This window comes from Microcoleus sp. Pol1C5 (assembly GCF_036701115.1).
Taxonomy (GTDB): Bacteria; Cyanobacteriota; Cyanobacteriia; order Cyanobacteriales; family Microcoleaceae; genus Microcoleus.
Genome location: NZ_JAUBQE010000010.1, coordinates 57,672 through 115,342, shown reverse-complemented (window position 1 = coordinate 115,342; position 57,671 = coordinate 57,672). Strand labels below are relative to the sequence as shown.

Genomic DNA, 57,671 nt, shown 5'->3' with positions numbered 1-57,671 from the left:
TACCCTGTATTCCCAATAATTTTTCGCACTGCGTTTGATATCCACAATGCAAATCTCGCTTCCTTGATAATTGCGGCATACAGATGCCTCAGCAGGAAGCGCAACCCACAAAAAAGATATGAATAACAACAAGCAGCAAACACATTTCCTCATCAGCCAAATTACTAACTTTTATCTTACGTTTTTTGATAATCAAGTGACAGTATTTTGCAAGCGACTTAGCAATTGCGATCGCCCTCAAGTGGCGACATCATAAGATAGCTGAACCATACCCGAACTATATGTCTGACATCCAGTTAACTGCAAAGCTGTAGTATTTATGGGATTAACAAATAAAGGGATTCCCTCGCCTAAAATAAGCGGATGAACCGAGAGAATCACTTCGTTGACAAAGTTTTGATTCAGGAAATCGCGAATCAGCAGAGAACCTCCCACCAACCAAATATTTTTGCCGTCAAGCAATCGCAAATCATTGACAAAATTTCCTAAATCTGTTACCACTTCGACATCCGAAGTGGCTTGAAAATCTAGATTTTTCGTAAAAACATAACTCTTTTTTTCCTGGTACGGATACTCGCCAAAAGTTAGAACTTGTTCGTAAGTTTTCCGACCCATGAGAACCGTATCGATGCTATCTAAGAATTTACTATAACCGTAATTTTGGTCGGTAAACAGCCAGTCAATATCGCCGTTCGATCGCGCGATATAACCGTCCAAACTAGATGCAATGTATAGTACAATTTTTCGCATGGCAACACCGAGGTTTTTGGGGCTATTGGGGCGACGAGCGCCCCAGTCACCTTAATTTTAAATGATTTAGTGTCCTGACGGTAGGTGGAGTTCGATACCCACTTTTTGACCTAGGTCGATCGCCGTATTAGCAAAATCAGTCACGCCTGCGATGCCAACTCCGATCGCAGTACCCGCCGCTACAAGAGCTGTTAAGCTTTTCTTTAATCGAGTTTTATTCCATTGGTTTTCCGGTTTCTTGATTTCGGTTTCGACATCTTCAATATCGATAATTATCCCCTCGCGGATGTCTTCGGGAAACTGATCGGCGGTTTCACGCATCGAGGAAATCAGTTTTAAAAGTTCGGCGGTATTGGTGTTATTGTTTTGCACGGATTGATTGCCAGCAACTTCGGCACTGTTCGACGAACCGCCGATATTGCCGGAGAAGTTAGCACCTTGAAAAGCACCTTGAAAGTTGTTGGTTTCAGAAGAATTTTGAGTCATTTTTGCTTCGGCTTTATTAATAATTGGTCTAGTAACAGCTAGTTTAGCGATATCTACAAGGTCGTCATATTCTCTTCCGTATTTTCCCATTTCTCGATCGCCCATTTGGTTTCTGCGCCGAAGTTCGATCGACTCATAGCCATCCAGCAACTGCCGCAAATCGAGTTTGAGTTTGAGTTTGCCGACGCGCACTGTATTCTCGCCCATATCCTCCAGCCCTAGTAATTCATCATAATCCAGCGGATCGGCATCGGGATAATCGGGAACCGGCACCCATTGACTGATTTCCAGATTGGCAAAAGAATTGTGGATTTTGGTAAACGTATCGCGAATCATGCTGAGGAAAGAACGCCGCGTCGATTCCCGCCCGGTAACGGCAATAAAGATTTTCTTATCTTCCGGGTCAGATTTGATCCGGGCGATGTTGTACACCTCAGCGCCTTCGGTGTACTCAAGCATAACCCCCGTGCGCCAGTGGGTGCGGTTGTGGATTTTCTCGTGCATGAGGACGATGAAGCGCGAGAGGATGCTGTCGGGGAGGATGCGGTAGTGATATTGAAATTCCAGCGTTTCGCCTTGGAGTTCGGTGTTTTGCGGTTGTTCTTTGGGCAAGATGCCGGGGATGAGGAAAGTCGGCGCGGGACAATCGCTGACGGGGAAGCAGAGTTCAAATTCGCCCATCAACCCGGTGAGGCAGTGGTAGCGGTGGCTGGGATATTTATTTGAGTCGAGGATGCGGCTGAGGTCGGCGTAGGTGAGAATGCCTTTGGTTTTGACTTTGAGTGCGTCGTCGCTGAGGAGGGCATAGATGCCTTCTGTCACCCAGTGGGGATTGAGGATGTTGGTGGATTGCAGGATCGGGTGTTCGCGGAAGTTGAGGACAATGCCCAGGTTGTGCAGCAGTCCGATCAGTTGGGTTTGGTCGGTTTCTTCAAAGATGTTTTCTTTGGCGCAAATGGTGGCGTATTCGCTGATGCTGATGATGTCTTTGTCGAGGTTTTCCAGGCGCTGCTTGACTTGGAACCAGCTTAGCGGCAAAAGATCGTAGACTTCTTTGAGTTCGGAGATTTCCGTGTGGATGGCGCTGCGGAGTTCCTCGATGCCGGTTCCGCTTTGGCAGGAAGTTTCGATAATCGCTTTGATGTTGGGATATTTGTCGCGCAAGGCTTTGCGGTTGAGATCCAGGGGTTGTTCGTCGCACTTGTTGCCGACGAGGATGACGGGGGATGCGTCGCCGAAGCTTTCGATCAGTTTCAGCCAGTATTCGAGGCGGTTTTCGTCTTCGCTGGTGCGGCAGTTGCACACGAGGAGGTAGAGGCTGCGTTTGGTAAGGAAAAATTGGTGGGTGGCGTGGTAGATTTCTTGTCCGCCGAAGTCCCAGACGTTGAGTTTGACTGGTTTGGTATTGACTGTAATTTTCCAGTCTGTGATGTTGAGTCCGTCGGTTTGGGGCTCGTTGGGGTTGTATTTGTTGTGGATGAGGCGGTTGATCAGGCAGGTTTTGCCGACGCTGCCTTGCCCGACGAGGAGGACTTTGGCTTCGTTGAGGGGCAGAACTTCGCCACTGCGGAGTTGGCGGAGGTAGTTGAAGATGTCAGCGGGAGTACCGGGGGCTTCTTTGTCGCCGAGAACTTCTGGAGAAATGGGCAGGGGATTGTGGCGGAGGTTGAGTTTTTCAAGTTTTGGCAGTGTTTCCAAACTTTCAGGAATCTTTTCAATCTGATTGTTAAAGAGGCCAAGTTCTGTCAGATTCGACAGTTTGCCGATCTCCTCTGGGATTTGGGTAATCTGATTGTTACTGAGAAGAAGCCGTGTCAGATTCGACAGTTTGCCGATGACTTCTGGGATGGATGTAATCTGATTGTCACTGAGAAGAAGCCATGTCAGATTCGATAGTTTGCCGATGACTTCTGGGATGGATGTAATCTGATTGTCACTGAGAAGAAGCCATGTCAGATTCGACAGTTTGCCGATGACTTCTGGGATGAATCTAATCTGATTATTATAGAGGTCAATGTGTGTCAGATTCGACAGTTTCCCGATGACTTCTGGGATGGATGTAATCTGATTGTCACTGAGAAGAAGCCATGTCAGATTCGACAGTTGGTCGATGACTTCTGGGATGAATGTAATCTGATTGTTAGTCAGGTGAAGATATGTCAGATTCGACAGTTGGCCGATGACTTCTGGGATGGATGTAATCTGATTATTACTGAGGTAAAGGTGTGTCAAATTCGACAGTTGGCCGATGACTTCTGGGATGAATGTAATCTGATTGTAACTGAGGTCAAGCTGTGTCAAATTCGACAGTTGAGCGATGGCTTCTGGGATGGATGTAATCTGATTTTCACTGAGAAAAAGCTGTGTCAGATTCGACAGTTGGTCGATGATTTCTGGGATGGATGTAATCTGATTTTCACTGAGGTCAAGCTGTGTCAAATTCGACAGTTGAGCGATGACTTCTGGGATGGATGTAATCTGATTGGCACCGAGATCAAGCTGTGTCAGATTCGACAGTTGAGCGATGACTTCTGGGATGGATGTAATCTGATTGGCACCAAGATCAAACTGTGTCAGATTCGACAGTTGAGCGATGACTTCTGGGATGGATGTAATCTGATTTCTACTGAGGAAAAGCCCTCTCAGATTCAACAGTTTTCCGATGACTTCTGGGATGTATGTAATCTGATTGTTAAAGAGGTAAAGCTCTGTCAGGTTCGACAGTTTTCCGATGACTTCTGGGATGTATGTAATCTGATTGTTACTGAGGTCAAGCTGTGTCAGATTCGACAGTTTTCCGATCGCATCTGGGATGGAGGTAATCTCATTGTTACTGAGGTTAAGTATTTTTAAGTTGGTTAATTGAAGAACAGCATCAGGAAACTCAGTTAGCTTATTCCCAAGCAATTCCTCTTTCTCCTCATCCCACTTCCCCAACACCAACGTCTCAAGCTGCGTGCACTTGTCAATCTCCGGCGGCAACTCCTCCAACCCCAGCCCCGACAAATTCAGTTGGGTCAATTTTTCCTCGGCTGCTCGGTCAATTCGCCGCACTGCTTCCTCTCGCGTCATGCCCTTTGTCTCTCGGTAGGATTCATTTTATTGTGACAGGAATTTTCGCTTGGTGGGGAGTTTCCCGCGCGTCACAATCAAAGAAACCGGTTTTTTTTTTGTTTCTACACTGTCATGCGTCTTCTGGGCAAAAACCCGGTTTCTGAGCGAGGCATCACAACTATAATAAAATAACCGTTAAAAGAGGAAAGCCAATGGTGACGAGCCTGAATGTGGATACGGCACTGCTGCAAGAGGCGATCGAACTTGAGGGAGAAATTGAGTTCGAGACTCTAGTTGAAATCGCCTTGCGCGAATACATTCAACGCCGCAAACAGCCACAGAATCTCGAACTTAGCTTTGGAGAATCTCTCGGTGCATTTCGTGAAAAATATCAACTGCAAGAACTCGGTTTAAATCCTGATGAAATTTGGGGAGAAGTTCGCGATCGAACTTTTGCAGGACGCGAGGTCATCTTTGAATGACGCTGCGTTATTTACTCGATACCAACATTATCTCCGAACCTCTTCGTCCTGTTCCGAATGCGAATGTGATGACTAAACTAATTGAGGCAAAATCCACAGTGGCGATCGCCTCTATCGTTTGGCATGAAGTTCTGCTGGGCTGTTATCGAATGCCAGATTCTAAGCGTCGCAGTGCGATCGAAGCTTATCTTCAGGAAGAAGTGAAAGTAAAATTACCGATTTTGCCCTACACCCAAGAAGCCGCTGAGTGGTTCGCTAAAGAACGAGCAAGACTCATCCCCCTCGGGCTTACACCGTCTTATGCTGATGGGCAAATTGCAGCGATCGCTAAAGTCAATAATCTGATTCTGGTGACACGAAATGTTGCTGATTATGCAAACTTTCAAGACTTGGCCATCGAAAACTGGTTTTCTTAAACTTAATCCATTTAATCATCTGTCTGATGAGAAACAATAATGCGATCGATTTCTTCGCGGTGGCGATCGTAATAACGCCAAGCATTCTCTAAATCGCGATCCGACAAACCTGGATAATTCCGAAGTAACTCAGCCTCATGGGCCCCCTGTTGGTGAAGCGAAACCAGTGTCCAAACAGGAATGCGCGTGTTGCGAATTCGGGCATTTCCTCCACAGACTCCAGGCGTACTCTGAATCGCCCTAGCCGAGAGTTTTTCTTGAAACAGCAAACTCTCTTCAGGTGTCAGCGACTCAATGACTTGAATTAAGGAGTCAACCAACTGAATGTTCATAGCTGGTAATTTACGGAATATATAATAGTACGATCGCTCAAACTATCATAGCAAAATTCCCCAACACCAACCTCTCAAGCGGAGCGCACTTGCCAATCTGTGGTGGCAATTCCTCGAACCCTGCCAAATCCAATTCTGTCTGGCCCTCATCCGCAGCTTTGTCGATAAACTGCAACAACTCCTCTGGCGTCATATTTTTTATCTCTCGGTAGTCTTCATTTTATTGTGACAGGATGAGATAAACTGGGTTTCCAAGCTCTGCGTGTGATACCTACTTACTTAAACTTTAGCTAATCTAAATATAAACACTTAATAAACCTCAATCTGATGTTTTTTACCAACAGATGACAAAGAATGATAAGCTGGGGATAGGAAGTTATTTGTCTATGAACCAAATTAAACGTGTTGCCATAGTGGGAGGAACCCACGGAAACGAACTCACAGGAATTTACCTTGTGAAGAAATTTGCTCGCGCGCCAGAGTTAATTCGGCGATCGACTTTTGAAACTATGACTTTGCTAGCCAATCCCAAAGCTTGCGAAATCGGGACACGCTACATCGATATCGACCTCAACCGCTGCTTTAGAAAGCAAGATTTAGAAAATCCCCATCTCTCCAGCCATGAAGCGCAGCGGGCGAAAGAAATCTACCGCATTTTTAGTTCAAAAAACACTCATCTGCCAAACTTAATTATCGATTTGCACAGCACCACGTCCAACATGGGGCTAACTTTTATTCTTGCCAGCCATCATCCATTTAACCTGCAAATAGCAGCTTATTTAACCTCTGTCTATCCCCACCTCAAGGTACTCGCTTCTACAACCAAGAATCATGATAGTCCTTTGCTGCGATCGCTTTCCGAATTAGGCGGTACCCTGGAAGTTGGTGCAGTTCCGCAAGGCGTCTTGGATGCGTCTTTATTTCAGCAAACTGAGCAAGTTGTGTGCCGAATTTTAGACTGCGTAGAAGCCTACAATCAAGGCACAATGCCTGCTGCAAAAAATCCCCTGACTATTTATCACACCATTGGGGCGATCGACTATCCCAGAAACGAGAACAGAGAAATTCAGGCAATGATTCATCCTCATCTGCAATTCAGAGATTATGAAGCCCTAAATCCCGGCGATCCGATGTTTTTGACCTTTGATGGTGAGTCGGTATTGTATGAGGGTAAATCCACGGTTTATCCCATTTTCATTAACGAGGCTGCTTACTACGAAAAAGGAATTGCCATGTGTTTTACTCAAAAACAAATAGTCAGTCTTGACTAGAAATTTAAAAATTATTCTTGAGAATTCTCAGGTGACAAAAACTCCTCTTTAGAAGCCGTAGTCAAAGAACGCAATTCTTTCCATATTTCCAAAGTGATGATACAGGTAATCAGCCACACCAAACCAGCCGTATAACCAGCAATAACATCGGTAGGCCAGTGAACTCCTAGGTAAAGCCGACTCAAACCAATAGCAGCAATTAATACCACTGTCAAGCTGTAAATCGACCAGCGCTGCTTGGGAAAGCGTTCACCCAAGAAATATCCTAGCAAACCGTAAATAACCATTGAAATCATCGCGTGTCCGCTAGGAAAACTGTAAAAGCGAACGTCAACAACGCGCTCCCAAAGTTGAGGTCGAGCGCGGGCAAAAAGTTTTTTTAACAGTAAATTTAAACCGATCGCTCCCCCAGCCGCGAGCGCAATAGTTGCACCTTCCGAGCGGTGATTGCGCGCTAGCAAAACAATACCCAAAATCAGACAAATCACTAGCAGCAACTTCGGTTCGCCCAAAAAGGTAAAGCCCAGCATTATTTGATCGCGTAGCGGAGTGTGCAATTGCCTCAGAGCTAGTAAAATAGAGGTATCGAAAGCGTAACTTTCTTTTTCCAACACCTCTTCGGCAATGGTGGCAAATCCCCACATCGCCAAAGCAGCAACAGCAAGCCCGGCCAGCCGAATTATCGAAATTAGCGATCCAATTTTAGAACCCATTCTTGAATTAATTAAAATTTTAAAATTTCCAACTCAAAATAATACCACAACTATCGGAAACGAAAACGCCTTACCAATCGTCTAGATTCTTGAGCAACTATATTCTGAATGATTAATTGATTTTTCACTACCCACCTCAGCTTTTACATCCAATCGGCGAATGACTATACTCTCCACAAAATACATTTCTGCAATTTTGTTGACCTTGGGGTTGACAAGTCTTTCTAGCTGTGATAACCAAACAGGAGTCAATGCGCCGATCGCCGAAGCCCACACGATCGCCCAGCGTCTCGTTTCGACCGCAGTCGCCCAAAAGCCGAACAACCCGCAATTCGGTCAGCCCATCGACTGTACCCTAGGAAAAGACTGTTTTGTATTGCTGTATTTCGATCGAGAACCCGGCCCCACCGCCGTCGATTTTGGCTGCGGGCGCCAAACCTACGACGGCCACGACGGCACAGACTTTGCCATTCCCGACGCCAAAGCAATGGCAAAAGGAGTGCCAGTTATTGCCTCAGCAGCAGGCAAAGTTTTGCGAGCACGAGATGGTGTGGTCGATCGGCGTTTACAAAATGATACAGACAAAGCCAGCATCGCAGGCACAGAATGCGGCAACGGCATGGTAATCGACCACGGCGGTGGTTGGGAAGCCCAATACTGCCACCTCCGCAAAGGCAGCGTTGCCGTCAAACCGGGTACGCAGGTACAAAAAGGCACAGTTTTGGGCATGGTGGGAAACTCTGGGATGGCATCTTTCCCCCACGTACACGTAACTTTTCGCTATCAAGGCAAACCCGTAGATCCGTTTGTCGGGCCCGACGCGAAGGTAGGCTGCAACATCGCCCGCAATCCTATTTGGGACAAGCCTCTAGACTATATTTCCACAGGTTTAATTCGGGCCGGTTTTGCCAATAAGCCACCCGATATTAACGCTCTCTGGGAAGGACAATTTTCCGAGACTCAACTCCCTGCAAACAGTCCAGCTTTGTTGTTTTGGGTGCAAAGTTACGGAGTTCTCAAGGGCGATCGGGAACAATACAAATTATTTGCACCCAACGGCACAACCATCGCTGACCAGACGAATGAAATTAAAGCCCCTAGCCGCACTTGGTTGGGTTATGTCGGCAAAAGAAACAGTACGAATTCTCCTCTGACTCCGGGAGTTTGGCGGGCCGAATACCGGTTGAGGCGGGGCGATCGAGTTTTGGCAGAAGTCAAGCGAGAAGTTGAATTGCGTTAGTCGCCAAGTTACTCATACCAGATTCCTTTGAAAACGAGCATCAAATATGTTAAAATAACAACAATATTTTTTCATTTTTGAGTGTCAAGTTTTCCTTGCCTCGTAATAAAAGTGTCATACAGCCAATTCACAAACCTAGAAATGATTGAAACCAACTTTGGCATAACCATTGCTGACAAAGTTGGTATTTTTGCCGATTTACCTGACGCCGAGTATAGCGATCTTCTCAGCCAAACTCTGCAAGAAAACATTTCTTTGGCTTTAGCAATTAATACCGAAAAAGCTCGCTCAGAATTAATTGTCACACCTATTTTAGTAGAACTTAGGAAGCAGTTTAAGTATCAAATTAGCTTTTTTTCAGGAAAAGAGTTTAATGTAGATTTAGAAAAAGGATTAACGGGTTTCTGTGATTTTATGATTAGTCGTTCTCCCGAACAACTGCTAATCAAAGCCCCCGTGGTCGCCTTAGTAGAAGCTAAAAATGATAATATCCAAGCTGGGCTTCCACAATGTATGGCAGAAATGATTGCCGCTCAAATATTTAATGAAAGAAAAAACAATAATATTTCCGAAATATATGGAGCGGTCACAACAGGGACAAATTGGAAATTTTTACGGCTTAATAATCAAATTATGGAAGTTGATTTAAATGATTATTTTATTGATAATATTAGTAAAATTATTGGCATCTTAAAATATTTAATCGAGGCAGCTAACCTATGAAACTGGGAGCCAATTTATGAAATTTGCTCAATATTGATAAATTTAACAATGACTTAACCATAATTTTTACAAGATCACAAATTCTCCGGGACAATCTAGCTTTCATCAGCTTGTTGTCGTCGGCTCGATCACGTTGGGAAGAATGCTTTGGATGTGGAAAATTTAGGGCAAATTGTTCCAAGCTTGAGCCACAATGTCGCTCAGCCATAGCCTCTGAGCAAAATCGAGCAGATTGTCGTCGGCGAGTACCTCAGCCTTTAATTCATCCAAAGACTGAGATCGCGATCGAGCTATTTGAATCACACCCGCGATCGCCGACGCCACCAATTCTTCATTCAGCGGCTGCTGTCGCAAAGCAATCATTTCTTGAGGATTCGTAGGAATGGGATAATTCATAGAAGTGCATACCGAAAGGAGTAGATATTCAGCCACTGCGGGCCAACCGAGAGCAAGAGCGATCGAAAACCTAAAAATCTGAGAACATTGTAAACTTATTTAAAACTAAATAAGTATTCGGGAGTATAGCCTACTTTGCTCCCTTGTCAACTCCCCCATCTTTATTAATTTATTCAGAATTGAGAGCCTAATCATGCAAGAAATTCTTTATCTAGAAGTCCCGACACCGGATACAGCAGCCGTCTGCACTTGGTTGCAGCACGAATTCGATCCCGGAATCGGAGAAAAAATTATTACTGCTGACGGCTTTCGACTGCTTTCACCAGCCACAACAGCCGAGGTTCTCAAGTCTGGAACTCAACATGCCAATCCCAAACCCCCCTTCGCTAACACCACTTCAGGAAACCAAAATTGGCGCTCGACAGAACTTTCCACCTTTGTCTGGTCACTGCAGCGCACCACTTATTTAAAAGTCTTTCGTCTAGAAGAGGCGCCTGCGGGAGAAAAAAAGTTCCTGGAAGCTCTGAATCTTGCTGTGAGAAACAAGTTTCCCGATCGCTACCGGGAACCCCCTGTCATAGACCTCTCCAAACAGTCAATTTTTGAGGCTCTTGCCCCCTATTACCCCCTCACTGTTAAATACTTCCAAAAAATGCCTCAAGGCGAATACGACCTCAAGCGGGTCTACTGGTGGGAACAGCGTTGGCGCGAAGGCACTCGCAATCCTCAAAAGCCAAAACAAGTAGTATTTTTGAAGGAAGAGGGAACAGGGAAAAAGCAAGAAGGAAGAGGGAAGAAGCAAGAAGGTACAATTTCGGTGTCTGATTCTGGCGATACTTTTTATGACTTAATTTATATTGGCGGGGCCTTGGGAGTGATTCACGCCGCAGTCATGGCGAGATTGGGCTACCGGGTGCTGCTAGTTGAACGAATGCCTTTCGGGCGAATGAATCGCGAGTGGAATATTTCGCGGGACGAAATTCAAAGCTTAATTGATTTGGGTTTATTTACTGCTCCAGAAATAGAAACTTTGATTGCCAGAGAATACAAAGATGGCTACAACAAGTTTTTTGATGCTAACAATCCGCCCGTGGCTCAAGCGCCAGTTCTGCACACACCAAAGGTACTCAATGTAGCTTTGGACGGGGAGAAATTGCTGAATTTAGCGGGAGTTAAGCTAACAGAAGCTGGTGGAGAAATCTGGGACGAAACTGACTTTCTTAGAGCCGATGTTGAAGCAGAAAAAGTAGTAGTTCAAGGCCGCCACTTGCCGACCAAAGCCGATCGCACTGCATTAGGACGGCTGTTGGTGGATGCAATGGGTTCGGCTTCTCCGATCGCTTGGCAATTGAACGAAGGGCGGACTTTTGACAGCGTTTGTCCGACAGTGGGAGCAGTCATCGACGCAGGATTTGAGCCGGGAGTGTGGGATTCCGAGTACGGGGATGTGCTCTACACTCACGGGGACATTTCCCGCGGGCGCCAGCTCATCTGGGAGTTGTTTCCCGGCGCCGGCACAGAACTGACAGTTTATCTATTTCACTACCACCAAGTACATCCAGACAATCCCGGTTCTTTGCTGGAAATGTACGAGGATTTTTTCGCAATTTTGCCGGAATACCGCCGCTGCGATGTCGATAAATTGGTGTGGAAAAAACCGACCTTTGGTTATATTCCGGGGCATTTTAGCAGCAACAGCAGCGATCGCTCCGTGGCGATCGATCGCCTAATCTCGATCGGCGACGCAGCATCTCTGCAATCTCCCCTCGTTTTCACCGGCTTCGGCTCCCTCGTCCGCAATCTTTTCCGCTTAACAGACCTTTTGGATACAGCTTTAAAACACAATTTGTTGACGGCAAATCACTTAAACCAAATTCGCGCCTACCAGAGCAATGTTTCAGTAACTTGGCTATTTTCTAAAGGCATGATGGTTCCTACCGGGAGCAGTTTGCCACCTCAAAGAATTAATTCAATTCTTAATACCTTTTTCGGTATTTTGGCAGCACAAAAACTCGCCGTAGCCGAAACTTTTATTAAAGACAGAACCGACTGGCTAACTTTCAATCGACTGGCGATCGAAGCAGCCGGAAAAAACCCTTCTCTCCTAATGTGGATTTTAGATTTTGTCACCTTGAGGGATATTTGGCGCTGGCTGGGAAGTTACGTGAATTTTACTCTGCTGGCTTTGGCCAGTTGGCTGTTCGGATGGCTTCCCAGCTTCGCCCGCAGGGTACAGCCTTGGTTGGAACCCCGATATCCGGCTGTTTGGCTGTGGCTGTTGGCTACTAGCTATGCTCTCACCTACGGCATGGGGAAGGGGAGAAAAGAGTGTTGAGTGTTGAGTTTTGAGTTTTAACTCAAAACTAGCAACTTCATTTGGCTATCGAAAACTCGGCAATTCAATTTCAGCTAGCGATCGGCGTTTTTTAGAAGCCCGCAGCGGACTGGCAATCAAGCTCAGCCAGTCTGGTTGGGCGACTGCTGTAGGTTTTGCCACACTCGATCGCACTTCTTGAATGCCAAAGGTTTCAACCGAGTTCAAAATTTGAAAAGCCCTGGCCAATTCTTGGGCGTCCACTTTGGTAGCAGTTTCGGGTTCAGACTCAGCCATCGGCAGTTCAGGTTCCGCAACCGGTTCGGCTAAGTCAGGTGCCGGCTCATCAGGCTGGTAGGTTTCGTTCTCCTGCAATTGAATGGCGGATACTTCGGCTAATTTGTTGAGTTCTAGAGGGGCTGGGGATTCAGGCTCGATCGCCTCGGCAGCAGCGGCTACCTCTGGAACCTCTTCTGGTTCCGACCAAGGTTGGACAGGGGAAGCGTTGAAGGCTGGCGGCACAGGCATCTGAGAGCTTTTGACCGCCGCGAGCAAAGATTCTAATTGTGCGCTGGCGGTGTCCAGACCATTGTCAGGCGGCTCGATCTTCGGCGACTTTACCTGCGGCCTGTCCAAACTTCTTTCCAAGGCAGCTTTGAATTGCAGAGTGTGGCGCTGCTGGCGGTGCAAGCGGGCTCGCAATTCCCTGCAAATATTTTCTGTGGCTACTAACTGCTGTAACTGTTCGTTGTAGCGCTGCACAGTAGACGCACATTCTCGCTCAACAGTTGCTAGCCTGACTTGGCTGGTTGCCAACTGACTTCTTAAATTTTCGACTAAAATTTCTTGACTTTGAAGGGTTTGATGGGAAACTTCCACTTTGCCAAACAGCCGCGTCAATTGTTCTTGAGTATTTTCGAGTTCTGCAGTCCGCTGTTCTAGCAAAGCTTCGCGATTCTGCAAGGTTTTTTGGGACTCTTCAAGAGCTGTTTCTAGCTGGGCGATGCGCTGTAAAAGGTCGCGGTTGCATTCGTGCAGCGCTTGCATGAGGGTGACTGGGGTTGATCCTTTGCCCTTGGCCTGTTCGGCATTCCCAAGCATATTTTTTAGATTGTCTGAAATCGGGGGCGAGCCCGCCTCCGCCGGCTGTGTCGGAGATTGCGAATTTTTTGTTTCCAGTTTTGTGGGAATTGCATCTACGCTGATGGCGTTGGGAAAATCTACTGTTTGCCAGTCTTCTTCTGGCTGTTGGGGAACCGTTGCGGGAGGGTCTGTTGCATCGGGGGCGATCGGCTCAAAACCCCCAGCAGCAGCAAAATCTGACTGCAATGGTTCGGTATCGGATGGAACAGCAGGGTACGGTTGGTGCTGATGGGCTCGAAGATCAGCTTCTGACATGGCTTTTTATCCCAATACTCACAGGGTCTCAGATACAGTCTATCCTTAGATATTCTCCCGAAGGAAGCCCCTAAGTGATAGTTTTTGGCATTTTTCCGGTTTTTTGGGACAATAACCTCTGAATCGATTCGCGCCATCGAACTACAACCCGAACTCAAATTCAGGCGTAAGATGCGCCTATGAGCACCCTACAGACGTGAGTTTTTGGTACCGAGTCCTATCAAAATAATTTTTCCTGATGTCTCACGCACTGTTTCGGTATGCGTGCGATCGCCTAAGCTTTAACAACTGCACAATGTTTGTCAATAATTGCTGGAACTTCTGCCGGTGCAATGCGGCTGTAGCGAGTTTTGTCCGGCATCACAACTATATTTGGGCCCGCTTTACACTGTTTGAGACATCCGGTTCCCTGTACTGTCACTTTGTCTTCTAAACCGCGCGCATTCAAAGCATTTTCTAAAGCTTTACAGACTCCTCCAGCGCCCCGCTTCAGGCAGTCTGATTTTTGACATACTAATATTTTGGTTTGGGTTTTTGCCGGAGCTTTTACAGTTTGAGCCGCAGTGGGAGAGGTGAAGTCGCTTTTGCCGATCGCGCGATCGTCGGATGTCAATACCGCAACAGGCCCATTGGTGGAGTCAAGGTGTTCGTGCGATCGATCGTTGTTACCCTGAGCCAGCTTGAGGCTGCGAGCTTTAAGTTTTATTTTACCGTTTTTCAAATTGAGTTCTTTCTCACCTACAACTTGAACTTTCAACCCGGGCGTCAAAACAGGTGACAGAAATGACCGCAATTCCTTGCAAAGTTTAACAAGATATTCTACTCCGCGATCGCTACTAATTCGCAAATATTTAAGTTTACACCCATCTTCAATAATCAGGCCGAGGATTTCTCCCTCTAAACTGAATTCGGAAACTTGCTTGCCAGATTTATACATTGTTATAACTCCTTTAAATCCGTTACATCCGTTACATTTTGTACGCTGCTCTTTGCCTAACTTCCTGCTTCCTTTAGCCCCTTTGCCAGCAGGATTCCAGCCACTGCACGAGTTCGCCCTTCGGGGCACTGACTTGCCTCAACACGCTCTTTAACTGAGCAGCTTGTTTGACAGTGTTGACTTTTGCCCGCAAAGGTTGGTCAACCGCACACCAGCAGGGAATTTCTAGTTCTTGCAAGCGTTTGTAAACTTGCCACCTATCTAGCCAACTAACTTGCACAATGTCACAAACTTCTAATTCTGGATCTGCTGGATTCATTTTTTAACAACAGTAATAATTTGCATTAATTTTTACCCTGAATGGTAGCGGGTAGAAGTTAAAAGCCAGATTTCAGCAGAACATCAAAGATGATCAAAAGCCCTTCCTGAAAAATTCTGCCTTTTGCCCTCTGCCTTCTGACTTCAGAAGGTTCGCCCCACTTTCAGGAAGCGTTTAGAACGAGGATCTTGTTCAAGCATAACCCAACTGCTAATAATTCTCAATAGGTTTACAAAAAAGTTTTCCTACTCTATAAAATCTTCTACTATCGAGGCAGACGCTGCTTGACTGGTAAATTTACAGTGCTAGACTGACTCTATTGGCAACAAAACTGCCTATTGAGAGGAGAACACACATGGCTGAGACTCAGAGTGCATTGAGACCATTTGGCCACATAGCCGAAAACCCAGTTCTACTGGAACATTCAGTCACAGCACCGATTTGTGAAGGGATGAACGCGCTGCTGGCCAGTTTTCAGGCTCTATACCTGCAATATCAAAAACATCATTTTGTCGTGGAAGGGGCAGAATTTTACTCCTTGCACAAATTCTTTGAAGAAAGCTACGGAGAAGCTCAAGATAGCGTCCACGAGTTGGGCGAACGGTTAAACGGGTTGGGCGGCATACCGGCAGCTAGCTTTAGCAAGTTAGCCGAGCTGTGCTGTTTTGATCCGGAAGCCGACGGCGTATATTCCTGCCGCCAAATGCTAGAACACGATTTGACGGCGGAACAAGCTATTATAGGTTTGCTGCGCCGTCAAGCAGGACAAGCAGAAAGTTTGGGCGATCGAGCTACCCGCTACCTCTACGAAAAAATCCTGCTAAAAACAGAAGAGCGAGCTTATCACATTTCCCACTTCCTCGCCCCCGATACCTTAGTGCAGTTGAACTTGAACTAACAATTCTTCTTCTTCCTCTTCCTTCGCGCCTTCGGGGTTCGTTATCTTAGATCAAACAAAAAAAAGCGAGCAGTTTTGTGACTGCCCGCTTTTTTTATACAAAGTGCGTTTGATCCGCAGGGAATTAAGGCGCTAAAGCATTGCCGCGCAACAAGCTACCAATGGTTTTGGCGGTAATCTTCATCTGGATGAAAGGATTGGCCGGTACTACCGTCTTATACAAGTAGCTATCGAATGTGAGTTTCTGCACATCGCGATCGGCACACATTTCCACAAAAGCTTCGCGAGTAGCGTCGGAACGGTAAAACACGCGCTGCAAAATGTCGAGAACTTTGTAAGTAATGCCGTAGGCTTTATCCCACCGCTTCAAGTAAATCTTAATTTCCTCTTCAGTCGGAATGCGCGCGCCTTTATTGGAAATCTCCACAATAGTTTCGGCGCACATCCGGCCAGACTTGGCGGCAAAATAGATACCTTCGCCAGAAGACTTGGTAACGTAACCTGCGGCGTCACCTACGAGAGCAACTCGGCCGACAACCCGGCGGGGACGCGGATGTTCGGGGATGGGGTGAGCTTCCACTTTAATAATCTCACCGCCCATCAGTTTTTTGGCAGCGCGGGCGCGGACTCCTGCTTGCAGCTTTTTGATGCTGGCTTGATTGACTTTCATCGTGCCGGTACCGACGGCTACGTGGTCGTATTTGGGGAACACCCAAGCGTAGAAGTCGGTAGATACGTCGTCGCCGACGTACATTTCGGCTAAGTCTTCGTAGTAAGCCATTTTATCTTCTGGCAGGCGGATGCGCTCTTGGAAGGCGATCGCATAATTGTAGTCGCCAGCGTCGATCGCCTTTGCTACGCGGGAGTTAGCGCCGTCAGCCCCGATTACCAAATCCACCTTCAGAGTTTTCTGAATTCCCATTGCGCTGCCGTCGGAGTGGTCGGCATAGTGGAGAGTGTAGGGGTCTGTATTGTTGCCGGGAATTTCTAATTTATGAACGGTGCCGTTAATCAGTTTTGCACCCAAGGAAGCGGCCCGATCGCGCATGAAGCCATCAAGCACTTCGCGGCGGCACATACCGATGTATTCATGTGCGTTTTCAATATTGATGTCCACCTCGACGTTGGAGGGGGAGATCATTTTCATTTTTCTGACTTGGCGGTCAATAATACTTTGCGGCAAGTCAAATTCGCTGACCATGCACAGGGGAATCGCCCCACCGCAGGGTTTGGCGTTGTCTAATTTACGCTCGAATAGGTATGTTTCGATGCCTGCTTTTACCAATGTTTCGGCGGCGGAAGAACCCGCAGGGCCTGAACCTACTACTGCAACCCTTAGTGTCAAAGCTTTTCTCTCCAGTTTTTTTCTATAGGCATTACTCAGGTGTGATGGTATCACGGAGTTTGGATGCGGTGGCGTGAAGCAGGGGAGATTTCAATGAAATGAAACAGAGCTTAACAGTTCGATACGAAAATCGGGTTTCGGGCAGTAGGTGCGATCGAAGATCTTAAATCTTTAACGGCAGATGAAGGCGGATGTGCCCTGATGTGCGATCGTCGAACATTTTGCACTATTTTCTAAGAACAGGCTTTCCGGCCTGTTCCACAAAGAATGAATTTTCTGCTTGTGGGCCGTTGCTCCTAGCCCGCCCGGACATGAACAGGCTTTCCGGCCTGCCTGTTCCACAAAGAGTGCATTTGGTTTTTGTGGGCCGTTGCTCCTAGCCCGCCCGGAATAGGTTAGAACCAGTCCAATAAGTTACATTAAAGTTACTTGCACTTATATCTAAAATTCTTATGCTCGGTAATTTTCAACAAAGCAACCTGCGGATTGAGCTTGAAGCTTCCGAAACAGCGATTAGAGACAGCTTGTTGCGTCCAAGTCAATTGCAGCAGTGGCTGTGGCCGCAGCAGTTGTCTAGCGGTTTGCCGGAAGAATTTGCTCAAGGTTTGACCTTTACCAGTTGGCTGGGCCCCGTGGCAGTTCAGCATCACGTTGATATTGCTGAGCACAATTGTCTGCGGCTGTTATTGAGTCAGGGAATTGACGGATTTCACGAGTGGTATTGGGGCGACGGTTGGGTGCAGTCTCGCTTGGAGGGAGTGTCGCTGCTGCCACTGAATTTGGGGCAAACCGCTAGTTTACTGCGACTGCGGGAGTTTGTAGCGGGGAAGGGTAAGCGGAAGTAGATAAATGACTCTCCAAAATCCTGAGAACAAAGTCTGGTAGTCATGCATAGCAAGGAAAAATTCTCAATCTTTTTAGGGTTAAAGAAGCGTTGTATTGATGAATAAAATACCACAAAGCTTCCACATGATTTGAGAGCTTTTTAGATTAGGAAAGGCTCTTTCTTACAACAATAGCGAGATATCCTGTACATCAGGGAGTTCTTGCATCTTTAGAGATCAGAAGTTTTGCCCGTATCTTTCCCGACAGATTTGTGTCGCTGGCGAGGCAAAACTTTTTTATATGCGACCAAAAAATCTGTATAATAGACAGCAAATCGTCTCTCAACTACTGGGACTGAATCTGACAAACCTTTAGCGCGCATTTCAACTAGACTTCCTATATATAGCCATCCTAAATCATTTGTGAATTTCTTACTCCCTCGCCTTAGTAAGGGGAGGGTTGGGTGGGCTGGGGTAAAAAATTTACGACTCATGTAGGATTGCTATAAACCGCTAGAATTACTTTGGCTAAGGCATCTATTGGCAGCTCTTTCCACTGCTTGTTCCTCTTATTGCCTACAAACGACTACATTTGATCGTGTTGGATCGTTAGCTTGCCTTGATTTTTTGACTTTACTCGAACTTTCCGGGGGACTGATGCTAATTGTTGAAAAACACATAGTATTAGAACCAGCGGGGGGACACCCTCGTGACTTTGACAATCGCGACTCAAGATATTTTTTCTAATAAAAGCCGATCTCTCAATTTTTTTGTTTCTTCTGAAATCCTTTGATGTGTGGGGTTTTAAACAAACTGCCTGTGACAATATATAGATTTAAAGTTTTGCTTAGCGCTGGGGGTGGGACAATTTTTAACGATGTTTGGAGAACCGAAACGGGGACAATTCATGGAGTTGAGAATTAACAAGGCTTAGATACGTCGCATTATAACTCCTTACCCTTACTCTGCCAGACCACCTGAAAGCCACTTCGCTGCCGAAAAACTAAGAGTGTGTTATAAAAACATAATTTGTTCCTTTCTAAAGCGCTATTCTCGACACAACGAATCCGGTGTGTTTTGAGTAAACGTTAATTTTTACCAGAAAAATAAATATGCTCTCCATTCCAGGCATTGCCGTCCAGAAACTGCTTTACGAAAGTACCAACTCTCTGGTTTACCGGGGGATTCGGGAAGCGGATCGCCAACCGCTCATCCTGAAACTGCTCAAAGAAAGCTACCCCACACCTCAAGAATTGCTACGCTACCGCACCGAATACCGTATCACCCGAGAGCTGAAAGAGGCGGGAGTCGTGCAAGTTTATGACTTGCAAAAATACCAAAATAGCCTCGTAATTTTTGTGGAGGACTTTGGCGGGGAATCCTTGAAAATATGGATGCAGCAGCGAAAGTTTAGCCTCAAGGAGTTTCTGATCCTGGCGATCGCAGCCACTGAAACTTTAGGGCAAATTCACAGCGCCAATATTATCCACAAAGATATTAACACCTCAAATATTGTTTATAACCCGGAAACGGGACAGCTCAAAATTATCGACTTTGGCATTTCCACTCAGCTAACGCGAGAAATGCCAACCCTGAAAAATCCTAACGTTTTAGAAGGAACCCTCGCTTACATATCGCCGGAACAAACTGGTAGGATGAATCGCTCTATCGATTACCGCACTGACTTTTACTCGCTCGGCGTCACCTTCTACGAATTGCTGACAGGAAAACTACCTTTTGAGACAGAAGACGCTTTAGAGCTAGTTCACTGCCACATTGCCAGACAACCAGTTCCCCCACACGAAATCAAGCCAGAAATCCCCCTAATTGTCTCCCAAATTGTCAGCAAGCTGATGGCAAAAAATGCGGAAAATCGCTATCAAACTGCATTGGGTCTCAAGCAGGATTTAGAAATGTGTCTGGTTCAATTACAAGAAACCGATAGCATAGAAGAATTTGAGTTGGGAACCCTGGATCTTACAGACCATTTCCTGATTCCCGAAAAGTTATACGGCAGAGAAACAGAAGTTTTTCATCTATTAGCTGCCTTTGAAAGAGTTCGTAATGCTAGTGCCGAAATGATGCTAGTAGCTGGCTTTTCAGGGATTGGTAAAACCGCAGTAGTGAACGAAGTCCACAAGCCGATCGCCCGACAGCGCGGCTATTTTATCAAAGGCAAATACGACCAATTCCAGCGCAATATCCCCTTCAGTGCATTTGTGCAAGCATTTCGGGAATTGATGGGACAATTATTATCAGAAAGTGACGCTCAGTTACACAGATGGAAAACCCTGATACTCACAGCAGTAGGCGAGAGTGGGCAAGTCTTGATTGACGTAATTCCTGAATTAGAACACATCATTGGCGCTCAACGTCCTGCATTAGAATTGTCGGGGAGTGCAGCACAAAATCGCTTCAATCTGCTGATGCAGAAATTTGTGCAAGTATTTACCCAAGCAGAACATCCCTTAGTGATGTTTCTGGACGACTTGCAGTGGGCAGATTCGGCATCGCTGAAATTGCTACAACTGTTGATGGAGGATACGGGGCATCTCTTGATATTGGGTGCTTATCGGGATAATGAGGTATCACCGGCTCATCCGTTTATGTTGACTGTGGATGAGATTGTGAAGTCTGGGGCCACGGTGAATACGATTACTCTGCAACCGTTGAGTTTAGCAGATCTCAATCAGTTGGTAGCAGATACGCTGATTTGCGATTTATCTTTTGCTCAACCTTTGACAGAATTGGTTTATCAAAAAACCCAAGGTAATCCGTTTTTCTCGACTCAATTCCTCAAGGCGTTGCATGAAGATGGTCAAATTATTTTTAACCCCCCTCAATCCCCTCTTAGTAAGGGGGGCAGTAAAGGGGGGTGGCAGTGCGATATTAATCAAGTTACATTTGCCGACGCCTCGGATGTGGTGGAGTTTATGGCGGCACAATTGCAGAAGTTGCCTGCCGAAACTCAGGATGTTCTCAAACTTGCCGCGTGCATTGGGGCGCAGTTTGATTTAGAGACATTGGCAATAGTCAGCGAAGAATTACCAGAACAAACGGCATCAGCGCTGTGGATAGCATTGCAAGAAGGACTGATTTTACCTATTACTGAAGGCTATAAATGCTTCCTTCAAACAGATGCTCCTTTCCCTCCTGGGTCTGTTGCTAATCCAACTTATAGCTTCCTGCACGATCGCGTCCAGCAAGCAGCTTATTCCCTAATACCCGAAGACCAAAAACAAGCCACTCATCTCAAAATTGGACAGTTACTCCTACAAAAATATTCGGACATAGAAAGAGAAGAAAAGCTGTTTGATATAGTGGGGCATTTAAATCAAGGAATTGAGTTAATTAATCAATTAAGCGAACGAGAAGCCTTAGCCCAACTCAACTTAGAAGCGGGACGTAAGGCTAGAAGTTCTACCGCCTACGCTGCAGCAAATATCTATTTGCAAACAGGGATTGAGCTACTGACAGCCAACTGCTGGCAAAGTCAGTATGAGTTGACCCTGAATCTTTATGTTGCTGCTACCGAAGCCGCCTATTTGAATGCTGACCTTGAAGTTATGGAACAGATGGCAGCACAGGTATTGCAGAATGCTCAGACAATTTTAGACAAAATCAAAATTTACGAAATTTCAATCGCCGCCCAGACAGCCCAGGGCAAGCTGTTGGAGGCGATCGCAGTGGGCAGAAATGCACTCTTACAACTGGGGGTTGAATTCCCAACTGAACCTGACGAAGCTTTGATTAGTAAAGCGCTACAAACTCTGAAGAGTCAACTTCAGGGCAGACAAATAGAGGAACTGGTTGACCTACCTGTGATGACAAATTCCCAGACTCAGGCAGCTATGCAAATGTTAGGAATGTTACCGGGAACGATTTTCATGGGAATGCCCGGTTTACTACCACTCCTTAGCTCGACGATGGTGAGTTTATCGCTCTCCTTTGGAAATGCACCCCCATCAAGCGTGGGGTATGCACTTCATGGTATGGTGTTGTGTGGTTTTTTGGGAGAGGTAGAAACAGGCTATCGCTTTGGTCGATTGGCACTCAGCTTGCTCGATGGGTTCACTTCACGGAAATTCAAGTCCATCATTCTGGTGATGTTTGGGGCTTTTATGCAGCATCATAAGGAAGCTATGAGAGCAGTGATATCTACGGAGAAAGATGGCTATATGGCTGGCATGGAATCTGGCGATTTCCTTAACGCTGGCTACAACATACTCACTTACTTTCACGCCAACTTTTTCGGTGGGGTAGAACTAGAGACTTGGGAACCCGAAATAGCAGATTACAGCACTGCCTTATATCTGGTGAAGCACTATTCTGCTCATGATTCTTTGGATATGATGCGGCAGACGGTGCAGAACTTGACGGAATGTGTGAGTCAACCGGATTGCTTAATAGGAACTGCATACGATGAAAGTGTAATTATTCCTAAGCAATATCAGAACAATGAATTCGCAGCGATCGCTTATATCTACATCAACAAACTACTTCTTGCTTACTGGTTTGGCAATTATTCGGCTGCCCTATGCCACATTACCCAAGTTAAGTCGTATTTGATGGCAATATCGGGAAGTGTTTATTTTCCCATTTTCCATTTCTATGCTGCCCTAACACACTTGGCGCTATTTCCCACACAGCTAGAAATTGAGCAACTAGAAATTCTCGCTCAGGTGCAAACACATCAAACGACTCTGCAACAGTGGGCCCAAAATGCTCCGATGAATCATCTGCATAAATGGTATTTGGTTGAGGCCGAAAAACATCGAGTTTTGGGTAATAAAGCTGAGGCGATAGAAATGTACGATCGCGCAATTTCTGGAGCCAAAGAAAATAAATTCCTCAACGAAGAAGCACTAGCTAATGAACTAGCCGCCAAATTTTACCTAGAATGGGGTAAAGAAAAACTTGCTCAAACCTACATGATTGAGGCCTATTATTGTTATGTTCAATGGGGAGCAACTGCTAAGGTAAAAGATTTAGAAACGCGATATCCGCAGTTATTGGCGCCAATCCAACCGGGAAGAAAAAAAACTACGGCATCAGGGACGACCACGGGTTCGGGTAATAACCTAGATATCACCACAGTAATGAAGGCTTCTCAGGCGATATCCGGCGAAATAATGCTGGATAAGTTACTGTCTAGCTTGATGAAAATTTTGATGGAAAGTGCAGGGGCGCAAAGAGGATATCTAATTTTACCAACCCAGGGAAAGCTGTTAATTGAAGCTGCAGGCACAATAAATTCCCAACAAGTTACCGTGTTGCAGTCAATCCCCGTTGAACATTGTCAGGAACTTTCGGAAGCAATTGTCAATTATGTGTCCCGCACTCAAGAAAGCGTGGTACTGGATGAGGCTTTCCGAAAAGGACAATTTACCAACGACCCCTACATCCGAAAGCATCAGCCAAAATCAATTTTATGCGTGCCGCTGATTAACCAATCTCAAATCATCAGTATTGTTTACCTAGAAAATAATCTGACAGCCGGAGCTTTTACCCCAGAAAGAGTGGAACTATTAAAAGTGTTATCGGGACAGGCAGCTATCTCGATCCAAAATTCTAAGCTTTATACAGAAGTCCGCGAAAATGAGAACAGGCTCACTCAATTTTTAGAAGCAATTCCGGTAGGGGTATCAGTGCTGGATGCTTTGGGCAAACCTTACTATAGTAATCGCGTTGCTATTCAATTATTAGGTAAAGAAGTTATTCCCGAAGTCACCAGCGAGCAAATACCAGAGGTTTATCAAATCTATCAAGCTGGAACAGAGCAGGAATATCCCTCTGCACAATTACCCTCGGAGCTGGCGTTGAGGGGCGAAAGTGCCACCGCCGATGATATGGAAATCCACCAAGGTAACAAGATTATTCCTATTGAGGTTTGGGGTACGCCAATCTATGATGAAAAGGATAATATTTCTTATGCCATTGTAGCTTTTCAAGATATTACGGAGCGCAAAAAAGCCGAAGCAGAGCGAATCAGGTTTACCAATGAATTGTTCCAACTCAACAAAGCTTACGAGCGCTTCGTTCCCAATCAATTCCTACAGTTTCTAAATAAATCAAGCATTATTGAGGTGGAATTAGGCGACCAAGTGCAGTTAGAAATGTCGGTGTTGTTTTCCGACATTCGCGACTTCACCACGCTCTCGGAAAGCATGACGCCGGAAGACAATTTCAGATTTATCAATTCCTATCTTTCTCGCATGGAACCCGTTCTTAATGAAAATAACGGCTTTATTGATAAATATATTGGCGATGCGATTATGGCGCTGTTTAGCGGCGAGGCGGATAATGCGGTGAAAGCCGGAATTGCTATGCTGCAGGGCCTCGTTGGATATAATCAACACCGCGCTAATTCTGGCTATGGGCCGATTCAGATTGGGATTGGAATTAATACGGGTTCTTTGATGCTGGGGACGGTGGGCGGTCAAAATCGCATGGAGGGCACAGTAATTTCCGATGCGGTGAATTTAGCTTCTCGCGTGGAGGGATTGACAAAAAATTATGGGGTGTCGCTGTTAATCACCCAGGAAACTTACTCCCGTTTAGAAAATTTATCCAAGTACGCAATCCGCACTCTCGATACGGTAAAAGTCAAGGGCAAATCTGAATTAGTAACAGTTTATGAGGTGTTTGATGCTGATCCACCTGAAATCAAAGCGGGCAAGTTAGCTACGCTGGAATTGTTTGCAGAAGCTAGGGCAAATTACTTGCAAGGGAAGTTTGCTGAAGCGGCTGGGCTGTTTTCCGAGTGTTGGCGTCAGAATCAGGGCGATCGCGTCTCTAAAATTTATTGGGAACGCTGTGAGTCTGCATTGGCAACTCACACAAAAATTAAAGACCGGCCACACAATTTAGATTAATTGGAACAGTCCCAAACTCGATCGCTACATTGTTGGAAGGGGAGATCATTTTCATTTTTCACGAGTGGTATTGGGGCGACGGTTGAGTGCAGTCTCGGTTGGAGGGAGTGTCGCTGCTGCCACTGAATTTGGGGCAAACAGCTAGTTTGTTGCGGCTGCGGGAGTTTTTGGCGGGTAAGCAGAAAGCCTCAGAGTGATGTGAAGCGCGATCGCTTCATTGAGGACTAGGATTAGGTCAAGATCCATCACAGCAGCGATCGCGGGCAAGGAAGGCAAAAGCAAGAGTAACCGAATTTTTCTGGCATTATCTAAACTTATGTCCCTGTGTAAAAATTTACCAAAACATATCCTATACTTTTCGCCCAATTCGGTATGCAACATTAGCTATAAGTTTAAGAAAAGTAATTATCCTTGTCTTGTTAAAATGCTAAAATTAGCTTTACATGATTAATGGTAAAGCTGGGCAGTGCTTGTGTCAGCAACTGTATATTTATAAATTTCAGTAAAACGTAATCAGCGAGCAGATTTATGTATACTCAACTTTCATTGTGGGAAGAGCCAAAAGCAGAAAGCCAGAAACATGGTCAGCAATTATCTCTGCCTGATGCCGAAATAATCATGTACCGCGACTTTTTGAATAACAATGAGAGCAACGAGATATTTGCGGAATTGTACGGCGCTATTAATTGGAAGCAAGAGGTGGCTCTGCTTTTTGGCAAGCAAGTCGCTATACCGCGACTTAGCGCATGGTACGGAGATGTAGGTAAATCTTACACTTACTCCAAAATAAAAATGGAGCCTAATCTATGGACACCTACACTCATAACAATCAAATCTAAAATAGAAGCAATAGCAGGTACAGTGTTTAACAGCGTGTTGCTTAATCTATATCGCGACGGCAAAGATAGTGTAGCTTGGCACAGTGATGATGAATCAGAACTTGGTGAAAACCCAGCGATCGGTTCTGTAAGTTTTGGGGCTACTCGTCGTTTTATGCTCAGGCACAAATACCAAAAAGAAACGAAATTAGAAATTCAATTAACTCCTGGAAGCTTCCTGCTGATGAAAGGAGCAACCCAGCATTTTTGGCAACACCAAATCCCGAAAGCCGCCAAAGTTACTGAACCAAGAATCAACCTTACTTTCAGGAAAGTAATCTAAATTAATTAAGGGTAATTTGTAATTTGCATATGCGTTTATATGGCTTTACTTGCTGTTTTTAGCAAAAAAAATTGCAACTTTTGTTAACAGTAAAAGTAGCGATTTTAGCACAGCAATAAAAGTACCGCCGAATTAGCGATCGCACGGGAGTGCCGCTGCTAAGGCTGAATTTGGGTCAAACGGCTAGTTTGTTGCGGCTGCGCGGCTTTTTGGCGGGTCAGCAGAAAGGCTCAGAGTGATGTGAAGACCGATCGCACTTCTTTTCTCTCAAAGTCTCATTCTTCACGTTTAGCAATTTTGCCTGTTAAGGTGTAGTGCATCCCCTTAAGTTTTACCTCATCTTTATTCCCTAACTCTTTCAAGTTCCTTAACTAACTCTAAGCTAAATGTGATCAAACTATTGACATAACTTTAGCAACATATATATTAATAATTCGTAAATAGCTAGGTCGGTAGGAATACAAATCTCGACACAAATAATTATATCTGAAGATAGACGAATCCTAAATTAAACACAGCTAGCCTATATAACTAGCATCAAATAAAATACTTAAAAATTGCTTATAATAAATTGATTGATATAAGAAATTTTTAAGTAGATATTCAGATAAAAAAAAGGAAATTTATGGTACTAAGCATTATTGTTCACGGTGGAGCAAAAACCATCACAGAAGACAAGGTAGCAGCCAACAATGCAGGCTGTACCGCAGCCGCAGAAGCTGGTTGGGCAGTGCTCGCAAGGGGGGGTACAGCAGCAGAAGCTGTTGAGGCAGCTATCCGGGTTCTGGAAGCTGACCAGACATTTAACGCAGGCTTTGGATCGGTTCTCAACAGTAAGGGAGAGGTAGAGCTAGACGCAGCGATGATGGAAGGCGGTTCATTAGCTTGGGGAGCCCTCGCAAATGTTAAAGGCGTGCGGCATCCCATCTCCGTGGCGCGAAAGATTATGGATAAAAAACCCATGTTCTTAGTAGCGGATCACGCAGAACATTTTGCGGCCGAAAATGGAGCCGAGATGTGTAAAAAAGAAGACTTAATCGCTGATGAGCAACAGGAAGAGTGGGAGGAGGAAAAAGAAGTTATTGACCGCCCCAATACCGTTGGTTGTGTAGCTTTGGACAGCAGCGGCATCTTAGTTGCCGGTACCTCAACAGGCGGCACTATGAATAAGCCCGCCGGTCGCGTCGGCGACAGCGCCATTATCGGCTCAGGCTTGTTTGCTGAAAATGAACAGGGCGCTTGCTCGACCACAGGCGATGGCGAGTCGATTATACCAGTAGTTCTGGCTAAGACGGCGATCGACATTCTAGCGTCCGGCAAGCACCCAGACGATGCAGCGCAGATGGCAATTGAGACTCTGGCATCTAAGGTAGCAGGAGAAGCTGGGTGCATCCTCATAGACCCTCAAGGGCGGGTTGGCTGGGCGCATAATTCAACGGACATGGCTTGTGCTTATAGAACCTCAGGAATGGACAAGGTGGCTGTGTTCACTAAGAAAAAACAACTCGTCCATCATTGAAATTATTGAGGTTGCATTCTCCCTAGTTGGAGAGAGTTAAAATTCCGCAACTAATATCTTGTTTCCTAGGTATTAAGTAGCTGGACATCAATAAACACTTTTTCAATTTGTAGGGCGGGCATTGCCCACCCTACTTTTAATTATGTCGAGCTACTTAGTGGCCGGCAAAACAGTTCAATTCAAACTCGACTTGAAGGTTTCTTATGAACTCAACATACGACTTTCCTTACTTTCAGGGTAATTCTCTTTCCGATTTGTTTGCTGCAGACATTACAGATGCAGGTTATGCGTTCATCCTAAATTACCCTGCAACTGCCAGTTGGGCTGCTTACCCCAACAGAAAAAAATACTTTATTCAAGACGGCAGCAGTGAAGCCACCAAAACTTCTTTCGACAAGATTGGTCAGAAGGAACCTTGGAAAAATCTGGCTGTGTTAGGCGATGCCATCCCAGGGATTGTGATTAATCAGCCGCCGAACTCGCTGATGGACTATTGGCGGGAGCATTTTGGCTTCAGCTACAGCAGTATGGAGATGATAGACTGCTCAACTTATCTCGAAGATCTCAGCGTAAGCGATCGCTTTGACAAACTCCTGAGTCTATTTCCCTTCGACAATCTCAAACCTGAAAAACACGCCGTCCATCCCGACATCCACTACCACTTACTCAGCAAAGCCACGCTAGCAGAATTAGGCGTGCAATGTCCGAAATACCAAACCTACAATCTGCACGAAGTCAATCTCGAAAGCATTCAGTTACCAGAGCAATTCCCCTACTTGATTAAAACGTCCCACGGGCTTTCTGGAGAAGGCACTTATATTATCAAAAGCGCCAGCGATCTGAACTACTGCTTGCAGGAAGTGAGGAAATATCTCGATATTAAGTTGCTGGATACGATTATTGTCTCGGAATTCGTCAAGAATGAAGTGCAGAACTATTGCGTGCAGTTCTATGTAAGCAAAACGGGAAATATCACGCTTATCGGCACTACCAGCCAACTTGTCACCCCAGAGGGCAGCTATTTAGGGGGACTGATTCACTACCGCGAAACCGACATGAGTAGGTTTTTTGAGATGATTGCCGCTATTGGTAAATATGCTCACCAACAGGGTTATTTCGGCGTTATTGGCTTCGACGTGCTGGAAGACTCTGAGGGAGAGTTGTATGCCATTGATGCCAATTTCCGAGTTAATGGTTCGACTCCGCTTTGTGTGCAGCGCCATACCTTACTGGGGCTGGGAAAGGAGGTGGCTCAATATTCCAGTAGCTGGCGAATGGATGGGACTTTGGAATCGATTCTTGTCACGCTGAAATCAGAACTCGCTCGCAAGGACTTGATAATCTTGTCAGCTTTAGAAAAGGTTAAATACGGAAAAATCTACACGGAAATTTACGGGATAGTTGCGGGTGAGGATATGAAGGAAATGCAGCACAGCGAGGAGAATTTGCACAGTAAGGGATTGCAGCAATTTGGTTGATATCCGCTCTACTGATTGCAGCGGTTGTGCGGTTCAATTAAATGTGCTGGATAAATATTATTCCAAGGCAAAATCTACTCGGTCGGTTTCTCAAAACAATCTCTAACTCGCTACTGTGGTGAGAATTTTTTAATTTGGTTAACAGCATCTTGGTAATCACTTGTTTTTCCTTCTTGCTTGTACAAGTCAGCGGCTTTTTGATAATCTGCGATCGCCTCTGCTTTTTTCCCAAGGGCAGACTTGGCATTACCTCGATTGTAGTAGGCGACGGCATCACCCACCCTTAAACCCTGGTCTATAGCCTTACTATAATCCGAGATCGCGTCTTCTTTTTTCCCTAGGTCTGACTTGGCATTAGCCCGAACAAAGTAGAAGAAACCATCGTTGGGGTTCAGGTCGATCGCCTTATTATAATCGGCGAGCGCCTCTGCTTTTTTCCCTAGGTCTGACTTGGCATAACCGCGATCGTTGTAGGCATCAGCATCTTTTGGATTTAGCTCAATCGCCTTATTATAATCTGCGAGCGCCTCTTCTGTTTTTCCTAGGGCAAACTTGGCATCACCTCGACTATTGTAAGCGGAAGCATCTTTGGGATGCAAGTCTATAACCTGATTAAAATCTGCGAGTGCCTCTGCTTTTTTCCCTACCATAGAATTCAATAAACCCCGCATAAAGTAGCCGTTAGCATCTTTCGGATTCAGCTCTAACGCCTTATTGAAATCTGCATTCATTTCTTCTTGTTTACCTAGCACAGACTTGGCTAAACCCCGATTTTTGTAGGCGGAAGCATATTTGGGATTCAGCTCGATCGCCTTATTGAAATCGGCGATCGCCTCTTCATATTTCCCTAGTTCCAACTTGGCATAACCGCGATGGTTATGGGCATCAGCATTTTTGGGATTCAGCTCAAGCGCCTTAGTATAATCGGAGAGCGCCTGTTCATATTTCCCTAGCCGCAACTTGGCTAAACCCCGATTTTTGTAGGCATCAGCATCTTTGGGATTCAGCTCGATCGCCTTAGAATAATCTACGATCGCCTCTTCATATTTCCCTAGGACTGACTTGACATTACCCAGATTGTTGTAGGTAGAAGATGGCGTCCAACAAAGTGCCACCCCAAACACAGTCAAAGCAGCAGCCAGAATTGGCGGAATCAAGCGATGCGGTTTTTTAGTCATAGCCTTGGCAGCTAATAAGTTTTAATAAAACTGCTTTTTAAACGGTTTCATAAACACGCCGAATTGTATCGGAGTGTGTGATAATTAGAAAAATATTGTGACTTTAAACTCACTGTAAAACCCACTATTGCTGGAGATTACACATCCTCATCCTTTTATGGGGAAAAGGCGGATTGGGCAAGACATATCTAACCGACGAGAGACTCAGGCCACAGTCCAATCAAAATTTATCCTGCTGACAGTCTAACTACTGTTTGAAACTGACTCTCAAATTTTTACAACAATTAACATGATAAATAAACAAAAAGTTGTATCCGTGCGTCAGAGCGCATTATAATTATCTGCGGCTTCAATAACTCTTGGCTGACACACCCTACAAGTTTTAACTACTGTAAATCTCCGTGGAACAGGCGTCTCGCCTGTCCATCCCTGCGGTTCAATTGCCCTTACTTAGCCCGCACCACCAACACCGAACAAGGAGCCTCAGCCACAACATCAGCACTCACCGAACCCTCCAAAATCCGCTTTAAACCAGTCAAACCCCGACAGCCGAGCGCAATTAAATCCGCCTTATAAATATTAGCCAAACGGACAATTTCTTCTGCAGGTTGTCCCGAAACAATCTCCAATTCGCTCTGGCAAGGCAACTTTTCCTGATAAGATTGCAGTAACTTCTCCACCTCTCGGTAAGCAATCTCATCTCCCTGAGCGTGAGGTCGATCGACAACCGCGTCAAAATCCGACATACCAGAACTGACAACATGAACTAGAATCACCTTTGCCGTCGGTTCTAGCTGAAATTGTCCTACAACTTGCAAAACCCGTTCTGCAAGCTCTGAATTGTCGATCGCTACCAAAACAGTATTCAATACCATGCACCTTTAAATCTCAGATATTTAGACTTTAAATATTTCGTTGATTGTCGCCTACTGTCGACAATTTCGCGCTTCCCACCAACATCATTATTACCTACCCAGAAACCCGGTTTCTTAACATAATTGCGTCATTTAAGCAAGATACTTGAAGAAACCGGGTTTTGTAAGCCCGCAGTGCGTAAGTAGGTAGGTACAAATAAACTGGACCCCTTGTCACAGAATGTAAAGCTACCATAATCGCAAGAGAATTGCTTCCTTTCATTGCATTTCACTCGCTTTTGACTACCTATGTATTTTGCCGATCATCTACTTAAATCTACCATCTAAAACTCACCCTTTCCCTCATTTTCAGTCCGCAGCCGCACCGAATCAGCGTGAGAAGGAAGCCCCTCTGCTTCCGCCAAAACATTAATCGCCCTACTCACCTTCTTAAGTGCAGCCGGCGAATATTGAATCAAACTCGAATGCTTCATAAAAGTTTCGACACCCAGCGGCGACGCATAGCGCGGAGCCCCAGAAGTCGGCAAAGTATGATTTGGGCCAGCCAAATAATCACCTACAGCTTCCGGCGTCGAGCAGCCCAAGAAAATCGCCCCAGCGTGGCGAATTTGGTCTAGCAAAGCCCAAGGATCTGCAACTTGCAATTCCAAGTGTTCGGGCGCAAACTCGTTAGAGAGTTCCGCCGCAGCTTTGAGCGAGTCAACTACTACGACTAAACCGTAGTTGGCGATCGCCTTTTCTGTTAAAGTTCGGCGCGGGTGATTTGCCAACTGTCTGTCTACCTCAGCCACCACTTTCCTAGCCAGCACCGAATCCGCCGTCAGCAAAATTGCCGACGCCATCGAATCGTGCTCAGCTTGAGCCAACATATCCGCAGCCACGTGCACGGGATTCGCCGAACCATCCGCAATAATCAGCACCTCCGACGGGCCAGCCAGAGAATCGATCCCCACAGTCCCGTAAACCAGCTTTTTAGCCAGAGTGACGTAAATATTCCCCGGCCCAGTAATTAAATCCACCTTCGGAATAGTTTCCGTACCGTAGGCCAAAGCCGCGATCGCCTGCGCCCCGCCTACCCGATAAATCTCATCAACTCCCGCTTCCTGAGCCGCTACCAGCACCGCAGGATTCATTTTCTTCTCCTGTCCGGGGGGAGTACACATCACCAGTCTCGGCACCTTGGCGACCTTCGCAGGAACCGCATTCATGATCACCGAGCTCGGATAGGACGCCTGACCGCCAGGAATGTAGATTCCCGCTCGATCGACCGGCGTGTAGCGCTTGCCCAAAACAATCTCGTCATCACCAAACTGCACCCAAGACTTGGGTACGCGCTGTCGGTGAAACGCCTCTACCTGTTTGCAAGCCAGCCGGATGGCATTTAATAATTCTTTCGACACCTGCTGGTAAGCAGCATCCAATTCGGCGCCACTGACCCGTAAATCTTCCACATTTAGGGTCATGCGGTCAAATTCAGCAGTGTAGTGCAGCACAGCCTGATCGCCTCTGCGCCTTACAGCTTGCAGCACCTCCCGCACGGTGGCTTCTTTGTGAACGACAAGTTCGTCATGGGTGCGATCGCAGATCCGTCGCAGTTCAGCTTGTGCCTCAACCCACTGAGTAATGATTCGCAGCATGGAGATTAGGAATGCCGTCTATAACTTCACTAACATTTGCTTGACAATTGGGGATTTTTGTGGGGTTCTCCTAGAGAATTAAGCCACCACCAGTCCACAAGCTTAAACCGCGAGAGTCGCGGCATTTTCCAAGGCTTCAGTGCAGCGTTTAAATCTCTGTCAAGGATTTTGCAACACTGAGGACAAGTCACAACCTTCTCTAGGAATTGCCCGCCAGAGAACCAGGTGCGGAGGAAGAGGGTGGGAACGCACAGGAGAGAGTGTTCGACCCCGATAATATCCGAGAGGGAGAGTGTTCGAGCGGGAGAATTTTGATTCTGCCTTCTACCTTCTACCTTCTGATCCGGCTGTCTTCTACCTTCTACCTTCTACCTTCAGCTTTTTACCTTCTACCTTCGGTAAGTGCTTCTTGCCGAAGCCCAAATCACCCGTATTCTTTGTTATAGCTTAACTTGGATTTTTCAGAGAATTGGATTTTAAGCAGAATAGGTGCTATATTAGTTTTTCCAACACCTGATAATTTTTTTATAAAAAAACGCCAAATTATTGTATACTTAAAAATTGCGCGCAAGAAACCGTGACTTTAACTGGTGACGGTGGAAACACCGCAAAACGCCTCTGTAACACCCGTGTCATACCTTTGGGTATTCTCAGGGGTAAAAAACAGGCAGTTAAATGAGTCAATAAAAAATTATTGCGCGGGCGTCGCCAAAAAGTAGCCACAGACTCAGCTCAATCTGAGCGAATGGAAAGTGGCTATTTCACTCCGCCATTAAAAATCAAGCTTTTTGCGGATCGATCCCGAAAAGGTTGTCCTTCAAAATCCCCGTGTCTTGGGACTGTCTTGAGACTAGGGTGTATCAATGAATACCTACTTCCAGCAACTGAACTATGGCAAATATTAAGTCCGCCGTCAAACGAGTCAAAATCGCCGAACGTAACCGCTTGTACAACAAATCTTACAAGTCAGCGGTCAAAACTTTGATGAAGAAGTATTTCGCGGCCGTAGACAAGTACGCTGCAGCTCCGAGTCCTGAATTAATGCAAGAAGTCCAGCAGCGAATGTCTGAGGCCTACAGCAAAATTGACAAAGCTGTCAAAAAAGGTGTACTCCACCGCAACAACGGCGCTCGCAAAAAGTCCCGCTTGGCAAGAACTCTCAAGCCACACGAAACATCCTCGGTAGCATCTTAAGGAAGCAGAAAGTTCGGCAACGAAGCAGTGTACAAGATTGAAGGGATGGATGTTGAGGGAAGAAGTCAAGCGTGAAGCAGTCAAGCGTGAAGCAGGAAGAAGGAAGAAGGAAGAAAGAAGACGGAAGATTTTTCCCACACACTCTCTGCCACTCCCATTCCCAGACTCTCTCACTCCCCCCTCGCCCTATCCCACAAGGACTCTCCCGTATCACCTCTAATCTGCTTCCCCCATGCAGCTCATCGACACTCACGTTCATATCAACTTTGAGACCTACAAATCTGAGTTAGAAGCCATTCGAGAACGCTGGCGCGAAGCTGGTGTAGTTCGGCTGGTTCATTCTTGTGTAGAGCCAGAAGAATTTGCCGGCATTCAAGCAATCGCCAATCAGTTTGCCGAAGTCTCGTTTGCGGTTGGACTCCACCCCCTAGATGCCGAGAAGTGGACAGACGAGACGGCGAGCCAGATTAGGGAATTAGCGAATTCGGACTCTAGGGTAGTGGCGATCGGCGAAACCGGACTGGACTTTTATAAAGCTGACGATCGAGAACACCAGTTTAAAGTGTTTGAGGCACAGCTTGAAATCGCCCAGGAACTTGACAAACCAGTCATTATCCACTGTCGCGACGCCGCCGCCCCAATGGCCGAAATGCTGAGGAACTTTTGGCAAACACGCGGGCCAGTGCGCGGGGTCATGCACTGTTGGGGAGGCACGCCCGAAGAAACCCAGTGGTTTTTAGACCTAGGTTTCTACATCAGTTTTAGCGGAACAGTCACCTTTAAAAAAGCCTTGCAAATACAAGAATCAGCTTGTATGGTAAATAGCGATCGCATCCTAGTCGAGACAGATTGCCCTTTTCTCGCCCCCGTACCCCAGCGGGGAAAACGCAACGAACCAGCCTACGTCTACTACGTAGCCGAGCAAGTTGCTAAATTGAGAGGAGTTTCTCTCTTAACTTTGTCCCAGCAGACAACCGAAAATGCCTGTCAGCTATTCGGCTTTTCAGTTTAGTTATAGCAGAACAGAAAAACGAGGAAAACAGGTCGATTTAGGAGCCAGCGATCGGGACAATCTCATTTATATCCTGCCAGAAAAACCGGATTCATCCTTTATTGGAGATTCTTTTGGCGTTGCCTGTTGCGATCGGATTTGCGTCCTATAATAAAAAGAACCGACCGATCGGGCGTTGGCTGAGTATCCGATCCTGCGATGTCGCCCGGAAACTGCCAACACAACGCGAGTACGCTAACCTTCAGGATCGGTCACAACTTCACGCAATACCTCAAACTTACACACTCAAACTTACACATCAGAAGAAACTTGGAACCTCAGCAATTTGGCAATAGCTGTCAAGTCAATTTTAGGAGTCAAAAGTGTAGGGGATTTACCCAGGAAAACCACGAGATCGGAGCTAAAAGCATCGGGATCGAAGCCAAAATCCGCACAAAAATACTGCGAGCAACCCGGAAAAATAACCGTTGCAACAGTTGGTAGGCGATCGAAAACATCATATAAATTCTCTCACACAATCAATCAAAAAAACGCAACAAGGTAAAAAAGCCCAGCCTTGGCGCCATGTAAAAAGCTAGAGCCACTGCGGAAAAAGGACCCCCATGACCACTAAAGATTACACAGAATTCGCCTTCACCTTGCCCGATCTGATCGAAATCCAGCGGGCAAGTTTCCGCTGGTTCCTAGAAGCCGGACTGATCGAAGAACTCGACAGCTTCTCCCCGATTACAGACTACACGGGCAAGCTGGAACTCCACTTCATGGGCAAAGACTTCAAACTCAAGCGCCCCAAATATGATGTGGACGAAGCCAAGCGCAGGGACAGCACCTACTCGGTACAAATGTACGTCCCCACCCGCCTGATTAACAAAGAAACAGGGGAAATCAAAGAACAAGAAGTCTTCATCGGCGACTTGCCCTTGATGACCGAGCGCGGCACTTTCATCATCAACGGCGCGGAACGGGTGATTGTCAACCAAATCGTGCGATCGCCCGGCGTCTACTACAAATCGGAAACCGACAAAAACGGTCGCCGTTCCTACAACGCCTCGCTCATCCCCAACCGCGGCGCTTGGCTGAAATTTGAAACAGACAAAAACGATTTAGTCTGGGTCAGAATCGACAAAACCCGCAAACTCTCAGCCCAGGTGCTGCTTAAAGCCCTCGGACTCACAGACGGCGAAATCTACGACTCACTCCGCCACCCGGAATACTTCCAAAAAACGATCGAGAAAGAAGGACAATTCGGCGAAGAAGAAGCTTTGATGGAGCTCTACCGCAAACTCCGTCCAGGGGAACCCCCCACCGTGGCCGGCGGCGAACAGCTCCTCAACTCGCGCTTTTTCGACCCCAAACGCTACGATTTGGGCCGAGTCGGCCGCTACAAACTCAACAAGAAATTGCGCTTGACAGTCCCCGATACGATGCGGGTGCTGACATCGCAAGATATCTTGACGGCGATCGACTACTTAATTAACCTGGAATTCGACATCGGCTCCACCGACGACATCGACCACTTAGGCAACCGTCGCGTCCGCAGTGTCGGAGAACTGCTGCAAAACCAAGTCCGAGTCGGCCTCAACCGCTTAGAACGGATCATCCGCGAAAGAATGACCGTCTCGGATGCCGACTCCCTCAGCCCCGCTTCTCTGGTCAACCCCAAACCGCTAGTAGCAGCAATCAAGGAATTCTTCGGTTCCTCCCAGCTATCGCAGTTCATGGATCAAACCAACCCTCTGGCAGAACTGACTCACAAACGTCGGCTTTCCGCTTTGGGCCCCGGAGGTCTGACTCGCGAACGCGCCGGGTTTGCAGTGCGGGACATTCACCCGTCCCATTACGGCCGGATTTGCCCGATCGAAACACCAGAAGGCCCCAACGCCGGTCTGATCGGTTCCTTGGCAACCCACGCCCGCGTCAACCCCTACGGCTTCATTGAAACTCCTTTTTATCCAGTAGAAAAAGGACGGGTGCTCCGCGACAAAGCCCCTGTTTACATGACAGCCGACGAAGAAGACGATTTGCGCGTCGCCCCCGGAGACATCAGCCTCGACGAAAACAACAACCTCTTGGGCGAAACCGTAGCCGTCCGCTACCGCCAAGAATTTACTACCACCACGCCGATGCAGGTGGACTACATGGCGATTTCGCCGGTGCAAATCGTCTCCGTCGCGACATCCCTGATTCCGTTCTTGGAACACGACGACGCCAACCGAGCTCTGATGGGATCGAATATGCAGCGGCAAGCTGTGCCGCTACTGAAACCAGAACGGCCGCTAGTCGGTACGGGCTTGGAAGCTCAGGCCGCCCGAGATTCCGGGATGGTTGTGGTTTCCCGGATCGACGGCGAGGTGATTTACATCGACGCTACCCGGATTATTGTCAAACCCCTGGCTGTAGATGCCGAATCGAATTCCAGCGAAGAACATTTCCTGATTAAGGAATACGACGATCTCAAAGTCAAACAGCCCTCGGTTTGGAAGCAAAAATATGCTGGCTGCATCGAACACGAACTGCAAAAATATCAGCGTTCTAACCAGGATACTTGTTTAAACCAGCGTCCGCTGATTTATGAGGGCGATCGAGTCGTAGCAGGTCAAGTGCTCGCCGACGGTTCCTCCACCGAAGGGGCAGAACTCGCTCTGGGTCACAACATCCTCGTAGCTTATATGCCTTGGGAAGGCTACAACTACGAAGACGCGATGCTAATTAGCGAGCGTTTGGTGTACGAAGATGTCTACACTTCGATCCACATTGAAAAATACGAAATCGAAGCCCGCCAAACCAAACTCGGTCCCGAAGAAATCACCCGCGAAATTCCTAACGTCGGCGAAGACGCGCTGCGCCAGCTAGACGAACAGGGCATTATCCGCAAAGGTGCCTGGGTAGAAGCCAGCGACATCCTAGTCGGCAAAGTCACCCCCAAAGGCGAATCCGACCAACCGCCGGAAGAAAAACTGCTGAGGGCAATCTTCGGCGAAAAAGCCCGCGACGTGCGCGACAATTCCCTCCGCGTCCCTAACGGCGAAAAAGGCCGCGTGGTTGACGTGCGGGTGTTTACCCGCGAACAGGGCGACGAACTGCCCCCTGGCGCCAACATGGTCGTCCGCGTCTACGTAGCTCAAAAGCGGAAGATTCAAGTCGGCGACAAAATGGCCGGCCGCCACGGGAATAAGGGTATTGTGTCCAGGATTCTGCCGATGGAGGATATGCCTTATTTACCCGACGGGACTCCGGTTGACATAGTGCTCAATCCCTTGGGCGTACCGTCGCGGATGAACGTAGGTCAGATTTTTGAGTGCTTGCTGGGATGGGCCGGCGAAAATCTCTCGATGCGGTTCAAGATGGTGCCTTTTGATGAAATGCACGGCGCTGAAAAGTCGCGGGAAACCGTACACGGCAAGTTACAGGAGGCGCGCGAAAAAACCGGCAAGCCTTGGGTGTTTAATGAAAAGCACCCCGGCAAGACTATTGTCTACGATGGCCGAACTGGTGAACCGTTCGATCGCCCGATCACAGTCGGCATCGCCTATATGCTGAAGCTGGTTCACTTGGTAGACGATAAGATCCACGCCCGCAGCACAGGCCCTTACTCGCTTGTAACGCAGCAGCCGTTGGGCGGCAAAGCGCAGCAGGGGGGTCAGCGGTTCGGAGAAATGGAAGTCTGGGCTCTGGAAGCGTTCGGCGCAGCTTATACTTTGCAAGAGTTGCTGACTGTGAAGTCGGACGATATGCAGGGGCGGAATGAAGCGCTGAATGCGATCGTCAAAGGCAAAGCTATTCCGCGCCCCGGTACGCCGGAATCTTTCAAGGTGCTGATGCGGGAGTTGCAGTCTTTGTGCTTGGATATTGCCGTGCACAAGGTGAATACGTCCGACGAGGGCAGCGAGCACGTTGAGGTTGATTTGATGGCAGATGCTGGGGGCAAGCGATCGCCCTCCCGGCCTACTTACGAATCGCTTTCTCGTGACGAACTTGACGAGGATTAGGCATTAAAGATTAAAGATTAAAGATTTTTTGACAGCATTCAATTCTTTAATCTTTAATCGACAATCTCAAATTAAAATGCCTCAGCAGTGTTCGTACCACTGCTGAGGCGAATCAACGCTCTAAACAGGAGAGACGCTGAACATGAATATTGTAACAGTTGTCCCAGGAATTCAAGGAGAAGTTGACCTGAAGACTGGCTGTATTAATTGGCAAGGGAGCAAGTTTGGCAACGGTTACGCGCGCAAGTGGATCGATGGCAAAACAGTATTAGTCCACCGTTTAGTCCTCGAATCGAAAATAGCAGGGTTCCTCGGTTCCGGTTATTTTGGTTGCCATACCTGCGACAATAGAAGCTGCATCAACCCGGCACATCTGGTAGTAGGTACTGCTGCTGAGAATACCGGGCAGATGATTGGGCGCGATCGCAAAACTCCCAGACGCAAAAGTATTCCCGGTATTGGCATATTGTCGATCGCACAACTACGGGAAATTCAGACTAAATATTTATCTGGAACCATCAAGAACCACCTAGCAAAAGAGTATGGAGTACAACATGAAACTATTACTAAGATACTTCAGACAAATATTCCGGATAACTTCACTACAGTTTCACCCAAGTTTTTAGGAGAAATTCAAGGCAGCGGCTGCATTATTTTCCTAGGTGGAAAGGATGGTCAAGGTTATGGCAGATACTGGAAAAATGGGAAATTAAAATCAGTTACCCGTGCTGTTTTAGCCGAGAAATTAGGATATGAACTTCCGACTTCGATGGATGCTTGTCATACCTGCGACAATCCCAGTTGCATCAATCCAGAACACCTTTGGGCTGGTACTCGCACTCAAAATTTGTTAGATGCTTCTAAGAAAGGACGCACTCAAGGAAAAAGTCATCCTCTTTCCAATGCCAAATTAGATTGGGAAAAGGTGCGAGAAATTCGACAAAAGCTAGCAGCAGGACAGAGGATGAAGGATGTAGCACAGGAATACAGTGTCGGTCGCAAAACCATACACGATATTAAATATCACGTCACTTGGAAGGAAGCAGGTCAACAGGTTCCACTTCCTCGCATGGGTGGACATCTCGATCGCAACTTTACTTTTGCTCAAGCTCTTGAAATCAGAGAACGAATTCAAGCCGGAGAATCCATTGCTAAAATTGCTCAGGAATTTGGGGTATCCAGAAATGTCATTTCTGATATCAAAAGGAATGTCACATATAGAGGAGAATTAAATTGATTTAAGCCGCAAAACAAGCCAACAAAAAAGATAAATTACCACAAATAATCGACTGTAAATCATCAATTGGAGTCAAGAATGGCTAAAATAGAACAACGCTTTGATTACGTCAAGATCGGGTTAGCTTCACCAGAAAGAATTCGGCAGTGGGGAGAGAGAACTTTACCCAACGGTCAGATAACCGGCGAGGTGACAAAACCAGAAACAATTAATTATAGGACATTAAAACCTGAAATGGATGGCTTGTTTTGCGAGCGCATTTTTGGGCCTGCAAAAGATTGGGAATGTCATTGTGGGAAGTACAAACGAGTTCGCCATAGAGGCATTGTTTGCGAAAGATGCGGTGTTGAAGTCACTGAATCTCGCGTTCGCCGTCACCGGATGGGATTTATCAAATTAGCAGCTCCAGTAGCTCACGTTTGGTATCTCAAAGGCATCCCGAGTTACATGGCAATTCTGTTAGATATGCCGCTGCGAGATGTGGAACAAATCGTCTATTTCAATGCCTATGTTGTTCTCAATCCCGGTAATGCCGAAAAACTGCAATACAAGCAATTGCTCACGGAAGATGCTTGGTTGGAAATAGAAGACGAACTTTACAGCGAAGATTCCACACTCACAGGTGTAGAAGTAGGCATAGGTGCTGAAGCTTTGCAAGTTTTGCTGCAAAATATTCCGCTAGAAAGTGAAGCGGAAAAGTTGCGGGAAGATATTGCCAATGCTAAAGGTCAAAAACGGGCAAAGTTAATTAAACGCTTGCGGGTAATTGACAACTTCATCGCTACGGGCTCTCAACCCGATTGGATGGTACTCAATGTGATTCCGGTGATTCCCCCCGACTTGCGGCCGATGGTACAGCTAGACGGCGGGCGTTTTGCAACGAGCGACCTCAACGATCTTTACCGGAGAGTAATCAACCGCAACAACCGCTTGGCGAGACTCCAAGAAATTCTGGCACCAGAGATTATCATCCGTAACGAAAAGCGGATGCTGCAAGAAGCTGTGGATGCGCTGATTGACAACGGTCGCCGGGGCAGGACAGTGGTGGGGGCAAACAACCGCCCGCTGAAGTCGCTGTCGGACATCATTGAAGGGAAACAAGGTCGCTTCCGGCAAAACTTGCTGGGGAAACGGGTTGACTACTCCGGGCGTTCGGTGATTGTGGTGGGGCCGAAACTGAAAATTCATCAGTGCGGTTTGCCGAGGGAAATGGCGATCGAACTTTTCCAGCCTTTCGTCATCCACCGCTTGATCCGCCAAGGATTGGTCAACAACATCAAAGCTGCCAAAAAACTGATCCAGCGCAACGATCCCAGTGTTTGGGACGTGCTTCAGGAGGTGATTGAAGGACACCCGGTAATGCTAAACCGGGCGCCCACTCTCCACCGTTTGGGGATTCAAGCGTTTGAGCCGATTTTGGTGGACGGGAGGGCAATTCAGCTTCACCCGCTAGTCTGTCCGGCTTTTAACGCTGACTTTGACGGCGACCAAATGGCAGTACACGTGCCTTTGTCTCTGGAATCTCAGGCGGAAGCGCGCTTGCTGATGCTGGCTTCTAACAACATTATGTCGCCGGCAACGGGAAGACCGATCGTTACTCCTTCTCAAGATATGGTGCTCGGTTGCTATTACTTGACAGCCGAAAATCCTGACGCTCAAAAAGGAGCCGGTCACTATTTTTCCAACCTTACCGACGCGGTTGTAGCTTACGAACAAGGAATCGTTGACTTGCACTCTTATGTGTGGGTGAGGTTTCAAGGCGCTATAGAAAACGCAGAACCAGAGGGAGAACCCCTGAAGGTGGAACGCTCTACCGACGGTATCGTGACGAAAGAATACAAGTTCCGCCGGATTCGGGAAGACGGAGAGGGCAAGGTACTCAATCAGTTCATTCGCACTACTCCGGGCCGGATTATCTATCACCAAACCATCGAATCGGTAATTAACAATTAGAAATGGGTAAGGGGTAAGAGGTAATGGATAAGAGGTAACGGGTAAGGGGTAATGGGTAATAACTGACAAATAATCGCTAACAAATAAGAGTGATTCAAACCAGAAAATTTACCCATTACTACTTACAAATACTTTCAGCGACGCGGTGACTGAGCAAAGTCTAAGGGTAGAAAAAGTTACCAATTACCAATTAAGTAGGTAGGTGCACATAAACTTTATTATGGGAAGGGCAGGTGAGTGCATTGATCTCCTAGCTTAGCTCGGTTCTTTATACGCTAAAGCAGCCCCTACAAAATGCTTGTTGTTTTTTCCCGCCGCTCTACTTATCAATTACCAATTACCAATTACCAATTACCAATTACCAATACTTCGGCTACGTTCTGAAACCTTGGGCTTCGCTCAGGGGAGCCGAAGTCGAACGGCAGTAAAAGTTACCAATTACCAATTACCACTACTCAGAAAAATGACAGAAAATAAGGAAATTGTTTTTCGCAATCGAGTTGTTGACAAAGGTCAGCTCAAAAAATTAATCTCTTGGTCTTTCATGCACTACGGAACGGCCCGTACAGCGCAAATGGCCGATAAACTCAAAGACTTGGGTTTCCGCTTTGCGACACGAGCGGGAGTTTCGATTAGCGTAGACGATCTGCAAGTGCCCCCGTCAAAACGATCGCTCCTCGATGCAGCCGAAGAAGAAATCCGCATCACCGAACAAAAATACACCAGAGGCGAAATCACCGAAGTCGAACGCTTCCAAAAAGTAATCGATACCTGGAACAGCACCTCAGAAGACCTTAAAGACGAAGTAGTCAAAAACTTCCGAGCCACAGACCCCCTAAACTCGGTCTACATGATGGCCTTCTCCGGGGCGCGGGGAAACATTTCTCAAGTGCGACAGCTAGTCGGAATGCGCGGATTGATGGCTGACCCCCAAGGAGAAATCATCGACTTGCCAATCAAAACCAACTTCCGCGAAGGACTCACCGTCACCGAATACATCATCTCTTCCTACGGCGCGCGCAAAGGCTTGGTAGATACAGCGTTGCGGACGGCAGACTCTGGCTATTTGACTCGCCGTTTGGTGGATGTGTCCCAAGACGTAATTGTGCGGGAAGTTGACTGCGGCACTCAGCGGGGAATTCGAGTACGGCCGATGACGGACGGAGCAACAGTGCTGATTCCCCTCAAGGACAGACTGCTAGGGCGGGTGTTCGCAAAAGATGTGGTGCACCCCAAAACCGGGGAAATCGTGTCTTACGGCAGCGAAAAAGCCGTCCGAAATCAGCCAATTACCGAGGAGTTGGCGACGGAAATTGGTAATTCAGGGGTCGCAGAGGTGTATTTACGATCGCCCCTGACTTGTGAATCTACCCGATCGGTTTGTCAGCACTGCTATGGCTGGAGTCTCGCCCACTTGAAAATGGTGGACATGGGAGAAGCGATCGGGATTATTGCGGCTCAGTCGATCGGGGAACCGGGAACCCAGCTCACCATGCGTACCTTCCACACCGGCGGCGTATTCACTGGAGAAGTCGCGAAACAAGAACGCGCACCCTTCCCCGGCGTAGTGAAATTCAAGAACTTGCGTACTCGCTCGTTCCGCACCAGACACGGCGAAGAAGCACTGGTGGCAGAAAACAACGGCAAACTTGTATTTGAGGGCGACGGATTTGAAGAAGGGAAATCCGGCGCCAAAAATCAAAAACTGAAAATCGAATTGGCGATCGTCCAGGGTTCTACTCTGATGGTCAAAGACGGACAGCGTGCCATTCCCGGTCAAGTTTTGGCAGAAGTGCCGATCGTCGGTCGCGCCGCCCGCAAAACTACGGAAAAAGTGACTACAGACGTGGCTTCCGACTTAGCCGGAGAAGCCAAATTTGCTGATTTGGTGCCAGAAGAAAAAACCGACCGCCAAGGGAATACCACCCGCACAGCCAGCAAAGGCGGGCTGATTTGGATTCTTTCAGGAGAGGTCTACAACTTGCCCCCTGGCGCGGAACCAGCAGTGAAAAATGGCGATCGCATTCCGGCCGAAAGCGTGATTGCCGAAACTAAACTCGTCTCCGAACACGGTGGCGTAGTCCGCATCGCTGACCCCAGAGAAATTGAAATTATCACCGCCCAAGTCCTGCTCGACCAAGCAGTCGTGCGGGCTGAAAGTGCAGGCGGCCGCGACCACTACACGATCGAAACATCTTCTAAGCAGCGGTTTTCCCTGAAGACGGCTCCTGGGAGCAAAGTGATTAACGGGGAAGTCGTCGCCGAACTGCTCGACGACAGCTACCGCACAGCTACAGGGGGCATTGTCAAGTACGGCGGGGTGGAAGTCCACAAGCGCGGCAAAGCTAAACTTGGCTACGAAGTGGTCAAAGGCGGCACTCTGCTCTGGATACCGGAAGAGTGCCACGAGGTTAATAAGGATATTTCTCTGCTGCTGGTGGAAGATGGCCAGTACGTTGAGGCCGGTACAGAAGTCGTTAAGGATATTTTCTGCCAAACCAGCGGGGCAGTGGAAATCACTCAGAAAAATGACATCCTCCGGGAAATTGTGATCAAACCTGGCACACTCCATGTAGTTGACCGCCCGCCGCTAACATTTGGGGAAGGTCAAATCGTCAACGCCGGTCAAGAAATTTTCCCTGGCTTGGTTGCCGAAGAGTTGGGCTATGCGGAGTATATCGAAACTCCTGAAGGCCCGGCTTTGTTGCTGCGGCCTGTCGTGGAGTTTCCGGTGCCAGATAAGCCACCTGTGCCTTCTCAAACGGCGCTCAATGAGTCCATCTCTTTGAAAGCGGTGCAGCGACTTCCTTATAAGGATGGGGAGCGCGTCAAGTCTGTCGAGGGATTGGAACTGCTGCGGACTCAGCTTATTTTAGAAATAGGTTCCGGAGCTCCGCAACTGGCGGCGGATATCGAGCTGCTGCCGGATGAGGAGGATGCTACGGCTTTTGGGGCGGACGGATCTGGCCCGGCTTGGGGTTCGCCTGAAGACGTTAGTGCGTCGCAAGAGTTGGCGATGGCTGTGGCTGATGGGGGCGATCGAGCTTCAAAGACTTTCCGCTTGCAGTTAGTGATTTTGGAATCGCTGGTGATTCGGCGGGACGTGTCTGCCGATCCGACTCAAGGCAGCACTCACACGCGGCTGTTGGTCGAAGATGGGCAGTCGATCGCGCCCGGGGCAGTAGTCGCCCGCACAGAGATTCTCTGCAAAGAAGCGGGTATCGTTCGAGGCATCCGTGAGGGGCATGGCGAACCAGTGCGCCGACTGTTGGTGATGCGAGATGCGGATTCTATTTCGATCTCTGTGGCAGGTACGCCGGATGTGAGTCCGGGTCAACTGCTGGTGGCTGGTACCGAAATAGCTCCGGGGGTTGTTCTTGAAGAGTCCGGCCAAGTTGTGAAGGTTGTACCTGCGTCGGAGACAGAACCGGCGAAACTCTTGCTCAGGGTGGCTCGTCCTTACCGGGTTTCGGCCGGTGCGGTGCTGCACGTAGACGACGGCGACTTGGTGCAGCGGGGTGACAATTTGGTGATTCTGGTGTTTGAGCGGGCAAAGACTGGGGATATCATTCAGGGTTTGCCACGGATTGAGGAACTTCTTGAAGGGCGAAAGCCGAAGGAAGCTTGTATTTTAGCCAAGCGGCCGGGGACGGCTCGCGTGGTTACGGATGACGATGTTGTGGAACTTGCGGTGATAGAGGATGATGGCAGGATTGAGGAGTATCCTTTGTTGCCTGGTCAAAACCCGATCGTTTCCGACGGACAGCGCGTAGGCGTCGCCGAAGCTTTGACCGACGGGCCTGCTAACCCTCACGAAATTCTGGAGGTGTTCTTCCACGTGCTCAAGGAGCGGCAGTCTACTTTTGAGGCTGCCTTGGAGAGTTTCCAACAGGTGCAGACGTTTTTGGTGAATGAGGTGCAGTCGGTTTATCAGTCTCAGGGCGTGGATATTTCCGACAAGCACATCGAGGTGATTGTTCGCCAGATGACCAACAAAGTCAGGATGGAAGATGGCGGTGATACTACTATGCTCCCCGGTGAGTTGGTAGAATTGCGGCAAGTTGAGCAGGTGAATGAGGCGATGTCAATTACTGGTGGAGCCCCGGCGGATTATACTCCGGTGTTGCTGGGGATTACTAAGGCTTCGCTGAATACTGATAGCTTTATTTCCGCCGCTTCGTTCCAGGAGACTACGCGGGTCTTGACTGAGGCTGCGATCGAAGGTAAGTCTGACTGGCTGCGCGGGCTCAAGGAAAATGTGATTATCGGCCGCCTGATTCCTGCGGGTACTGGGTTCAATGCCTATGAGGATGCTGGGGTTCAGGATGCGGGTTTTGATGGTGCTGTGTTTGATGACGACATCCACGATTTACAGGAGGATGTGGTACTTGATGACCGTACTGCCCGCCGCGCTTATACGATCGAGAGCGGTTTTGAGATCGGGCGCGCCTCTGATCTTGAGCCTGATGAGGATTTTGAGGAAGTTGAGGTTGATGAAGACGATTTTGTCGCTGAGACTGAGGATGATGCCTTGGGACCGGATGATGATGATGATGATATCGGTTTTGACTTCGATGAGGACGAAGACTAATCATAGTTTTGAGATTGCATGAATGAATGAACAGCGTTGCGCTCGCTGAGGATAAGTTGGTTCCTCGCCGCAACGCACACTTCGATTTCATGAGTTGAAAAATCTCAAATTTTTCCTCACTAATTCAAGCTCCGAACTCATAGCATTGTGTAATCGGGACATCCAAAGGAAGAAGGAAGAAGGAAGATTCAGAGTTTAAGCAAACTTTGTAATTCTAGAGTTTTAATTGTTTGTGGGTTCAAACAAACAATTCTTTCTTCCTGCTTCCTTTTTCCTTCTCCCTTCTTATTTTTTATTCATGTATGGTTCACTCAATCAGGTAGCAAAGCCTTGATTTGATTAACAAACTCTTGATGGTCTACCACAGGTTTAGAGATGTAACCGTCGGCACCGCTTTGATCCAGAAATGTTTCTTTATCACCAGCCATCGCGTGAGCAGTCACCAAAATAATCGGCAGCGAGGCCGTTTGCGGGTCAGCTTTGAGCAGTTGAGTAATCTTAATCCCGTCAACAGATTTGCCCTGGTACACGCTGCGCGAAAGAGACACATCCATTAAAATCAAATCAGCTTCGCCGTTGGCAGCAATCTGCATCACCTCTTCAACATTTTCCGTGTGCTTCACGGCTAAGCCCCCCCGCTTAGTCAGAATTTTGGAAAAAACCCGAGCATTAACCAAATCGTCCTCTACAATCAGAACGGTTTTCATAAATAAATATGGGAAGTATAGAAACTTTGTGACTTTAGTCCAAAGAGGAACACGAGACGGGGACTACATTCCCCGTCAAAAATGCAGAGTTTTTAGCGCCATCAGCCGGGAACCCTGCAAAACCCGTATGTATATCCTTGAGCCACTAGCTGTGAGAGGGTTTACAGATGCCTAGAAGCATCCAGTACCATCATTTAGACTACTACACACAGACAGTTTAGTTCTTTTTTATAATCTAGACCTGATACTGGTGAGAGTCTCAAGATTCTCAGGTAGCAGGTTTCTAGTACAATCCAGGACGCATGGACGACGCCTCGCAACCGGGTTTTTGCTCGTTTCGGCGGGCTATAACGAACTATTGCTATGAAAAAACCCGGTTTCTGACTACCAGTGCGTCCTGGACTTATAATATCCTTTCTTTCGGTCAAGCCTCTGGCTTCTACCATTTCTGATTTTATATTTTAGATTTTATATTTTAGATGGGAACTGATTGACTGGATATCAGTTTGGATCGCGGGTCTACAGTTGCATTATTTTTGGAACTGGTATTAGAATCGGGAATGTGTGATAATTATTTCCTTCCTCCCGTCGTCACAGCAGTCGAAGTAGCGAATCTAGCGGGGATTGTTGGAGATTCCTAATTCTCAGTTTTAACCCATCACAACGGCTTAAAATATCAACGCTTTCTTCGATCGAGCGGATGCCAGACTAGGAGATATCGCCAGGAGAGCTTTTGACTGATGAATTCATCGATATCGGCATTTTTGACACTTTCAGCGAGGGGAGCATCTGATAATTTGTACAAACACTTCTTCTGGCTCCTTCCTTCTTCCTTTTTCCTCTTGGCTCCTGTTTCCTGCCTCCAATTTTGGGCATGGGTGCTTTCATTGAGATTCTCCCTCAGCGAGTCACCGCCACGCTCTATTGTTGAATAAGCCCAAAACTTGGACTTTACTCATAGTCCAGTCACCTCTACACGATCAGAACAAGTACCACTACCAGGGGTATTCCAATTGCGCTTACTTTTCTTTTTTAATACTTTCGGAGTCCATCACGCTTGCCAAAATACGGTAAGCTCGATCGTCAACCCTTGCTGCTTGATCCACGCTACGGCTGTACTGAGACGAGATCAATCCGGGGTTTCTGCTGAATAGAATATTTCTTCGTGTAGATGGTTATTCCTAATTGCAATTAAATTCTATCATAGATTGACGGGGACTCAAGTCCCTCGTGACGCTTTCCTAGGAAGAGCTACAGCCTCACTACGTTCTGAGTTTCTGGCATTCCGTGTTCTCCTGTCTATTTACCTTCTCACGGCAGAAGGTAAATAGACAGGTAGGCGCAAATGAAGGCAACATAGAGGTTAGGGTAAGAGTGGAGAGTAAGAGGCAAGTGTTGCCCGTCTTCGGGACTCTGATTCTGCTTTCACAAGTTAAGTTTATTTTTATTCTTCAAATGGGCGGTTGGGTCGAACTTTCGGTTCGCCTGCAGCAAAGGCTTTTCAATCGAGACAGGGAACCTCGGCATTATTGACAGAGGCTGTTTTCACTCAGGAATTAACGGACACAAGGACTCATGGCTAAACAACTCAACCTACTTTCCGGGCAAGTAATTTCTACGCCTCTGCACGCCGAGATGCAGCAATCGTACCTCGAATATGCCATGAGTGTGATCGTCGGGCGAGCTTTGCCTGATGTCCGCGACGGTTTAAAACCAGTTCACCGTCGAATTTTATATGCGATGCACGAACTCGGTCTGACGCCAGACCGACCTTACCGTAAGTGCGCCCGGGTAGTTGGAGATGTTTTGGGAAAATATCACCCCCACGGCGACCAATCGGTTTACGACGCTCTGGTACGCATGGTTCAGGAGTTTTCGAGCCGCTATCCTTTACTGGCGGGTCACGGCAATTTCGGGTCGGTGGACAATGATCCGGCGGCTGCTATGCGCTATACGGAAACGAGGCTAGCACCGATCGCCCACGAAGCTATGCTAACCCAAGTCGGCGAGGCAACTGTTGATTTTACTGGTAACTTTGACAATTCGCAGCAGGAACCGACGGCACTGCCTGCTCAGTTGCCGTTTCTGTTACTCAACGGCTGTACGGGCATTGCTGTGGGGATGGCAACTAATATCCCGCCGCACAATTTGGGGGAGGTGGTAGACGGTTTAATTGCTTTGATTGAAAACCCGGAACTATCCGACGAGAAGTTGATAGAACTGATTCCGGGCCCGGATTTTCCAACCGGAGGGGAAATCGTCGCTACAGAGGGCATTGTTGACGCCTACACTAAGGGTCGAGGCAGCATTGCGGTCAGGGGTGTGGCCGGGGTGGAAGAGGTGCCAGGTAATCGCAAGGTGCGTACTAAAACGGCGATCGTGGTGACGGAGTTTCCGTTTCAGGTAAATAAGGCGGCTTGGATTGAAAAGGTGGCGGAGTTGGTCAATGCTGGCCGCCTCGACGGTATTTCTGATTTGCGTGACGAGAGCGATCGCGAAGGGATTCGAGTGGTGATTGAACTCAAGCGGGAATTTACCCCAGAAGCGGTTCTCGCTCGCCTTTACCAACAAACTGACCTGCAAACAAATTTTGGGGCGATTTTGCTGGCAATTGTCAACGGTCAACCGCGACAGTTGACGCTGAGACAATTGTTACAGGAATTTCTGGATTTCCGGGAAGTGACTCTTACCCGCCGCTACAATTACGAGTTGCAAGCTGCTGAACGCCGCTGTCATATTGTCCAAGGCTTAATGTTGGCTTTGACAAATCTCGATACCGCGATCGACATTCTCAGAAATTCTCCTGACGGCTCTACTGCTAAGCAAACTTTGCAAGTTCGCCTCAATTTGAGCGAAAGTCAAGCTGATGCGATTTTGGCGATGCCTATGCGTAGACTGACTGGTTTGGAAAGGCAAAATTTGCAGTCTGAGTTTGATGAGTTGATGGCGAATATTCAAGAATTGCAGCGGTTGTTGAGCGACAGGCGCGAACTTTTGAAGGCTTTAAAGAAGGAATTTCGCTCGCTCAAACGCAAGTACGCTGACCCCCGCCGCACTAAATTCGCCAATGGAACCGGACGCGCAGCAAACGCCGAACCACAATTTTCGGGTAAGAAAAATTCTGCGGTGAAGCAGTTGTCGCCTGCAACGATTCAGCCTAACTTATTGCCCGTTGTAGAGGCAGAGGAAACTATTGTTGAATTTTCGCACAAGCAGTACGTGCGACGCTTGCCGACTGGGGAAAAGCCACGCTCGAAAAGTCGCGAAAAATCGGTTTCAGCTTTAGAAAAAAATGAAGATTTTATTGTGACGGCAAATCTGACGAAAACAGATCGCACTTTGGTCGTCTTAACTCCTAACGGCAAAGCTTACCCGCTGAAAGTGGCGGATATTCCTAGTAGTAGCGCCAAAGACCGGGGAACGCCGATCGTTAGTTTGTTGTCGCCGAGTGCTACTAAAGATAGTGCCGGTCGCGCTTTGTCGGAAATCACAGTTGCACACTTTATTTTGCCGGAAAATTCGGAAGCAGCAGATTTAGTAACTCTGACTCAGCAAGGGAAAATTAAGCGCTTGCCGATGCAGGAATTTGCTGATTTGACTAATCGCGGCGTTACTGTTGTTAAACTCAAGGAGGACGATCGGCTGCGCTGTGCGAGTCTGGCTAAAGTCGGCGAGCAAGTGGCGATCGCAACTTCAGGAGGCCGAGTCCTCCGGTTTGAGATTGATGATGAACAATTGCCACCAATGGGCCGCGCGGCCCAGGGTTCTCAAGTAACCAGGTTGCGGAAGCAGGAAGAGTTGGTGGGTTGCATAACTCTCGACCCGGACGACAGTCTGGTACTATTTTCCGAGTTGGGTTGGGCAAAACGAATGCCTGCAGGTTCTGTCAGACTTACTAACCGGGGCGAAATTGGCACTCAAGCTTTTCGTTTCTCAGAGCCTAAAGATGCTTTAGTTGGCTTGCTGCAGGCTGTTCCGGGTACGGATGTTAAACTTTTTACTAATTCTGGCCGCCTGCTGCGATCGGCTATTGATGCTATAGCTTTTTGGGGGAAAGATGCTGCGGGCGATCGAGTTTTTGACCTCAATCCGGGTGAAAGAATCATCAAAGTTATCAGCAGTCAATAGTCATTGGGCATGGGGCATGGGGCATGGGGCATTGGGGAATTAATCTGACTTCTGACTTCAATATCCATCCGTTAAATCATTTAAATCCTGTACACTGCTCGTTACCGAACTTCCTCCTTCCTTGAATATCTCAATTACCAATGCCCTATGCCCTATGCCCCATGCCCCATGCCCAATCTAAAATCTAAAATCTAAAATCTAAAATTGTTTGATGGCGCAAGTTGTATTAGAAAATATCTACAAAAGTTTTCCGCTCCGCCAAGGAGAACAGGAAAAAGAAGCAAACACCGTAGCAGAAAGTGTCTCGCCTCTAGCCGATCGCCCTTCGTCTAACAGCGTTTTGCGGCGCATTAACCTGACGGTCGAAGACGGCGAGTTCATGGTGCTGGTGGGGCCTTCTGGCTGCGGAAAAAGCACTTTGCTGCGCTCGATCGCCGGTTTGGAAGTTTTGACTGCCGGCAATATTTGGGTTGGCGATCGGCTCCTTAACGATTTGCCTCCTAAAGACCGAGATATCGCTATGGTATTTCAAAATTATGCTCTCTATCCTCACTTAACAGTTTACGATAATCTCGCTTTTGGATTGCGCCGCTCGGAAAGGGAGAAAGACGAAAGAAGGAAGAAGGAAGAAGGAAGAAGGAAGAAAGAAGACGAAAGACGGAAGACGGAAGAAGGAAGACGAAAGACGGAAGAAGAGCTAAGGCAGAAGGCAGAAGGAGGAAGAGAAAACAGAAGCCAGAATGCAGAAGGAATCAGCAAGAAAGTAGAAGAGGTTATTAATTATTTAGCTTCTAATTCTTTTAAAAATCCTCTTATTTATCTTTTGTTTGAGGACTTTTTAGGAGGAGCGACTCGCAAGTTGCCTCCGGGTTTGCGCTATTTGTCGGAACGGGAAAAGGCTGTAGGAAAACGAGTGCGAGAGGTAGCTGAATTATTACAAATAGAATCTCTTTTAAATCGCTTGCCAAAACAACTTTCGGGAGGGCAAAAGCAGCGGGTAGCTTTGGGTAGGGCGATGGCTCGAAATCCTGAAGTTTTTTTGATGGACGAACCGTTATCGAATCTGGATGCGAAATTGAGGGCAGAAACTCGATCGCAAATTGTGCAGTTGCAGCGACAGTTGGGAACTACAACTATTTATGTGACTCACGACCAAACTGAGGCGATGACTATGGGCGATCGGATTGCTATTATGAAGGTCGGCCAGATTCAGCAAGTAGCTCGACCTCTAGAGCTTTACAACAAGCCGGCTAATCTGTTTGTTGCTGAGTTTATCGGTTCTCCGCCTATGAATTTTTTGGCGGTGGAATTTAGTGCTCCGCTGTTGATTTCTCACCCGCAATTTCGCTTTACTTTACCCGATATTTGGGCAAAAAGTCTACAACAATATGACGGGCGAGGGCTAATTTTGGGCATTCGGCCGGAACATCTGAGCATTAACCCTCCGGCTACCAAAAATCTTTCGGTACAAGTGGAAATTGTAGAGGCTTTGGGACACGAAACTTATTTGGGGGTTTGTTTGACGGATGCTCCAGCGGTGCGGATGCAAGTGCGGGTTCCTCCTGAGCGATCGATCCGAGTTGGCGAGGAGCTTTGGCTGGCCATCGCCCATGACAAAATTCACTTGTTCGACCCTGATACCGAGTTGGCTATTTTTCCTGTTAGGTAAAATCATCAAGGTCGATCGACCGTTATGACCGATATCAGTAATCACAAGCTTGCATTTTGATCGAGGAATGTTATATTTATTTACATAAGCCTTACACAAGTTAACGAAAGGAGTTCGCACTATGCAAGAACAAAAACGCAACGCTTGGAACTGGGGCTTCAGCGAAGGAGCCGAAAATTGGAACGGTCGTTTGGCGATGATTGGTTTCTCTGCCGCTGTCATCATCGAATTGGTTTCCGGTCAAGGCCTGCTTCACTTTTGGGGTCTGATGTAATTTTCTAGTTAAGAATTTTGTGACACTGCAAAGCTTGGGAGTTCCGTAACGGACTCCCTAAATTTTGGCAGCCAGATTTTGGCAGCAAATAGCCACTTGCTCCGGGCCATTAGCAGCACAAAATTTAACCGCTATAACTCAAACCGGGGCGGGGGGTCTCCCCCCCAAAAAAAAGAGTGCGAATCACTCTTTTGGGTGATGCTAGCAAATTACTCTAGCGGATATATTCTTTTAAGATGCTGTTGCGGTTGGGATGGCGCAACTTCCGCAGGGCTTTAGCCTCGATTTGGCGAATTCGCTCACGAGTGACGTTAAAGATTTGACCAATTTCCTCCAAGGTCTTCATCCGTCCGTCATCTAAGCCGTAACGCAGCCGCAGTACATCCCGTTCTCGGGGGCTGAGAGTATCCAAAACGCTTTCCAAGTCTTCCCTAAGCAAGTTTTTCGAGACTTGATCTTCTGGTGTTTCCCCGTCTGATTCAATAAAATCTCCCAGACGTGAGTCTTCCTCTTTGCCGATCGGAGTTTCTAAAGAGATAGGCAACTGTGCGGACTTAGCAATGAACCGCAACTTCTCGATCGTCATCTCCATGCGGGTAGCAATTTCTTCTTCCGTAGGCTTGCGACCCATTTCCTGAGACAGGAGTTTGGTAGTTTTTTTGATCCGCGAAATGGTTTCGTAAAGGTGAACCGGCAGGCGGATAGTGCGCGATTGGTCGGCGATTGCCCTGGTAATGGCTTGACGTATCCACCAAGTTGCGTAGGTAGAAAACTTGTAGCCTTTTTCGTGATCGAATTTTTCAGCAGCGCGGATCAGGCCCAAAGAGCCTTCCTGAATCAAATCTTGGAAAGACAAACCGCGATTCATATATTTTTTGGCGATCGACACCACCAAACGCAGGTTTGATTGCACCATTTTTTCCTTGGCCCGACGGCCGACGTGTAGTCGGTGACGGAATGCAGGAAGTGCCATATCTACAGCATTTGCCCATTCGCTGTCTTTGGGTTCGCGGTTATACTCTTCGAGCAGTTGTTCTCGAACTCGCTCTAATTCCAGCAAATCTGCAATCTTGCGCGCTAGTTCAATCTCTTCGTCAGCTCGCAGCAGTCGAATCCGACCGATTTCTTGCAGGTAAAGACGAATAGAGTCTTCAGTATAATGCTTTTTCTTTGCCTGTGCCCGACGGCGGGCTTTGGCGCCTTTGCCAGATTTAGTGTCGTCCTCAGATTGAGAGTCTAAGAATTCTTCTCGATCGTCTTCTTCGTCGATAAAGAGTTCTAACTCGCTCTCAGGTAGAACGCTTTCGGCGCCCCGAAGCAACTCGATTGTTTCCATTTCCGGTGTAATTGTGGTTTCGAGTACGGTGTTAGCCTGGATCATGCCGTCTTCCTCATGCTCCTGAATTAAAGAATAAATAACAGTGGAATAGTGTCGTCTGTTTGTAGTTTAGACAAGTTAGCCAGTATTGACATTCCCGCAGGAAAAAATAGTGGGATTTTCGGTCTGCTAGCTGAATTTGTTACCGAAACTGCACCTGTTTTATGAGTCACGGTTCGAGTTCGGGTTTGAAGCAGGCAGCGCATTCAATCGATCGCAGATTTTAACATGGCGACCTTAAATTGAGCTGGCGGCTTTTTCTTTCGGAGCGAGTTACCACATCATCTGTAATACCTTGCCCCGAGAAGCAAACCATGAACTACGATCGATCGCACTTCCAAAAATACTGGCTTTTTTACTCGGTACTTCGAGTTTTTACCCGTACAAGTTTTCCGGCACGGAACCCTCTAACTTTTGTATTCTAGGTGTCGAACTTTTGATTCGCCTTGCTTTACTCTGGTTGTCAGACATGACAGTTGCGCGGCAAATTTTCGCCACTTTGGATGTCGGTCTGCTGCCTCAAATGCAACAGCAGAGGGTTGAAGCACCAAACGGGGAGAATCGGATCTTGCAAAGACCTTCCCGATTGTAGCCTTTCTCACAAAAAATGGAAGTTGTTTTCCATTGTTGGTCAAGAACTAGGAAAACTCTGTCAGCTTAGCTTGACAATACTAACTTATGTCCGGCTCTGCTAAATCCTGAGAACGGCCCGCAAAAACTTTGGCACGATCGAACGGCGCTGTTTTCTGCGTATATCTGGGTGAACGGCTGCGGCGTAGTTGGCCAGACAGTTAGCAGACAATTTTTGAGTTGCCCAAATTGGGACCAATACAATCCGTGTAGATACACCCATCATTACCCTGTTTCCCTGAATTGAATCATACGCAATCTGCGATTGAATAAAGCTCGTAGCTTTAGTTTTAAGCCGGCAACTCTGGATTAGAGACCGACTCTGACCCCCAATGAAGCGTTGCGGGTTGAGTAATGCAACAGGGGCTTTCATTGTTAAGTTAGCTCAAATCTCAGAAATTGGGTTTAATTTTGATGTTAAATCACATTAAGTTCTTAACGTCACATTCTTATTTAAGCAGTTCGACACGAGTTTGTCGCGTCAATGGCAAAAACCACCAGGATAAATTCTACTGAGAGTTAACCCGCCGCGCAACTCTCGGCTGCGGATTTCTCTAATTTTTTTTTTCTTTCGGTTCGCACTTGCGCGATCGCACATTCTCACAAACAACACAATTCGCCATCTCTCGGAAGTATAACTTCACGATTCCTTTAAATATATCGTGACCGTGTGAAGATTCCATAAAGCCTCTCAATCAATTTTAGGTAGCATTCCCGAATTGTCTTGATAATTTCAAGCAGACGTAAAAAATTCTCCAGCGGATGTTGATGCAACTGCCTGCAGATGATAAACCCTCAAAGGAAGAAAAATTTACCCAGTTAGCGATGTGCTTGCTATGGTTAGAGAAGGCCTAAACTCCAGGATACTTAAAGCAATCGAACGGTAGGACGCTAGTGCGATGCTCAAAATTTTGTTATTATTTACAGCGTGTCATCAGAAAGCACAGAGCCTTGCTTTATCCTCTAGTCGGGTTTAAATTATGTGGCTTGACCTTTAGGGGAGGAAGCTATCAATAAAAATTTCAGCTCCGTGCCTGTATTGACAACCGAAGGAAGGTTGACTAGAAAGAATTCACCTAATTGAGATAAAGATTTAGTAATTAATCGGGCCGAGATTACCATCTCTTGATAGCGCCTGTTTGTAGTCAGGACTTCAGTTTTTTTTATATTTGTGAATAAGCACTAAAGTCCTGACTGCCAACTTAATGTAACCGCGAGACAGATTACTGCTGATTCCGCAGGCGAGGGTTAACAAACTCGTTTAATCCTTCCCCCACCAAAGACAATCCCACCACCATTAAAGTCATCGCCAAACCGGGAAACAAAGCTGTCCACCAAATGCCAGTAGGTAGCGCATCTAAAGCTAAACGCAAGTCGTGTCCCCATTCAGGAGTTGCTTCGGGAAGTCCTAATCCGAGAAATCCTAAACCTCCTAATGTTAAAATTGCATCGGCAGCGTTGAGCGCAAACAGCACAGGTACGCTCTGAATCACATTTAGAAACAGGTAGCGCGAAAGCACTGTCCAAGTGTCAGCACCCATTGCTCGCGCGGCTTCGACAAACAATTCTGTTTTGACGCTGACGGTGTGATTTCTGACGACGCGGTAGTATTGAGGGATGTAGGAAATGCTCAGGGCGATCGCAGCATTCAAAACTCCTTTTCCCACTACAAACGCTAGCGTCAAAGAAAGCAGCAGCCCCGGCAAAGTATAAATTGTATCCATTAAAAATAACAACACTCGATCGAGCTTACCGCCCAAATAACCGCTAACCAAACCCAGCGGCACACCGATAAACAAACTCAAAGCAGTGGCTAAAATTACTACTTGCCAAGCCGCGCGAGAAGCAAACAGCGTGCGGGAAAACACATCGTAGCCGCTGCGGCTAGTACCAAACCAATAATTCGCCGAGGGCGGTTCGTGGATGGGGTTAATCAAAGCCTCGGTAGGATTTTGCAGCCATCCCCAAGCTTGCATAGCTGGAGACAAGGTGGCTACCAATATAAACACGGCAGTTATTGTCAAACCTGCCCACATCATTTTCATTGACAGGCTTGACGGTGAGGCAATGTTGTTGAGAAATCGGGGCAGTCGGAGGCGGCTTTGAGCCATAATGACGATCGACCTATATAAGACTTTTCGATTTTAGTAGCACTCAGGCGAAAAAACCCGGAACAGTCAAAAATCCTCTTTCTCATTCGCCAAACACTCGCGACAAACCGGGTTTTTTCGCGCGATGGGGCTAAAAAAACCCGGTTTCTCCCCTGCACGGGACTGGCGCACAGGGGA

Annotated in this window: 42 protein-coding genes (1 of these 42 only partly in view); 23 read left to right on the top strand and 19 right to left on the bottom strand. The window is 47.2% G+C overall.

Annotated features, from left to right (window positions below; genetic code table 11):
* The 3 genes from QUA23_RS08260 to QUA23_RS08250 form a co-directional block, all read right to left on the bottom strand.
* On the bottom strand, positions 1 to 45 hold the beginning of the coding sequence (locus QUA23_RS08260; RefSeq protein WP_333075156.1) for a hypothetical protein. It extends 144 nt beyond the left edge of the window; the window shows 45 of its 189 coding nt (coding positions 1-45); it begins with the start codon at positions 43 to 45; its stop codon lies off the left edge, out of view.
* Positions 46 to 237: 192 nt separating this feature from the next.
* Positions 238 to 750 (bottom strand): dihydrofolate reductase family protein, encoded by a 513-nt coding sequence (locus QUA23_RS08255; protein WP_333075154.1) that lies wholly within the window; start codon positions 748 to 750, stop codon positions 238 to 240.
* 66 nt (positions 751 to 816) lie between these two features.
* On the bottom strand, positions 817 to 4,308 hold the full coding sequence (locus QUA23_RS08250; RefSeq protein WP_333093940.1) for a leucine-rich repeat domain-containing protein: 3,492 nt from the start codon (positions 4,306 to 4,308) through the stop codon (positions 817 to 819).
* A 194-nt stretch (positions 4,309 to 4,502) separates the two neighbouring features.
* On the opposite strand from QUA23_RS08250, the gene QUA23_RS08245 reads away from it, so the two are divergent.
* Positions 4,503 to 4,772, top strand: coding sequence for a type II toxin-antitoxin system VapB family antitoxin (locus QUA23_RS08245; protein WP_333075151.1), 270 nt, complete (start codon positions 4,503 to 4,505; stop codon positions 4,770 to 4,772).
* A complete protein-coding gene (locus QUA23_RS08240) occupies positions 4,769 to 5,188 on the top strand; it encodes a type II toxin-antitoxin system VapC family toxin (RefSeq protein ID WP_333075149.1) in 420 nt (139 codons plus the stop codon). The genes QUA23_RS08245 and QUA23_RS08240 overlap by 4 nt, the downstream gene beginning before the upstream one ends.
* Before the next feature lie 11 nt (positions 5,189 to 5,199).
* On the opposite strand, the gene QUA23_RS08235 is transcribed toward QUA23_RS08240, so the two are convergent.
* The gene (locus QUA23_RS08235) at positions 5,200 to 5,520 is read right to left on the bottom strand and encodes a DUF433 domain-containing protein (RefSeq protein ID WP_333075148.1); all 321 of its coding nucleotides are present in this window, start codon (positions 5,518 to 5,520) and stop codon (positions 5,200 to 5,202) included.
* A 37-nt stretch (positions 5,521 to 5,557) separates the two neighbouring features.
* Complete coding sequence (locus QUA23_RS08230; protein WP_333075147.1) at positions 5,558 to 5,713, bottom strand: hypothetical protein; 156 nt, start codon at positions 5,711 to 5,713, stop codon at positions 5,558 to 5,560.
* 193 nt (positions 5,714 to 5,906) lie between these two features.
* On the opposite strand from QUA23_RS08230, the gene QUA23_RS08225 reads away from it, so the two are divergent.
* A complete protein-coding gene (locus QUA23_RS08225) occupies positions 5,907 to 6,791 on the top strand; it encodes an aspartoacylase (protein ID WP_333075146.1) in 885 nt (294 codons plus the stop codon).
* A gap of 11 nt (positions 6,792 to 6,802) precedes the next feature.
* Here the strand turns inward: QUA23_RS08225 and QUA23_RS08220 are convergent, their stop codons facing one another.
* On the bottom strand, positions 6,803 to 7,504 hold the full coding sequence (locus QUA23_RS08220; protein WP_333075145.1) for a phosphatase PAP2 family protein: 702 nt from the start codon (positions 7,502 to 7,504) through the stop codon (positions 6,803 to 6,805).
* A gap of 160 nt (positions 7,505 to 7,664) precedes the next feature.
* Between QUA23_RS08220 and QUA23_RS08215 the strand changes: the two genes are divergently transcribed.
* Positions 7,665 to 8,744 carry a M23 family metallopeptidase gene (locus QUA23_RS08215; RefSeq protein WP_333075144.1) on the top strand — a complete coding sequence of 360 codons (1,080 nt, stop codon included), beginning with the start codon at positions 7,665 to 7,667 and terminating at the stop codon, positions 8,742 to 8,744.
* A 141-nt stretch (positions 8,745 to 8,885) separates the two neighbouring features.
* On the top strand, positions 8,886 to 9,467 hold the full coding sequence (locus QUA23_RS08210; RefSeq protein ID WP_333075143.1) for a hypothetical protein: 582 nt from the start codon (positions 8,886 to 8,888) through the stop codon (positions 9,465 to 9,467).
* A gap of 162 nt (positions 9,468 to 9,629) precedes the next feature.
* Here the strand turns inward: QUA23_RS08210 and QUA23_RS08205 are convergent, their stop codons facing one another.
* A complete protein-coding gene (locus tag QUA23_RS08205; protein WP_190662685.1) occupies positions 9,630 to 9,863 on the bottom strand; it encodes a hypothetical protein in 234 nt (77 codons plus the stop codon).
* A 193-nt stretch (positions 9,864 to 10,056) separates the two neighbouring features.
* On the opposite strand from QUA23_RS08205, the gene QUA23_RS08200 reads away from it, so the two are divergent.
* A complete protein-coding gene (locus QUA23_RS08200; RefSeq protein WP_333075142.1) occupies positions 10,057 to 12,198 on the top strand; it encodes a flavin-dependent dehydrogenase in 2,142 nt (713 codons plus the stop codon).
* Positions 12,199 to 12,243: 45 nt separating this feature from the next.
* On the opposite strand, the gene QUA23_RS08195 is transcribed toward QUA23_RS08200, so the two are convergent.
* The 3 genes from QUA23_RS08195 to QUA23_RS08185 all read right to left on the bottom strand — a co-directional run bounded on the left by QUA23_RS08195 (position 12,244) and on the right by QUA23_RS08185 (position 14,831).
* Entirely contained in the window at positions 12,244 to 13,575 is a 1,332-nt protein-coding gene (locus tag QUA23_RS08195) for a hypothetical protein (RefSeq protein WP_333075141.1), read from the bottom strand.
* Between the two features lie 274 nt (positions 13,576 to 13,849).
* Complete coding sequence (locus QUA23_RS08190; protein ID WP_333075139.1) at positions 13,850 to 14,512, bottom strand: (2Fe-2S) ferredoxin domain-containing protein; 663 nt, start codon at positions 14,510 to 14,512, stop codon at positions 13,850 to 13,852.
* A gap of 73 nt (positions 14,513 to 14,585) precedes the next feature.
* Entirely contained in the window at positions 14,586 to 14,831 is a 246-nt protein-coding gene (locus QUA23_RS08185; RefSeq protein WP_333075137.1) for an Asr1405/Asl0597 family protein, read from the bottom strand.
* 355 nt (positions 14,832 to 15,186) lie between these two features.
* On the opposite strand from QUA23_RS08185, the gene QUA23_RS08180 reads away from it, so the two are divergent.
* Positions 15,187 to 15,729 (top strand): Dps family protein, encoded by a 543-nt coding sequence (locus tag QUA23_RS08180; RefSeq protein ID WP_333075136.1) that lies wholly within the window; start codon positions 15,187 to 15,189, stop codon positions 15,727 to 15,729.
* Between the two features lie 124 nt (positions 15,730 to 15,853).
* Here QUA23_RS08180 and chlP read toward each other — a convergent pair whose 3' ends face one another.
* Positions 15,854 to 17,074 carry a geranylgeranyl reductase gene (chlP, locus tag QUA23_RS08175; protein WP_242723505.1) on the bottom strand — a complete coding sequence of 407 codons (1,221 nt, stop codon included), beginning with the start codon at positions 17,072 to 17,074 and terminating at the stop codon, positions 15,854 to 15,856.
* Positions 17,075 to 17,526: 452 nt separating this feature from the next.
* Between chlP and QUA23_RS08170 the strand changes: the two genes are divergently transcribed.
* Both QUA23_RS08170 and QUA23_RS08165 read left to right on the top strand, forming a co-directional pair.
* Positions 17,527 to 17,919 (top strand): hypothetical protein, encoded by a 393-nt coding sequence (locus tag QUA23_RS08170; protein WP_333075135.1) that lies wholly within the window; start codon positions 17,527 to 17,529, stop codon positions 17,917 to 17,919.
* A gap of 1,091 nt (positions 17,920 to 19,010) precedes the next feature.
* Positions 19,011 to 24,773 (top strand): AAA family ATPase, encoded by a 5,763-nt coding sequence (locus QUA23_RS08165; RefSeq protein ID WP_333110338.1) that lies wholly within the window; start codon positions 19,011 to 19,013, stop codon positions 24,771 to 24,773.
* 141 nt (positions 24,774 to 24,914) lie between these two features.
* Here QUA23_RS08165 and QUA23_RS08160 read toward each other — a convergent pair whose 3' ends face one another.
* On the bottom strand, positions 24,915 to 25,055 hold the full coding sequence (locus QUA23_RS08160) for a hypothetical protein (protein ID WP_333110339.1): 141 nt from the start codon (positions 25,053 to 25,055) through the stop codon (positions 24,915 to 24,917).
* A gap of 246 nt (positions 25,056 to 25,301) precedes the next feature.
* Here QUA23_RS08160 and QUA23_RS08155 point away from each other — a divergent pair, with 246 nt between their 5' ends.
* From QUA23_RS08155 to QUA23_RS08145, 3 genes are all read left to right on the top strand, one after another.
* Positions 25,302 to 25,934, top strand: a complete 633-nt coding sequence (locus QUA23_RS08155) for an alpha-ketoglutarate-dependent dioxygenase AlkB (protein ID WP_333075127.1) — start codon at positions 25,302 to 25,304, stop codon at positions 25,932 to 25,934.
* 625 nt (positions 25,935 to 26,559) lie between these two features.
* Positions 26,560 to 27,453, top strand: coding sequence for an isoaspartyl peptidase/L-asparaginase family protein (locus QUA23_RS08150; protein WP_333075126.1), 894 nt, complete (start codon positions 26,560 to 26,562; stop codon positions 27,451 to 27,453).
* 203 nt (positions 27,454 to 27,656) lie between these two features.
* Positions 27,657 to 28,931 carry a carbamoylphosphate synthase large subunit gene (locus tag QUA23_RS08145; RefSeq protein ID WP_333075125.1) on the top strand — a complete coding sequence of 425 codons (1,275 nt, stop codon included), beginning with the start codon at positions 27,657 to 27,659 and terminating at the stop codon, positions 28,929 to 28,931.
* A gap of 110 nt (positions 28,932 to 29,041) precedes the next feature.
* Here QUA23_RS08145 and QUA23_RS08140 read toward each other — a convergent pair whose 3' ends face one another.
* From QUA23_RS08140 to hisD, 3 genes are all read right to left on the bottom strand, one after another.
* Positions 29,042 to 30,109, bottom strand: coding sequence for a tetratricopeptide repeat protein (locus QUA23_RS08140; protein WP_333075123.1), 1,068 nt, complete (start codon positions 30,107 to 30,109; stop codon positions 29,042 to 29,044).
* A gap of 446 nt (positions 30,110 to 30,555) precedes the next feature.
* Positions 30,556 to 30,984, bottom strand: a complete 429-nt coding sequence (locus QUA23_RS08135) for a universal stress protein (RefSeq protein WP_333075122.1) — start codon at positions 30,982 to 30,984, stop codon at positions 30,556 to 30,558.
* Between the two features lie 323 nt (positions 30,985 to 31,307).
* Positions 31,308 to 32,621, bottom strand: coding sequence for a histidinol dehydrogenase (gene hisD / locus QUA23_RS08130; protein WP_333041543.1), 1,314 nt, complete (start codon positions 32,619 to 32,621; stop codon positions 31,308 to 31,310).
* A gap of 891 nt (positions 32,622 to 33,512) precedes the next feature.
* Here hisD and rpsT point away from each other — a divergent pair.
* The 7 genes from rpsT (at position 33,513) to QUA23_RS08095 (ending at position 46,597) form a co-directional block, all read left to right on the top strand.
* Positions 33,513 to 33,815 carry a 30S ribosomal protein S20 gene (gene rpsT, locus QUA23_RS08125; RefSeq protein WP_333066838.1) on the top strand — a complete coding sequence of 101 codons (303 nt, stop codon included), beginning with the start codon at positions 33,513 to 33,515 and terminating at the stop codon, positions 33,813 to 33,815.
* Between the two features lie 232 nt (positions 33,816 to 34,047).
* Entirely contained in the window at positions 34,048 to 34,827 is a 780-nt protein-coding gene (locus QUA23_RS08120) for a TatD family hydrolase (protein ID WP_190660454.1), read from the top strand.
* A complete protein-coding gene (locus QUA23_RS08115) occupies positions 34,796 to 34,978 on the top strand; it encodes a hypothetical protein (RefSeq protein ID WP_333075121.1) in 183 nt (60 codons plus the stop codon). The genes QUA23_RS08120 and QUA23_RS08115 overlap by 32 nt, the downstream gene beginning before the upstream one ends.
* A 451-nt stretch (positions 34,979 to 35,429) precedes the next feature.
* Positions 35,430 to 38,816, top strand: coding sequence for a DNA-directed RNA polymerase subunit beta (gene rpoB / locus QUA23_RS08110; protein ID WP_333041547.1), 3,387 nt, complete (start codon positions 35,430 to 35,432; stop codon positions 38,814 to 38,816).
* Between the two features lie 142 nt (positions 38,817 to 38,958).
* Entirely contained in the window at positions 38,959 to 40,053 is a 1,095-nt protein-coding gene (locus tag QUA23_RS08105) for an HNH endonuclease (protein WP_333075120.1), read from the top strand.
* A 78-nt stretch (positions 40,054 to 40,131) separates the two neighbouring features.
* Positions 40,132 to 42,006 carry a DNA-directed RNA polymerase subunit gamma gene (locus QUA23_RS08100; protein WP_333075118.1) on the top strand — a complete coding sequence of 625 codons (1,875 nt, stop codon included), beginning with the start codon at positions 40,132 to 40,134 and terminating at the stop codon, positions 42,004 to 42,006.
* A gap of 463 nt (positions 42,007 to 42,469) precedes the next feature.
* The gene (locus QUA23_RS08095; protein WP_333075116.1) at positions 42,470 to 46,597 is read left to right on the top strand and encodes a DNA-directed RNA polymerase subunit beta''; all 4,128 of its coding nucleotides are present in this window, start codon (positions 42,470 to 42,472) and stop codon (positions 46,595 to 46,597) included.
* A 311-nt stretch (positions 46,598 to 46,908) separates the two neighbouring features.
* On the opposite strand, the gene QUA23_RS08090 is transcribed toward QUA23_RS08095, so the two are convergent.
* Positions 46,909 to 47,304, bottom strand: coding sequence for a response regulator (locus QUA23_RS08090; protein WP_006632892.1), 396 nt, complete (start codon positions 47,302 to 47,304; stop codon positions 46,909 to 46,911).
* A 1,575-nt stretch (positions 47,305 to 48,879) separates the two neighbouring features.
* Here QUA23_RS08090 and QUA23_RS08085 point away from each other — a divergent pair.
* The 3 genes from QUA23_RS08085 (at position 48,880) to QUA23_RS08075 (ending at position 53,375) form a co-directional block, all read left to right on the top strand.
* Entirely contained in the window at positions 48,880 to 51,432 is a 2,553-nt protein-coding gene (locus QUA23_RS08085) for a DNA topoisomerase (ATP-hydrolyzing) (RefSeq protein WP_333075115.1), read from the top strand.
* 211 nt (positions 51,433 to 51,643) lie between these two features.
* Entirely contained in the window at positions 51,644 to 53,101 is a 1,458-nt protein-coding gene (locus tag QUA23_RS08080; RefSeq protein WP_333075114.1) for an ATP-binding cassette domain-containing protein, read from the top strand.
* A 121-nt stretch (positions 53,102 to 53,222) separates the two neighbouring features.
* Positions 53,223 to 53,375 (top strand): chlorophyll A-B binding protein, encoded by a 153-nt coding sequence (locus QUA23_RS08075; RefSeq protein ID WP_172186457.1) that lies wholly within the window; start codon positions 53,223 to 53,225, stop codon positions 53,373 to 53,375.
* 214 nt (positions 53,376 to 53,589) lie between these two features.
* Here the strand turns inward: QUA23_RS08075 and rpoD are convergent, their stop codons facing one another.
* Complete coding sequence (rpoD, locus tag QUA23_RS08070; RefSeq protein ID WP_333075112.1) at positions 53,590 to 54,756, bottom strand: RNA polymerase sigma factor RpoD; 1,167 nt, start codon at positions 54,754 to 54,756, stop codon at positions 53,590 to 53,592.
* A 292-nt stretch (positions 54,757 to 55,048) separates the two neighbouring features.
* Between rpoD and QUA23_RS08065 the strand changes: the two genes are divergently transcribed.
* A complete protein-coding gene (locus QUA23_RS08065) occupies positions 55,049 to 55,345 on the top strand; it encodes a hypothetical protein (protein WP_333075110.1) in 297 nt (98 codons plus the stop codon).
* A gap of 99 nt (positions 55,346 to 55,444) precedes the next feature.
* Here the strand turns inward: QUA23_RS08065 and QUA23_RS08060 are convergent, their stop codons facing one another.
* Both QUA23_RS08060 and QUA23_RS08055 read right to left on the bottom strand, forming a co-directional pair.
* Positions 55,445 to 55,609 carry a hypothetical protein gene (locus QUA23_RS08060; protein WP_223300711.1) on the bottom strand — a complete coding sequence of 55 codons (165 nt, stop codon included), beginning with the start codon at positions 55,607 to 55,609 and terminating at the stop codon, positions 55,445 to 55,447.
* A gap of 997 nt (positions 55,610 to 56,606) precedes the next feature.
* Entirely contained in the window at positions 56,607 to 57,494 is an 888-nt protein-coding gene (locus tag QUA23_RS08055) for an ABC transporter permease (protein ID WP_333041561.1), read from the bottom strand.
* Between the last annotated feature and the right edge of the window lie 177 nt (positions 57,495 to 57,671).

Bases quoted from the DNA above. Each gene is read 5' to 3' on its own strand.
- QUA23_RS08205 (WP_190662685.1), bottom strand. From the start codon at position 9,863: ATGAATTATCCCATTCCTACGAATCCTCAAGAAATGATTGCTTTGCGA.
- QUA23_RS08140 (WP_333075123.1), bottom strand. From the start codon at position 30,109: ATGACTAAAAAACCGCATCGCTTGATTCCGCCAATTCTGGCTGCTGCT.
- rpoD (WP_333075112.1), bottom strand. From the start codon at position 54,756: ATGATCCAGGCTAACACCGTACTCGAAACCACAATTACACCGGAAATG.
- QUA23_RS08060 (WP_223300711.1), bottom strand. From the start codon at position 55,609: ATGATGGGTGTATCTACACGGATTGTATTGGTCCCAATTTGGGCAACT.
- QUA23_RS08215 (WP_333075144.1), top strand. From the start codon at position 7,665: ATGACTATACTCTCCACAAAATACATTTCTGCAATTTTGTTGACCTTG.
- QUA23_RS08115 (WP_333075121.1), top strand. From the start codon at position 34,796: ATGCCTGTCAGCTATTCGGCTTTTCAGTTTAGTTATAGCAGAACAGAA.
- QUA23_RS08250 (WP_333093940.1), bottom strand. From the start codon at position 4,308: ATGACGCGAGAGGAAGCAGTGCGGCGAATTGACCGAGCAGCCGAGGAA.
- QUA23_RS08145 (WP_333075125.1), top strand. From the start codon at position 27,657: ATGAACTCAACATACGACTTTCCTTACTTTCAGGGTAATTCTCTTTCC.
- QUA23_RS08105 (WP_333075120.1), top strand. From the start codon at position 38,959: ATGAATATTGTAACAGTTGTCCCAGGAATTCAAGGAGAAGTTGACCTG.
- rpoB (WP_333041547.1), top strand. From the start codon at position 35,430: ATGACCACTAAAGATTACACAGAATTCGCCTTCACCTTGCCCGATCTG.
- QUA23_RS08255 (WP_333075154.1), bottom strand. From the start codon at position 750: ATGCGAAAAATTGTACTATACATTGCATCTAGTTTGGACGGTTATATC.
- QUA23_RS08090 (WP_006632892.1), bottom strand. From the start codon at position 47,304: ATGAAAACCGTTCTGATTGTAGAGGACGATTTGGTTAATGCTCGGGTT.
- QUA23_RS08225 (WP_333075146.1), top strand. From the start codon at position 5,907: ATGAACCAAATTAAACGTGTTGCCATAGTGGGAGGAACCCACGGAAAC.
- QUA23_RS08180 (WP_333075136.1), top strand. From the start codon at position 15,187: ATGGCTGAGACTCAGAGTGCATTGAGACCATTTGGCCACATAGCCGAA.
- QUA23_RS08185 (WP_333075137.1), bottom strand. From the start codon at position 14,831: ATGAATCCAGCAGATCCAGAATTAGAAGTTTGTGACATTGTGCAAGTT.
- QUA23_RS08085 (WP_333075115.1), top strand. From the start codon at position 48,880: ATGGCTAAACAACTCAACCTACTTTCCGGGCAAGTAATTTCTACGCCT.
- QUA23_RS08165 (WP_333110338.1), top strand. From the start codon at position 19,011: ATGCTCTCCATTCCAGGCATTGCCGTCCAGAAACTGCTTTACGAAAGT.
- QUA23_RS08155 (WP_333075127.1), top strand. From the start codon at position 25,302: ATGTATACTCAACTTTCATTGTGGGAAGAGCCAAAAGCAGAAAGCCAG.
- QUA23_RS08080 (WP_333075114.1), top strand. From the start codon at position 51,644: ATGGCGCAAGTTGTATTAGAAAATATCTACAAAAGTTTTCCGCTCCGC.
- QUA23_RS08055 (WP_333041561.1), bottom strand. From the start codon at position 57,494: ATGGCTCAAAGCCGCCTCCGACTGCCCCGATTTCTCAACAACATTGCC.
- QUA23_RS08170 (WP_333075135.1), top strand. From the start codon at position 17,527: ATGCTCGGTAATTTTCAACAAAGCAACCTGCGGATTGAGCTTGAAGCT.
- QUA23_RS08240 (WP_333075149.1), top strand. From the start codon at position 4,769: ATGACGCTGCGTTATTTACTCGATACCAACATTATCTCCGAACCTCTT.
- QUA23_RS08195 (WP_333075141.1), bottom strand. From the start codon at position 13,575: ATGTCAGAAGCTGATCTTCGAGCCCATCAGCACCAACCGTACCCTGCT.
- QUA23_RS08135 (WP_333075122.1), bottom strand. From the start codon at position 30,984: ATGGTATTGAATACTGTTTTGGTAGCGATCGACAATTCAGAGCTTGCA.
- QUA23_RS08245 (WP_333075151.1), top strand. From the start codon at position 4,503: ATGGTGACGAGCCTGAATGTGGATACGGCACTGCTGCAAGAGGCGATC.
- QUA23_RS08210 (WP_333075143.1), top strand. From the start codon at position 8,886: ATGATTGAAACCAACTTTGGCATAACCATTGCTGACAAAGTTGGTATT.
- QUA23_RS08235 (WP_333075148.1), bottom strand. From the start codon at position 5,520: ATGAACATTCAGTTGGTTGACTCCTTAATTCAAGTCATTGAGTCGCTG.
- hisD (WP_333041543.1), bottom strand. From the start codon at position 32,621: ATGCTGCGAATCATTACTCAGTGGGTTGAGGCACAAGCTGAACTGCGA.
- QUA23_RS08095 (WP_333075116.1), top strand. From the start codon at position 42,470: ATGACAGAAAATAAGGAAATTGTTTTTCGCAATCGAGTTGTTGACAAA.
- QUA23_RS08075 (WP_172186457.1), top strand. From the start codon at position 53,223: ATGCAAGAACAAAAACGCAACGCTTGGAACTGGGGCTTCAGCGAAGGA.
- QUA23_RS08150 (WP_333075126.1), top strand. From the start codon at position 26,560: ATGGTACTAAGCATTATTGTTCACGGTGGAGCAAAAACCATCACAGAA.
- QUA23_RS08120 (WP_190660454.1), top strand. From the start codon at position 34,048: ATGCAGCTCATCGACACTCACGTTCATATCAACTTTGAGACCTACAAA.
- QUA23_RS08190 (WP_333075139.1), bottom strand. From the start codon at position 14,512: ATGTATAAATCTGGCAAGCAAGTTTCCGAATTCAGTTTAGAGGGAGAA.
- QUA23_RS08200 (WP_333075142.1), top strand. From the start codon at position 10,057: ATGCAAGAAATTCTTTATCTAGAAGTCCCGACACCGGATACAGCAGCC.
- QUA23_RS08100 (WP_333075118.1), top strand. From the start codon at position 40,132: ATGGCTAAAATAGAACAACGCTTTGATTACGTCAAGATCGGGTTAGCT.
- rpsT (WP_333066838.1), top strand. From the start codon at position 33,513: ATGGCAAATATTAAGTCCGCCGTCAAACGAGTCAAAATCGCCGAACGT.
- QUA23_RS08220 (WP_333075145.1), bottom strand. From the start codon at position 7,504: ATGGGTTCTAAAATTGGATCGCTAATTTCGATAATTCGGCTGGCCGGG.
- QUA23_RS08230 (WP_333075147.1), bottom strand. From the start codon at position 5,713: ATGACGCCAGAGGAGTTGTTGCAGTTTATCGACAAAGCTGCGGATGAG.